Below are 49,201 nucleotides of genomic sequence, written 5' to 3'. Positions count from 1 at the left end.
GGAGGGGAAAACCCCGCCACACCGGCCGGGCCAGAGCGCCAAAGCCCCAGCTCAGCGCGCTGCGTAGCCGTTAACTGGTTATCGCTGACAGCGCCCTCGTTCAGGGCGCTTTGCAACCACTGCGCGGTCGCCAGACGCCCCTGCTGGCGCTGCTGCAGTTGCAGCGCATGCGCCAGCGCAGCGGTATCACCCAAGCGGGCGCCCTGACGAAACCAGTGCAGTGCAGCGTCTAACTCGGCATTGGCCAGCCGCTGTGTCGCCAGACGCATGGCCGCGGCAGGCTCGGTTTGCGCGCGCTGCATTAAGGTGTTGCTATCGTCCGCTGGCGGCTGACAGGCTGTCAGCAATACAAATGCAAAAAAGCCGGTAAACCGGCTTTTTAAATAGGGTACGCTAAATGCACTAGGGCTCGTCATAACCGCTATCACTGGTGTTTTCACCACGTAAACGGGCCATTTCCAGCCGGGCATAACGGTGTTCAACAAATTCAAACACATTGGTCGCCAGCACTTGCTTGTAGTAATTAAGTGCTTGCTCTGACCTGCCCTGGCTGTCATGCCATTTTGCCAGGTAAAAATACACTTCACATAAGCGTTCGGCTAACAGCTGATTGCTCGACACATCCTGCATCACACTGACTAACAGCGCTTGCTCGCTCAGCTCGCCGGCAAAAAAGCGCACCAGATTGGTAGACCACTCATTACTATCAAGATTTTGCAGCTGCACCGTTAACTGCGCAGTAGCCTGCTCAATTGACAGCTCGCTTTGCGCCAGATACAGCCAGATCACGCGATAGGCATCAGCCGGTTTTAGTGCTAAAAAGCGTTCAAAATCAGGAATAGCCAGTTCAGTCTTACCGGCGTAATACAGCGCAATACCGCGGTTTAAATAAGCAAACTCATGCTCTGGCGCCAGCTCTAAGGCTGAATCGAAAGCTTCATATGCGGCATCAAATTCGCCGTTCACCGTGTGGTGAATACCCACGAAGTTGTACGCATCGGCCATATCAGGCTTTAAGCGCAGTGCACGCATAAAATCGAGCCGCGCTAATGAGCGCAAACCGACGCTGTCGTACATTACCCCACGGTCATAGTACAACTGTGCCGACTGCTCTTCTGATAACTCAGCGCGGTACAGAATTTCGCTTAAACGGGCAATGGCCAGTTCAGTGCGGTAAGACACCGCCAGCGGCTCGGGAATAAGCCAGCTGGCAGCAGGCGGCTGTGCAGCACAGCCGGCCAACACTGTTGCCAGCAGCGCCAGAGGCGCTGCGCGGCGTAACAGCTTATTAGGCATTAGCTTCAGCATTGGCCGACTCAGTAGCAGGTTTAGCATTTGCTTCCTTGATACTTAAACGTACGCGGCCTTGCTTGTCTACTTCCAGTACTTTTACTTTCACTTTCTGGCCCAGGGTTAAGTGCTCAGACACATTGTTAACCCGCTCGTCAGAAATTTGCGAAATATGCACCAGACCGTCTTTACCCGGCAGTACATTAACAAAGGCACCGAAGTCGACAATACGTACTACTTCACCGTCATACACTGCACCCACTTCAATCTCAGCGGTAATCGCATTGATCTTGTCGATCGCAATTTGCGCTGCTTTGGCGGTGGTGGCGGCAATCTTGATGCTGCCATCATCTTCCAGCTCGATAGTGGTACCGGACTCTTCGGTGATCTGACGGATCACTGCGCCACCTTTACCGATAACTTCGCGGATTTTCTCCGGGTTAATCTTCATGGTGTAAATACGCGGTGCGTATTCAGACATCTCTTCGCGGTGACCGCTGATGGCCTGATCCATCACGTTCAGAATGTGTAAACGGGCGGCTTTGGCTTGCTTCAGAGCAATCTGCATGATTTCTTTGGTGATACCGTCAATTTTGATATCCATCTGCAGTGCTGTGATACCTTCGGCAGTACCGGCCACTTTAAAGTCCATGTCGCCTAAGTGATCTTCATCACCTAAGATGTCTGACAATACGACGAAATCATCGCCTTCTTTTACCAGACCCATAGCTATACCCGCTACAGAGGCTTTAATTGGCACGCCGGCATCCATCAGCGCTAAGGACGAGCCACAGACTGATGCCATAGAGCTTGAGCCGTTTGATTCAGTAATTTCAGATACCACCCGCACTGTGTACGGGAAGTCATTGAAATCTGGCATAACGGCCTGTACACCACGCTTGGCCAGACGACCATGACCGATTTCACGGCGCTTAGGTGAGCCTATCATGCCGGTCTCGCCCACTGAGTACGGTGGGAAGTTATAGTGCAGCATAAAGGTGTCAGTTTTGGCGCTTAATAAGTCATCTACCGTCTGGGCATCGCGGGCGGTACCTAAGGTCGCGGTAACCAACGCCTGGGTTTCACCACGGGTAAACAGCGCTGAACCATGGGTACGTGGCAGTACACCGGTCATTACGCTTAAACCACGGATCATTTCCGGGTCACGGCCGTCAATACGCGGCTCGCCTTTAGTGATGCGGCCACGCACCACTTTTGATTCCAGATTATGGAAAATCTCGCCTACTTCTAACAGGTCCAGCTTGTCGTCTTCGCCAAGCTCTGCAGTTAACTTTTCAATTAACGCCGCTTTAATCTCGCCGATGCGCTCATAGCGTTTGGCTTTTTCGGTGATACGGTAAGCATCACCTAAATCAGCTTTAGCCAGCGCTTCAATTTTCTCAATCAGTGCAACGTTCTTCTCTGGCGCCTGCCAGTTCCAGGCTGGCTTAGCGGCCTGAGCGGCAAACTCATTGATCGCAGCGATAGCCGTTTGCATTTGCTCATGGCCATACACCACAGCACCTAACATCACATCTTCTGACAGGATGCCGGCTTCAGATTCAACCATCAGTACCGCACCAGCCGTACCGGCTACCACTAAGTCGAGCTTCGAGCTTTTCAGCTCGTCTTCTGATGGGTTCAGTACATACTGGTTATTGATATAACCAACACGGGCTGCACCTATAGGGCCGCTAAACGGAATACCTGAAATAGCCAGTGCTGCTGAGGTACCAATAAGCGCAACGATATCCGGTTGAATTTCTGGCTGTACTGAAACTACAGTAGCCACAACCTGCACTTCGTTGGTGAAACCTTCCGGGAATAATGGCCGGATTGGGCGGTCAATTAACCGGGCAATCAGCGTTTCGCCTTCAGACGGGCGACCTTCACGCTTAAAGAAACCGCCTGGAATACGGCCGGCGGCATACATTTTTTCCTGATAATTTACCGTTAACGGGAAGAAATCCTGGCCGGGTTTGGCTTCTTTCTTACCCACTACCGTTACTAAAACTGACGTATCACCCAGGCTGGCCAGCACAGCGGCATCTGCCTGACGGGCGATAACGCCGGTTTCTAAGGTGAAAGTGTGTTGGCCGAACGGGAATGATTTTACGATGGGAGTCACGTGTTTGTTTCCTTTACTTAATCGCCTAATTGCGATGTCATTTTTGTCATTTAATACGGTGCTAGTATACTCTGTAACCAAAGCACAAAGATAGTTCAGTAATAGGGTTACTTTGGCGAAAAATTAGTCTGATGTATAAAAAAAGGGGCTTAAAGCCCCTTTTTAACAAAATGCGAATTAACGGCGTAAGCCTAAACGCTCGATCAGTGTAGCGTAACGGCTCTGATCTTTACCTTTTAAGTAATCCAGCAGCTTACGACGCTGACTTACCATACGCAGCAGACCGCGGCGTGAGTGGAAGTCATGCTTGTGCTGAGCAAAGTGACCTTGCAGGTGGTTGATAGACGCAGTCAACAGAGCAACTTGTACTTCTGGTGAACCGGTATCGCCTTGCTTAACAGCGAAGTCAGCAACGATTTTTGCTTTTTCAGCAGCGCTTAAAGACATATTTAACTCCAAATGTGAGTGAACTAAAGTCAGGGAATTGCCGATCACTCATCCAGCAAGCCCAAAAAACGGCGCGATTATACCATTTTGCCATTTATTTACAACTGCTTTGCTGGCTCAACCGGCTTAGCTGGCGGCAGTATTGAGTAACCGGCGCGAACTGAGCACACCGTCAACAACCTGACCGATACCAAAAAAGCGGCCATCTGCGCCATGCAGTTTAATGGCGACGGTATCGCTGTGTGCGACCTGGCAGCTTTGGCCGTGTTGCAGCCGCTGCTGTTGGGCCTCGCTTAGCGCAATAGCGGCCATATCGGCAATACCGGCATCCATTGGCAGTAATAACGCATCCATTGGCGAGAAATCACCACTTTGGTGACACTGCCCGGCCAAGGCGTCCAATTGTGCTGGCGTTACCATTTGCGCAGCTACAAAAGGGCCAACCTGAGTGCGGTGCAAACGGGCAACGTGGGCACCACAGCCTAAGGCTTCGCCTAAATCGTCAATCAGGGTGCGGATATAAGTGCCCTTTGAGCAGTGCACAATAAAATCGGCGCTGTCGCCCTGGTTTGCCAGCAGTGCAAAGCGGAATATGCTAATGGGCCTGGCTTCACGCGGCACTGCAATACCCTGGCGGGCATAGCGGTATAACGGTTGACCCTGATATTTCAGTGCCGAGAACATGGTTGGCACCTGCAAAATATCGCCACGAAACGCCTGCATTGCCTGCAGCAGCTGCGCTTCACTATGCAATACCGGCTTTTCGCTTATCACCTCGCCTTCAGCGTCACTGGTGCTGGTACGCACCCCAAAACGGGCAGTGACCAGATAGGTTTTGTCGGTGTCGAGCAAAAACTGGCTGAATTTAGTCGCCTCGCCAAAACAGAGCGGCAATAGGCCTGATGCCATTGGGTCCAGCGCGCCGGTATGGCCGGCTTTTTGTGCCTGATACAGCCAGCGCACCCGCTGTAAAATGCCGTTACTGCTAACTTCCAGCGGTTTATCCAGCAATAAAATGCCGTTCACCGGCCGGGCATTTTTCCGTGCCATTAGTTGGCTGGCTCGTCTTTATCTGCATTCCCGGCAGCATCGGCACCATCGTCCAGTGCCTGGCCTGATTGCAGCCGGCGGCGGTCATCTTCAGCACGGGCATTGCTGACCAGATTGGCCATACGGATCCCCTCGTTTAACGACTCGTCAAACACAAAGCGGATGTGCGGCACAATACGCGCCTGAATGCGTTTACCAATAAGGCTACGAACGAAGCCTGAGGCATCATTAAGAATTTTTAAATTGTCTTCTACCTTATCATCAGCCAGGCCTAAAAAGGTGACGAACACCTTGGCATGCGATAAGTCACGCGATACTTCCACGTCTGATACGGTAATCATGCTGTGCAGGCGCGGATCTTTAATTTCGCGCTGCAAGATCACCGCCATTTCTTTTTTCATTTGTTGCGACAGTCTGTCGACCCGCGAGAATTCTTTCATAACTGTATTTCCACTGTCTGCTTCAGACAAAACAGGGGCCTGTGGCCCCTGTTGTATTGTTACTCGACGATTTACAGGGTGCGTTCTACCTGAACCACTTCAAATACTTCGATCTGGTCGCCTTCGCGTACATCGTTGTAATTCTTCACACCGATACCACATTCGAAGCCGTTGCGTACTTCGCTAACGTCATCTTTAAAGCGACGCAAGGATTCCAGCTCGCCTTCGAAGATCACCACGTTGTCACGCAATACCCGGATAGGTGCATTCCGCTTAATCACACCCTCGGTTACCATACAGCCGGCTACCGCACCAAACTTCGGTGAGCGGAACACATCGCGTACCTGGGCTAAGCCGATGATCTGCTGTTTAAACTCAGGCGCTAACATACCGGTCATCGCCGCGCGGACTTCGTCTAACAGCTCATAAATAATGCCGTAGTAACGTAAGTCGAGGCCTTCGTCTTCCACCATCTTACGGGCAGAGCCGTCAGCACGCACGTTGAAGCCGATGATAATGGCCGACGAGGCCGCCGCCAGCGTGACGTCGGTTTCGGTAATACCACCTACGCCTGAACCGACGATCTTCACTTTTACTTCATCGGTTGACAGCTTCATCAAGGATTCGGTAATGGCTTCTACCGAGCCCTGTACGTCGGCTTTCAGTACGATGTTCAGCTCAGACACATCACCTTCCGTCATGTTGGCAAACATGTTCTCCAGCTTCGACTTCTGCTGACGCGCCAGCTTAACGTCGCGGAATTTACCCTGACGGTACAGTGCCACTTCCCGCGCTTTACGCTCGTCTTTCACTACGGTGACTTCATCACCCGCCTGAGGTACACCTGACAAGCCAAGGATTTCCACCGGAATAGACGGGCCAGCTGTTTTAACTTCTTTACCGTTCTCGTCGCGCATCGCACGCACACGGCCATATTCAAAACCACACAGCACGATTTCGCCCTGCTTTAACGTACCTTCCTGTACCAGGATAGACGCTACCGGGCCACGGCCTTTATCTAAGCGTGACTCAATAACCACACCACGCGCCAGACCATCTTTCACTGCTTTTAATTCCAGCAGTTCAGCCTGGTTCAAAATGGCTTCCAGTAAGTCGTCAATACCCATACCTGATTTGGCCGATACCGGCACAAACTGGGTATCGCCGCCCCACTCTTCTGAGATAACGTCGTACTGTGATAATTCGTTACGCACCCGCTCCGGATCGGCTTCTGGCTTATCCATCTTGTTCACAGCAACCACCAGCGGCACACCAGCCGCCTTCGCATGCTGAATCGCTTCTTTGGTTTGCGGCATCACGCCATCGTCAGCGGCTACTACCAGAATAACGATGTCAGTGGCTTTGGCACCACGGGCACGCATTGAGGTAAAGGCAGCGTGGCCTGGTGTATCCAGGAAGGTCACCATACCGCGCTCGGTTTCGACATGGTAAGCACCGATATGCTGGGTAATACCACCGGCTTCGCCCGCGGCCACTTTGGCTTTACGGATATAATCCAGCAGTGAGGTTTTACCATGGTCAACGTGACCCATTACGGTGACAACCGGTGCGCGTGGCTCCAGCTCACCCTGGCCGTCACGGTCTGACATGACCGCTTCTTCCAGCTCGTTTTCTTTGGTCAAAGTAAACTTGTGGCCCATTTCTTCACAGACAATGGCGGCCGTTTCCTGATCAATCACCTGGTTAATGGTCGCCATAGCGCCCATCTTCATCATCACTTTAATCACTTCTGACGCTTTCACCGCCATTTTGGCGGCCAGCTCGGCGACTGTGATGGTTTCACCAATTTTCACTTCGCGCTCAACCGGTTGCGCTGGCTTATTAAAGCCATGCTGCATGCTGCTTGGCGTCTTCTTTTTCTTCACATGACGGTTAGCACGGTTAAAGGCTTCTTTGTCATTGGCATCGTCTTTCTTTTTGCCTTTGACTACCGGTGTTTTCTTACCGGCGCCACGACGACCGGCACGCTCTTCTTTGGCGTCCACTTCATCTTCTGCCTGCTTGGCAAACTCGTTGCTGGTCAGGTGATAATCGTCGTTATCGGCTGGCTTGGCTTTTTCTTCCTGCGCCCAGCGCTCGCTGTTTTCTTCGGCCAGCTTACGGGCTGCCGCGGCTTGTTTAGCCGCTTCCTCTTCCAGCTTACGCAGTGCTTCGGCTTCCTGCTGCTGGCGAATACGCTCGGCTTCTTTGCGCGCTTCTTCTTTGGCGGCACGACGGGCGGCTTCTTCCGGGTCGTCTTTTAACAGCTGCGCCTGTTTCGCTTCTTCGCGGCGCTTGGCTTCAGCGGCTTTACGCTCGGCGTCTTCTTTCGCTTTAGCCGCCGCGATTTCTTTGGCTTTGCGCTCCGCTTCAGCACGGGCGGCATCTGCCTCAGCACGGGCTTTTTCTTCGGCCAGACGGGCTTCTTCCTGCGCTTTTAACGCAGCTTCATCCAGCATTGGCTTTTTCACATAGGTTTTTTGCTTACGCACTTCAACCTGAATTTCGCGGTTACGGCCGGCGCCACCTGACACACTCAGGGTGGTTTTTTCTTTACGCTTTAACGTTAAGCGTGAAGGCTCGGCGCTTTTACCACCATGCTGCGCACTTAAGTGGTCCAGCAGGGCTTTTTTCTCATCTTCGCTGACTACCTGACCGGCGGCTTTACTGATACCGGCATCAGCGAATTGCTGCACTAACCGTTCAACAGTAGTACCGACATCACTGGCTAGCTTTTCTATAGTGACTTCTGCCATTTGTGTTGTTACCTCCGTTGACTACTTATTTTCTTCGCTAAACCAAACGATGTTACGGGCAGCCATGATCAGGTCGGCGGCTTGTTGTTCCGACATGGTGGCAATATCCAGTAAATCATCGACACCCAGCTCAGCCAGGTCGTCTAACGTGGTTACCCCTTTACTGGCCAGAACATAGGCCGTATGGGTATCTAATCCTTCCAGCGCTAACAGCGCTTCGCTTGGCTGCGCATCTTCCAGCGATTCTTCACTGGCCAGGGCACGGGTGGTTAACACCGCTTTGGCACGGCCACGCAGCTCTTCAACAATCTCTTCGTCCAGACCATCGATGCTTAAAAGCTCGCTGATCGGCACATAGGCAATTTCTTCCAGGGTAGAGAAGCCTTCGTCTACCAGCACATCGGCGAACTCTTCGTCAATTTCCAGCGCGTCGACAAATACCTGACGTACTTTGGCGGTTTCTTCCTGGTGTTTTTGCTTCATGGCAGATACTGACATCACGTTCAGCTCCCAGCCGGTCAGCTGGCTGGCTAAACGTACGTTTTGACCGTTACGGCCAATCGCCATTGCCAGGTTGGAATCTTCAACCGCGATATCCATTGAGTGCGCGTCTTCATCAACGATGATAGAAGCCACTTCGGCCGGCGCCATTGCGTTGATCACAAACTGGGCATCGTTATCGTCATATAACACGATATCGACGCGCTCACCGGCCAGCTCGTTTGACACCGCCTGTACGCGTGAGCCACGCATACCAACACAAGCGCCAACCGGATCGATACGACGGTCGTTGCTCTTCACCGCAATCTTGGCACGGGCACCCGGGTCACGCGCAGCGCCACGCAGTTCAATCATCTCTTCGCCAATTTCCGGCACTTCAATACGGAACAGTTCCAGCAGCATTTCTGGCCGTGAACGGCTTAAAAACAGCTGGGCGCCACGGGCTTCTGGTTTAACGTCAAACAGCAAAGCACGAATACGGTCTCCCGGGCGATAAGTCTCGCGCGGTAGCATTTCATCTTTACCCAGCATGGCTTCAGCATTGTTACCCAAATCAACGATGATGCTGTCGCGGTTAACTTTTTTCACTACGCCGGTGACTAACTCACCCACCTGATCGATATAGGCTTCAACCACTTGTGAGCGTTCAGCTTCACGTACTTTTTGTACGATAACCTGCTTGGCCATCTGGGTGGTGATACGGTCAAATTCGATCGAGTCAATTTGCTCTTCGTAGTAGTCGCCTACCTGTACCGAAGGATCATCATATTGCGCTGCCGACAGCGTTATTTCACGGTACGGATGCTCTTGTACCTGATCGTCCGGGATCACCAGCCAGCGGCGGAAGGTTTCATAGGCGCCGGTTTTACGATCAATGCTTACGCGAACTTCGATATCGCCTTCGTTTTTCTTCTTGGTGGCTGCAGCCAATGCAAACTCGAGTGCCTGGAAGATTTTCTCCCGCGGTACTGATTTTTCGTTTGAAACTGCATCAACAACTAATAATATTTCTTTTGCCATTGTGTGTTGCCTCGCTTTGCCCCGATACCTTAAAACACCGGTACCACGTTTGCTTTATCTACGTTATCCATCAGCAAACGATAGGGTTTGCCATCTACTTCCACTATCAACATATCGTCTTCAATAGCTGTTAGTACGCCTTTAAACTTACGCCGGCCATCCTGTGGAATAGCCAGTTTTACTTCAATTTTTTGCCCTACCACGGCAGCAAAATGCGCCGGGGTAAACAGGGGCCTATCCAGGCCAGGTGAAGACACTTCCAGCAGATACTCGTTCGCTATCGGATCTTCCACATCTAAAATGGCACTGACTTCACGGCTGACCACAGCGCAGTCATCTACCGTTACGCCGTCGGCATGGTCTATGTACAACCGCAACGTTGAATGCCGGCCAGCCTGCACCAGTTCCAGCCCCAGCAACTCAAAGCCGCTCGCTTCGACAGTGGGCTGCAACAGCTCAGTCAGTTTCTGTTCTTGTTTCGTCAACGTGACCTCCGGAACACTATTGTTAACGCCGCTGGCGGCAACAACAGCCAATAAAAAAAGGGCCTGTAGCCCATTACTGCGTAAAACTAGGTCTGCAGATACGAAAACGCCCCGAACTAGCGGGGCGAATGGGCATCTGATCAACTAACATATCGCCAATGTTAATTGAAGCTAAGTTGGTTGCGGGAGCCGGATTTGAACCGACGACCTTCGGGTTATGAGCCCGACGAGCTACCAGGCTGCTCCATCCCGCGTCCGTAATTGGCGCTTATTATATAGCGCTGACTGGCTTATCGCAAGCTTTGCCGTGGCAAAGTATTGATTAATTTGGTGCCGAGAGCGGGACTTGAACCCGCACGTCCGAAGACACTACCCCCTCAAGATAGCGTGTCTACCAATTTCACCATCTCGGCTAAAAATACTGTGACTTAATTACCGACGGGGATGTCGCTGGTGTCGTCTTTCTTCTGCTCAACCTGCTCGGTGACAGGTACTGATAAGTCCTGCCACTCGTCAACTTTCTTGCTTTGGCCGGCACTGTAGTTACCCAGCACTATGCTCAGCACGAAGAAAATGGTCGCTAACACAGTGGTGGTTTTGGTTAAAAAGTTACCGGTACCAGAAGAACCAAACACCGTGGCCGATGCCCCTGCACCAAAGGCTGCGCCCATATCAGCGCCTTTGCCGTGCTGAATTAACACCAGGCCGATTAACGCCATTGCGACTAACAAATACACTACCATTAAAATTTCGTACATGTTTAATCCTTTGCGCCTTGCGTGGCTGCAAGACAAATTTGGGCAAACTCTGCCGGTTTCAGGCTGGCGCCGCCAACCAGAGCCCCGTCAATATCTGCCTGGGCAAACAATGCAGCGCAATTCTCTGCGTTAACACTGCCACCGTACAATATTCTTACCGCTGCTGCGGCTGTTGCATCATACTGCGCCAGATGAGCACGGATAAAAGCATGCGTCTGTTGCGCTTGCTCGGGCGAAGCGGATTCGCCGGTACCGATAGCCCAAATGGGTTCGTACGCAATTACTGATTTCGCCAGTAATTCGGGCTGCGAAGCATACACCGCATCAAGTTGACGCGCAATAACCTGCTGTGTTTTTTCTTGCTGGCGCTCTGCTAAGCTCTCGCCGACACACAGCAGCGGCGTAAGGCCGGCCGCAACGGCGGTAGCAAGTTTTGCTGCCACCAGGCCGTCAGTTTCAAAATTCAGGCTGCGCCGCTCAGAGTGGCCAACAATGACAAAGCGGGCACCCGCTTCTGACAACAGTTGCGCACTTAGCTCGCCGGTAAAGGCGCCGCTGGTTTCATGGCTAAGGGTTTGGGCGCCCAACGCAAACTGACTGGATGGCGCAAAGCGGGTTAGCAGCGTCGCCGGTGGACAGAGCAACACGTCAACAGCGCTAATAGCCAGCGATTGCAGCGTGTTTGTCATTTCCTTGACCAGAGCGGCAGAACCGTTCATTTTCCAGTTCGCGGCGATCAGGGCTTTGCGTGACATGAAGTAGTATCCTGTTGTAAGTCCGGCGCGATATTAACCAACCACGCCGGTGCAAACAAGCAAAAATGGCGCATTTGAACAATCAACTGGCGATTTTTACCGCAGCGGCAATACGCTCAGCATATTGGCGCACTACCGCTTCCTGTTCGCCCTCAACCATTACGCGAATTAACGGCTCAGTGCCGCTTTTACGGATCAGCACCCGGCCACTGCCGTTAAGCTCGGCTTCCACTTCGGCAATCACTTGTTTGACGTGTTGCTTCTCCAGCGGTGCCGTGCCTTTTTCAAACTTCACATTCACCAGCACCTGCGGCAGCTTATGCATGCCCTGGCTAAACTCCGCCAGTGTCATGTTGGCTTCAATCATCGCAGTCAGTACCTGCAAAGAGGCAATAATGCCATCGCCGGTACAGGTGTGGTCTAAATTCAGTACATGACCGGAGTTTTCACCGCCGATACGCCAGTTTTTCTCCCGTAGCAGCTCCATTACATAGCGATCGCCGACCTTACTGCGCTCAAACGGAATGTCCAGCTGTTTTAGGGCCAGCTCCAGCCCCAGGTTGCTCATCAGGGTGCCGACGACACCGCCGTGCAATTTGTTTTGCGCCTTGGCGGCACGGGCAATGATATAAACTATCTCGTCGCCATCGATAATACGGCCGGTATGGTCCGCCATCATCACGCGATCGCCATCACCATCATAGGCAATACCTAAATCGGCCTTATGCTCTACCACGGTTTGTTGCAGCAACTCGGTATGAGTTGCACCGCAGTGATCATTAATATTCAAACCATTGGGGCTGGCACCTATGACCACCACTTCAGCACCCAGCTCTTTAAACACCGCGGGTGCTATATGGTAGGTGGCGCCATGTGCGCAATCGATCACCACTTTCATGCCGTTAAGGGATAAGTGGTTCGGCAGATGGCTTTTACAAAATTCGATGTAACGGCCGGCAGCATCATCAATACGCTGAGCTTTGCCCAGTTTTTCAGAGCTCTCGCACACCATCGGTTGCTCCAGCTCGTGCTCTATCGCCAGCTCAACGTCGTCCGGCAACTTAGTGCCGTCGGCCGAGAAAAACTTAATGCCATTGTCATAGTAAGGATTATGCGAGGCGCTGATCACTATACCAGCCTCAGCACGGAAGGTACGGGTTAAATAAGCCACGGCCGGCGTTGGCATAGGGCCTAAGAGCCGCACATCAATACCGGCGGCAATTAAGCCGGCTTCCAGCGCGGTTTCCAGTAAATAACCGGATATACGGGTATCTTTACCAATCAGCACTTTACGGGTACCGCGCTGTGATAATACTCTACCTGCAGCCCAGCCTAATTTCATCGCAAATTCCGGCGTGATAGGAAAATCGCCCACCCGGCCGCGCACACCATCGGTACCAAAATACTTTCTACTCATCCTTTACGCTCCATACTGCGTGGCGGTAACCACCCTGACCGCCTGCACGGTTTCTTTAACATCATGCACCCGGATAATGTGGGCGCCTTTTAATGCGGCTATAGTAGCGCAGGCCAGACTGCCTGCCAAACGCTGGTCGACAGGCTCGTTTAATAACTGGCCAATCATCGACTTACGCGACATACCGGCAAGCACGGCATAACCCTGGCTGCAAAACCGTTCTAACTGTTGTAACAAGGCATAATTGTGGCTGAGGTTTTTACCAAAGCCAAAGCCGGGATCAAGAATAATCTGTGCTTTATCAATGCCGGCTTGCTGACACTGCTGCGCCCGGCTGAGCAGATACTGCAGCACTTCGTTCACCACGTCCTGATAGTCTGGCGCCTGCTGCATACTGCGCGGCGCCCCCTGCATATGCATCAGACAGACCGGCACTGCCGCCTGTACCGCTACCGCCAGCGCACCAGGCTCCTGCAATGCTCTGACATCATTGATAATATCCGCACCTGCCTGAACTGCCGCTGACATCACGACGGCTTTACTGGTATCAATCGAGATCACACAATCAAAACGCTGGCGTATAGCGCTTATCACCGGCACTACCCGCTCAAGCTCTTGCATTTCGGTCACATCAAGCGCGCCGGGCCGGGTTGACTCGCCGCCAATATCCAAAATAGCCGCGCCATCTGTCAGCATTTGCTCGGCCTGATACAGGGCAGCGTCCAGTTGGGTGTAGCGGCCGCCATCGGAAAACGAATCGGGTGTTACATTTAAAATGCCCATTACCACCGGACGGCTAAGATCCAGTTGGCGCTGGCGGGGTAAGGTTAATTGCATAACAACTCCTGCTGCCAAAACGCTAGCAGTAAAAACAAGCCCCGGAAGACCGGGGCTGGGAAACTAACGACTCGGGTAAGCTTAGTGCAAGTTACCTTCAGAAGGTTTCGCCGCTACCACAGCATCATCTTTAGTCGCTTTGGCATCAGGCTTATCATCAGAGCCCTTATCACGTGGCTCCCAATTTTCTGGCTGGCGCACTTCACGCCGTGCCATTAAATCGTCGATTTGCTTGGCGTCTATGGTTTCATACTTCATCAGCGCATCTTTCATCGCGTGCAGTATGTCCATATTCTCTTCGATAATTTTCTTCGCTCTGTCGTAATTGCGGTCAATAAAGTCGCGGATCTCAGCATCAATCGCTTTAACCGTATCTTCAGACATATGCTTGTTTTTACTGACCGAGCGGCCTAAAAACACTTCGCCCTCTTCATCGGCGTACAGCAATGGCCCTAGTTTTTCTGAGAAGCCCCACTGCGTCACCATTTTGCGGGCTAAGTCAGTGGCGCGTTCAATATCGTTGGATGCACCTGTTGTTACCTGTTCAAAACCATAGATCACTTCTTCGGCGATACGGCCACCAAACAGCGAGCTAATCATGCTTTCTAAATGGCGTTTACTGTGCGATACGCGGTCACGCTCCGGTAAATACATAGTGACACCCAGCGCACGACCACGCGGGATAATGCTCACTTTATATACCGGATCGTGCTCTGGCACTAAGCGGCCAACAATGGCATGGCCGGCTTCGTGGTAAGCGGTCATTTCCTTTTCTTTTTCCGTCATCACCATAGAGCGGCGCTCGGCACCCATCATGATTTTGTCTTTGGCTTTTTCAAACTCATCCATCGACACCACACGGCGGTTACCACGGGCAGCAAACAGTGCCGCTTCGTTGACCAGGTTAGCTAAATCAGCACCGGAGAAGCCTGGCGTACCGCGGGCAATCACAGAAGGCTCAACACCTTCGGCCAGCGGCACTTTACGCATATGCACTTTTAAAATCTGTTCCCGGCCTTTGACATCCGGTAAGCCCACTACCACCTGGCGGTCAAAACGGCCTGGCCGCAGTAATGCAGGATCTAACACGTCTGGCCGGTTAGTAGCAGCGATAACAATAATGCCTTCGTTACCGTCAAAGCCGTCCATCTCTACCAGCATCTGGTTTAACGTTTGCTCACGCTCGTCATGACCACCGCCTAAACCGGCACCACGCTGGCGGCCTACGGCGTCAATTTCGTCGATAAAGATGATGCAAGGCGCGGCTTTTTTCGCCTGCTCGAACATATCCCGTACGCGCGAGGCACCAACACCGACAAACATTTCAACGAAATCTGAACCTGAAATGGTGAAAAACGGCACTTTAGCTTCACCGGCGATGGCTTTGGCCAACAAGGTTTTACCGGTACCTGGTGGGCCCACCATCAGGATGCCTTTGGGAATTTTACCGCCCAGCTTCTGGAAGCGCGACGGGTCACGCAGGTAATCGACCAGTTCAGACACTTCTTCTTTGGCTTCATCACAACCGGCCACATCAGCAAAAGTGGTTTTAATCTGATCTTCACCCATTAAGCGGGCTTTGCTTTTACCAAAGGACATCGCACCTTTGCCACCGCCGCCCTGCATCTGGCGCATAAAGAAAATCCACACGCCGATAAGCAGTAGCATCGGGAACCAGGAGATAAAAATGGTCGCCAGCCAGCTGCTCTCTTCCGGCTTACTGCCAAAAGAGTTAACGTTGTTTTTGATCAGATCATCCAGCAGTTTCTCGTCATAACCTGTTGGGATCACGGTTTCGAAGCGCTCACCGCTGCGTTTCACGCCGGTAATCACACCTGTGCGGTCAACCTTTACTTCGCGGATCTGCCCCTGATTTACCTCATTGATAAACTGAGTGTAACTGGTTTGCCGATCGACACTGTCGCCGGGGCCAAAGCTATTGAACACCGACATTAATACAACGGCGATCACTAACCAGACAATCAGATTCTTTGCCATGTCACTCAAGGTTATAACCTCTTTATACCGATAATAAGATAACTACCCATCTACTTTACTAGACTTTAAAGCCCGTCGCCACGATATATGTCTCACTGGAGCGGGCACGGGACGACTCGGGCTTGCGAATTTTTACCACGTTAAAGGCCTCGCGTACGGCCTTTACATAGTGCTCAAAGCCTTCGCCCTGAAATACTTTGACCACAAAACTGCCATTTTGCTTCAACACTTTGTGGCACATATCTAACGCCAGTTCGACCAGGTACATAGAGCGGGCCTGATCGGTGGTGTCATTACCGCTCATATTGGGCGCCATATCCGACAGTACTACATCTACGTTCTGACCGCCGATCCGGCTCAGCAGCGCTTCCAATACCGCTTCTTCACGAAAATCGCCCTGTAAAAAACTGACACCGTTAATCGGGTCCATCGGCAAAATATCGCAGGCAATTACAGTGCCGCCGCTACCTACCTGACCAACGCAAAACTGTGACCAGCTGCCCGGCGCCGAGCCTAAATCAACCACTGTCATGCCGCTTCTGATCAGCTTGTCTTTCTGGTTAATCTCTTCCAGTTTAAAGGCGGCACGCGAACGTAAACCGAGCTTCTGTGCTTTTTGCACAAAGTGATCGTCAAAATGCTCTTTCAGCCAGCGGGTTGAACTGGCCGAGCGCTTTTTCTTGGTCATGCTGACACTCTTAATTAGTGTTATCGGTTAGATGGCGCTACAATAACGCAAATTCAAGCGTTCGCAGCGGAAATAAGCATTTTATGAGTTTAACCAACAAACAGAAACAATTTTTAAAAGCCAAAGCCCATGATTTAAAGCCGGTGATCCTGCTCGGTAGTAATGGTTTGACCGAAGGTGTAGTGGCCGAAATTGACAATGCCCTTAACTTTCACGAACTGATTAAAGTGAAAGTGCCAACGGAAGACCGGGAACAAAAAGTGTTAATCATGGACGCCATAGTGCGGGAAACCAAAGCCGAGCAAGTGCAGGTTATCGGCAAAATGCTGGTGTTGTTCCGCCCCAGTAAAGACAAAAAAATTAGCCTGCCGCGCGGTTAAGCACTCTTGCAGTCAAAAAAAGCGCCCGTGGGCGCTTTTTTTATTCCGCTGGCAGCTTACCAACGCCTGTTACAAATACTGTACCTTGGTAATTTCAAACTCCACCACCCCTTTGGGTGTGGTGATGTTCGCTACATCATCAGCAGACTTACCAATTAAACCGCGGGCTATTGGCGAATTCACTGATATCAGGTTGTTTTTGATATCGGCTTCATCATCACCCACAATGCGGTAGGTAACTTCTTCGTCGGTATCCAGATTGAGGATAGTCACAGTACAACCAAAGATCACTTTGCCGCTGTTAGGCAGCTTAGTTACATCAATGATCTGCGCATTGGACAGCTTAGCCTCAATGTCCTGAATGCGGCCTTCGATAAAGCCTTGCTGCTCACGCGCGGCGTGATATTCGGCGTTTTCTTTTAAATCACCGTGCTCACGCGCTTCAGCAATGGCCTGGATCACCGCCGGCCGTTTTACTGATTTTAATTCGTTCAGCTCAGCACGCAGTTGTTCTGCGCCCTGCACTGTCATCGGAATTTGGCTCATCCGTTTACTCTCTTATGTAATTCCTGCACCGAGGCCACATCGTCAAACGCACTGGCGGCGTTAGACATTACCGTGGCAAAGGCGGCATTTAATGTCGTGGTATAGTTGGCTTTGTACTGCAGTGCACCACGGCGGATAACTTTAGAGTCTTCAATCGCCTGACGGCCATCCGTGGTGTTAACAATATAGCTGTACTCGCCATTTTTAATGCGGTCCAGTATATGTGGCCGGCCTTCTGATACTTTGTTCACCCGGCGACACTCGATACCCGCCGCCTGCAATGCCATCGCAGTACCGCCGGTGGCGTCCAGCTCAAAGCCTTTGGCGACCATGCGTTTAGCCAGGTCAATGACGCGCACTTTATCGCTGTCGCGCACTGAAAGCAAGGCACGGCCCCCGGTTGGTATCACGGTGCTGGCACCTAACTGGCCTTTGGCAAAGGCTTGCTCAAAGGTATCACCCACGCCCATGACTTCACCGGTAGAACGCATCTCAGGGCCTAGAATAGGGTCAACACCCGGAAACTTGTTAAACGGGATCACCACTTCTTTTACTGAGAAGAACGGCGGGATAATTTCTTTGGTAACGCCCTGATCTGCCAATGAGCGGCCGGCCATACAGCGTGCACCCACTTTGGCGACTGCCACGCCGGTGGCTTTAGACACAAACGGCACGGTACGGGCAGCGCGCGGGTTTACTTCAATTAAATACACTTCGCCATCTTTTACCGCAAACTGGGTGTTCATCAGGCCGACAACGCCCAGCTCCAGCGCCAGCTTACGCACCTGCTCGCGCATCACATCCTGAATATCTTTGCTCAGGCTGTGGGGTGGCAAAGTACAGGCCGAGTCACCTGAGTGCACACCGGCTTGCTCGATGTGCTCCATAATACCGCCAATGACGACTTCTTTGCCGTCGCAAATGGCATCGATATCCACTTCAATCGCATCATCAAGGAAGTTGTCTAACAGCACCGGCGAGTCATTCGATACGCTTACCGCTTCGTTCATATAACGGCGTAAGTCCTGCTCATCGTAAACAATTTCCATTGCCCGGCCACCCAACACGTAAGATGGACGCACCACCATCGGGAAGCCAATATCAGCCGCTTTGGTAATGGCTTCTTCTAAGCTGGTGACAGTGGCGTTTTTTGGCTGTTTTAAGCCCAAACGCTCTACCGCCTGCTGGAAGCGCTCACGATCTTCGGCGCGGTCTATCGCGTCCGGTGAAGTGCCGATAATTGGCACGCCGTTGGCTTCCAGTGCACGGGCTAATTTCAATGGTGTCTGGCCGCCGTATTGTACGATCACGCCTTTTGGCTGCTCTTTGCGCACAATTTCCAGCACGTCTTCCAGCGTAATCGGCTCGAAGTACAAACGATCTGAGGTGTCATAGTCGGTAGAAACGGTTTCCGGGTTACAGTTCACCATAATGGTTTCATAACCGTCTTCCCGCAGCGCCAGCGCCGCATGTACACAGCAGTAGTCAAACTCAATCCCCTGACCGATGCGGTTTGGCCCGCCGCCGATAATCATAATTTTATCGCGGTTGGTCGGTGCAGCTTCACACTCTTCGTCATAGCTTGAGTACATATAAGCCGTGTTAGAGGCAAATTCGGCGGCACAGGTATCCACCCGCTTGTACACCGGGTGAATATTAAAGCTGTAACGCTTTTTGCGTACTTCGTTTTCACTGACGCCCAGCACATCAGCAATACGTTTATCGGCGAAGCCTTTGCGTTTTAACCGCGCAATGCGCGCTGCATCAAGCGCTGCAAAACCGTCTTTGCCAAGCGCCAGCTCTTCTTTAACCAGGTCTTCAATTTGTACCAGGAACCAACGGTCGATATTGGTCAGGCTGAAAATCTCATCCATGCTCATGCCCAAACGCATGGCATCGGCGATGTACCAAATACGGTGTGAGCCCGGCTCTTTTAATTCACGGATAATTTTATCTTTGGCTTCCGGCAGCGTGATATCGATGATAGGGTCTAAGCCACAGACACCAATTTCCAGACCACGCAGCGCTTTTTGCAGCGATTCCTGCTGGTTACGGCCAATGGCCATCACTTCACCAACCGATTTCATCTGGGTGGTTAAGCGGTCGTTAGCGCCGGCAAACTTTTCAAAGTTAAACCGTGGCACCTTAGTCACGACATAATCGATGCTCGGCTCAAACGAGGCCGGGGTTTTACCGCCGGTAATGTCGTTAGCCAGCTCATCTAAGGTGTAACCAATGGCCAGTTTGGCCGCGACCTTGGCAATGGGGAAACCGGTAGCTTTAGAGGCCAGTGCCGATGAGCGCGATACCCGCGGGTTCATCTCAATAATCACCATGCGGCCATCTAGCGGGTTAATACCAAACTGTACGTTTGAACCGCCGGTTTCCACACCAATTTCACGCAGTACCGCCAGCGAGGCGTTACGCATAATCTGGTATTCTTTATCGGTCAGTGTTTGCGCCGGCGCTACGGTAATAGAGTCGCCGGTGTGTACGCCCATAGGGTCGAAGTTTTCGATGGCACAGACGATAATGCAGTTATCGTTTTTGTCGCGTACCACTTCCATCTCGTACTCTTTCCAGCCGATTAACGACTCGTCAATCAGCAGCTCTTTGGTGGGTGATAAATCCAGCCCGCGGGTACAAATTTCTTCAAACTCTTCGCGGTTATACGCAATACCGCCGCCAGAACCGCCCATAGTAAACGACGGGCGGATGATGCACGGAAAACCAATGTCTTCCAGCACCTGATAGGCTTCTTCCATCGAGTGCGCCAAACCGGCACGCGGGCAGGCCAGGCCAATAGAGCGCATGGCTTTATCAAAGCGGCTTCTGTCTTCGGCTTTATCGATGGCATCGGCGGTGGCGCCAATCATTTCGACATTGTATTTCGCCAGTACACCATGGCGCTCTAAGTCCAGCGCACAGTTAAGTGCCGTCTGGCCGCCCATGGTGGGCAGTACCGCACAGGGGCGCTCTTTGGCAATAATTTTCTCGACCACTTGCCAGTGAATAGGCTCGATGTAAGTGGCATCAGCCATTTCAGGGTCAGTCATAATGGTGGCCGGGTTAGAGTTCACCAGAATAACGCGGTAGCCCTCTTCTTTTAATGCTTTACAGGCCTGGGCGCCTGAGTAGTCGAATTCGCAGGCCTGACCAATCACTATCGGGCCAGCGCCTAAAATCAGAATACTTTTAAGGTCGGTACGTTTTGGCATTGCAGTAAATCTCCGTAATTCTGTTGGCTTAGGCTTTGGCTTGTTGCATCAGCGCGATAAAGTGGTCAAACAGCTCTGACGCTTCATGCGGGCCTGGGCTGGCTTCCGGGTGGCCCTGGAAACTAAATGCCGGTTTATCAGTACGGTGGATCCCTTGCAGGGTGCCGTCGAACAACGATTTATGCGTCGCGCGCAAATTGGCTGGCAAACTGGCTTCATCTACGGCGAACCCATGGTTTTGCGCAGTAATTAATACGCGTTTGGTATCCAAATTTTGCACCGGGTGGTTACCGCCGTGGTGGCCTACGGTCATTTTCACGGTTTGCGCACCGCTGGCCAGCGCCAGTAACTGGTGGCCTAAACAAATGCCGAAAATGGGAATATCAGTGTCTAAAAAGGTTTTAATGGCGTCTATGGCGTAAGTACAAGGTGCCGGATCGCCTGGGCCATTTGATAAGAAGATACCGTCCGGGTTCATTGCCAGCACTTCACTGGCAGGTGTTTGTGCCGGCACGACTGTTAACTTACAGCCACGGTCTGCCAGCATGCGCAGAATATTGCGCTTTACGCCGTAATCGTAGGCGACCACATGAAACTTAGCGTTATCCGGTGTACGGTGACCCTCGCCCAGCTGCCAGCTACCCTCAGTCCACTGGTATGGCGCTTTTACCGTCACTTCTTTGGCTAAATCCATACCTGATAAACCGGGGAAGCCTTTCGCCAACTGAAGCGCTTTGGCCTCATCCAGATTGTCGCCGGCCATTAAGCAGCCGTTTTGCGCACCTTTTTCACGTAAAATCCGGGTTAATTTGCGGGTGTCGATGTCGGCGATGCCGAGAATATTGTGTTGTGTTAAATACTGACTAAGTGAGAGTTGGTTACGGAAATTGCTGGCTAACAACGGCAGGTCACGGATAATCAGGCCGCGGGCCCAAATTTGTCCGGACTCCTCGTCTTCGAGGTTAGTACCGGTATTACCGATATGTGGATAAGTAAGCGTAACGATTTGTTCTGCATAAGAGGGATCAGTCAATATTTCCTGATACCCGGTCATTGAAGTGTTAAACACCACTTCACCTACAGAAACTCCTTCAGCGCCAATGGCTGTACCGCGAAATACGGTGCCGTCTTCCAGTACGAGCAGGGCGGACTTAGTCAAGATAACCTCCAAACAGCAAAAAACGGGCGAAAACCAAAGCTGTTTTACTACCCGTTTTGACCCAAAATGTGATACCCGGATTTGCCCTAGGCAAACCTGACTATTTTAGGCGATATGAGGTTATTTAGCTATGCCTTTTTTGGATTTTATTATAAATGCTGTGTTTGCACGCTTTTTTGCTTAAATGATGCAAAAAGCTAGCTTAACTCGGTTAAACCTAACACTTGTTGCATAGAATAAAGTCCGGCCTGTTTATTTTGCAGCCACAAAGCAGCGCGCAACGCACCTTGCGCAAAGGTATTGCGGCTGGAAGCTTTATGCGTAATTTCCAGCCTTTCGCCTAAATCAGCAAATAAGGCGGTATGATCGCCAATAATGTCGCCGCCACGCACGGTGGCAAAACCTATGGTTTGCTGCTCACGCTCGCCGGTAATGCCTTCACGGCCATAAACAGCAACTTTGGCTAAGTCACGCTCCAGCGCTTTGGCAATGCTGGCACCAATTGCCATCGCGGTGCCTGAAGGCGCATCTTTTTTAAACCTGTGGTGCGCTTCAATAATTTCAATATCGGCGCTTGGCCCCATCACTTTGGCAGCGGTTTGTACCAGGTGCAGCAGCAGGTTTACCCCGACACTCATATTCGGCGCCCAGACAATTGGAATATGCTTCGCGGCCTGTTGCACCCTGGCGTACTGTGCATCGGTCAGGCCGGTCACCCCTATCACCATAGCTTTGTTGGCAGAGACGGCCAGCTCAAGGTGCGCCAGCATTGCCTCTGGCATGGTAAAGTCGACCCAGATCTCGGCCTGCGTAATGCTATCAGGCCCCGTTGCGGTTAACGGTAACGCTAATTTACCCACACCCGCCAGTTCGCCGGCATCAACGCCAAGCAAGCCCGAGCCGGCACGCACGGTGGCTGCCGTTAAGTTAAGTTGTTGCTCTTTGGCAACGCTGACAAGGGCACGGCCCATGCGGCCGTTAGCACCAAAAATTCCGATAGCAGGCATACACTGGCTCTGTCTGACAATAACAATGGCGGCTATTAGAGCAAAAGCCGCCAGCGGGGGGAAGTAAATTAGCCATCTTTATAGCTAAAAACTGCAGTTAGAGGGCGCGCTGCAGAATCTGCCGCGATACCTCGGGGGTAATATCGCCATGCTCGCCCAGCTTTAGCATGCCGTTGCTGGTTAACGCAGCCACCAGCTTATCGACCGCATCGGCTTTAATGCCGTAATCCGCTAAACGGGTCGGCACGCCCATTTGCTCAAAAAAGGCGCGGATGTGGCTAATCGCATCGTCAATTAAACGCTCTTCATCCTGATGCTGTAACTGCCAAACGCGCTGGCCGAACTGCAGCAGCTTGGCACGCTTACCCTGGCGTTGCTGCTGCAGCAATGCCGGTAGCACTATGGCCAGCGTCTGCGCATGGTCCAGGCCATACAGGGCGGTAATTTCGTGGCCAATCATATGGGTGGCCCAATCCTGCGGTACGCCCTGTCCAATCAGGCCGTTTAGTGCCATGGTCGCTGCCCACATCACGTTAGCCCGTACATCATAGTCATCTGGCTGGCTTAACGCTTTTGGCCCCTCTTCAATCAGGGTGTGCAAAATGCCTTCGGCAAAACGGTCCTGCAGGGGTGCATTTACCGGGTAGGTCAGATACTGTTCTATCACATGGACAAAAGCATCTACCACGCCATTAGCGACTTGTTTTGGCGGCAAGCTAAAGGTAACTGTGGGGTCTAAAATAGCAAACTGCGGGTACACCAGCGGGCTGGAAAACGACAGCTTTTGCTGGGTTTCATAGCGGGTTACCACTGAATTGCCGTTACTCTCGGTACCGGTGGCCGGTAATGTCAGCACACAGCCCAGCGGCAATGCAGCTTTTACTTTGGCGCCTTTGGCCAGAATATCCCAGGCATCACCGTCAAACACCGCTGCGGCGGCAACAAACTTGGTGCCGTCGATTACGCTGCCACCACCGACCGGCAGCAGAAAATCAATTTTTTCCCGCCGCACTAGATCAGCCGCCCGCATTAAGGTTTCAAAGCTGGGGTTAGGCTCTATGCCGCTAAACTCCTGCCAGTCAAAGCCGTCCAGCGCTTGCACTACCTGCTGATATACCCCGTTTTGCTTGATAGAGCCGCCGCCATAAGTTAGTAACACCTTGCTACCTGGCGGGATCAGCTTACTGATTTGCTGCAGTTGATCTTTGCCAAACACAATACGGGTCGGGTTTTGAAACGAAAAATTGTGCATTTTGCCTCCGAAACTGTGGCCTGAGCCCACATAAGACTGCAGTTATGTGGCCCTTGGCGATACCGATCAAGCTTTACTATCGATATTGCGTTAAATGGCGCTCTGGTTACGCTAAAAAAACACCCACTTGCGATAAGTTTATTCACCAACAATACTGTAAGCATATTTTTGCTGTCACCTTAGCAGGCTTGGTTAACATGGTAAGTCACTCACCTTATGTGCTCCTTTGTCTGCTGCTTGTTGCCTGCTCCAAGCCTGTCCCAGAACTGGCACTGCAATACGCCACAGTGCTGCCCGTGCCACGTGTTGTTGCCCGTTTTAACTTGATCAACCAGAACAATAGCGTGTTTACCAACACAGATTTGCAGGGCCGTTGGACCATTCTATTTTCCGGTTTCACCTATTGCCCGGATATTTGCCCGCTTACGCTGGGGCAGTTACAGGCTGCCGAGCAGCAAATGACCAAGGATAAACAGCACCAGGTTATCTTTGTTAGCGTTGACCCGCAGCGGGATACCCCGCAGAGCTTGCAGCAATATTTGCATTGGTTCCAGCCTGATTGGATTGGCCTGACAGGTGAGCCAGCGGAGCTAAGCACTTTGCTGGACAGCCTGGGGCTGGCTCAGGTACGGATCCCGGCCCCATCAGAAGGCGACTACAGCATTGAACACTCAACAGCCATAGTACTGCTGGATCCGCAAGGCCGGATGGCAGCCTACTGGAAAGCACCACTGGATACGGCGCAGCTGGCAGCAGACTTCTCTGCGCTGCCAGCCCCAAATTAACGCGTTACAGCCGGGACGACGCCAGCGTGATATCAGCGTGTGCCCAAGCTTGCCTGTAACGCTCCGCGACCTGATCAGCCTCGGCTGTTTTGCCCTGAGCCCGTAATGCCTGTTGCAAACCAAATAATGACCAACCATTTTCCGGGTTGCGCCGCAGTTCCTGGCGGTAAGCCTGTTCAGCCTCTACAGCCCGGCCAGCTTCTAACAGCATAGCACCCAACGACTGACGTACCGGCGCATGCCAGGCCGGCGGTTCATCATAGGGCAGTTCATCTTCAACCAGTATGGCCTGACGCAATGCTGCTATCGCCGCGTCCTGGTGATTGTTTGTCCAGGCTAACTCTGCCGCCAGGGTGCGTTCAGCCACTGCTACACCATGCTTAAGCGAATAGCGCTGCCACACTTTCATTGCTGCTATAGTCGGATCGTCGACCAGTGCTAACAGGGCAACATGATGCCGTTCAGCAGCCTTAGCATCACCAGTGCGCAACGCTGCTATGCCCTGTGCATAGTGCCAGATAGCCCGCATATAAGGTAAATCAGCGGCAGGTTCCGGCGTTTGCAGTATCGCCTGCCATTGTCCGAATCGCACTTTGGCAAATAGCGGTGTCACCGCGAAATTTTGCATCGCTTCCATACCCGCCATCCGCATCAATTGCGGATCACTGGTGCGCGCCGATGTGGAGTCAGCCGCAGCCAGCGCCAGCTGCTGATTTCCAGTCATGGTGGCGGCAAACCAGAGAAAGTGATGATTATGCGGTACATAGCCAAGCGGATAGACACCCGGCCCCGGCCGACATGCCGCCAGATAATTATTGTCGGCTTCTATTGCCCGCTGATTGGCGATCACTGCATCGTGCCAGCGACCAACCCTGGCATAAATATGTGCCGGCATGTGCACCAGATGACCGGATCCGGGGATTAAGCTGCGCAATCTATCGGCGGCCTGTACCCCGCGCTCAGGTTCATTCGATGCTTCAACCGCATGAATATATAAATGCAAGGCGCCGGCATGCTCGCCGTTACGCGCAATAATGCCTTCCAACAACTGTACGATCTCTGCCGTATTGCCGGTCGGCTTACCGTTGTTGTCCCAGTAATCCCAGGGCTGCAGGTTCATCAATGACTCGGCATACAAGGTGGCTGCATCAAACTGATCCGGCAATTGTTGCACCAGCTTTGCCATTGCCCCGGCATAGGCCTGGTCCAGTGCAGTGCGGTCTGCAGGCGGTTGCTCGGTATAGCGTGCTGCTAATGCCTGAATAAATGCTTGCTCCCAGGCAGTGGCAAGAGGTGCCACCTTAGTGGCAGCTTGCAGCCGTTGCCATGCGGCCGTGTTGTTCGCCGGATCCATGCCTGCATTCACATGCGGCCCCAGCACTAAGGCCGCGCCCCACCAACACATAGCACACTGTGGGTCTAGCTCAAGCGCTTTTAAAAAAGAACGTTCAGCAGCCTGGTGATTAAAACCGTAAGTCAGCACCATAGCCTGATCAAACCAGCGTTGTACCTGTGGATTGGCCGTTGTAACCGGCAAGCTGTAATCACCCAGACCGTCGAGTAGGGTCGCCCCGACCGGAGCGATTTCGGGCAGGTAGTTTTTTTCTGGCGCTGGCGTTACTGTCGCAGAAGATAGTTCGGACGAATCATCCTGTCTGTGATTGAGTGCGAAACTGATCCCCAGTACCACACAAACAATCACTAACAGATAGAGTAGCTGTTTCATAGTGTATCTCCTTAAACCCATTAAAGAATTTTTGTGATACACGTCGTGACTGGATGTGATTTTCGCTTTAAAACAACCTGGTTATACAGCATCACCACGCAATAATCGCACCCGTCGCTCCAGCTCTGCCGCAGTAGCGGCAGTTGCCGGTAATGCCTCGCTGGCGTGCAGGCTAATTCTAGACCAAAAACGTCCTTTAAACTTAAAAGCGCCTTTACCATGATGGCTAAAAAACGAGCCCCATAAACCTTGCAGTGCCATTGGCACCACCGGCACCGGCGTTTCGCTTAAAATACGCTCAATACCGGGCCTGAAGCTGTCCATGTCACCGGTTTTGGTTAAACGGCCTTCCGGGAAAATACACACCAGATTGCCTTGCTCAAGCTCACGCTTAATGCTGGCAAAGGCCGCCTCATACACCGCTTCGTCTTTTTGCTTGCTGCAGATCGGAATAGTACGCGCCGCTTTAAACAGCCAGTTGGCCAGTGGTAAATCGTAAATGGCTTTTTCCATCACAAAGCGCACCGGCCGGCGCACGGCGCCCCCGATCAGCAAGGCATCGACATAGCTGACATGGTTCGCCACCAGCACAGCAGCGCCTTCTGCGGGGATATTATCCAGGCCACGACTGCTAACCCGGTACATCGTATGGCTGAGTATATAGATGACAAAACGCAGTACAAATTCCGGTAACTGGCTGTACACATACAGCGCCACCACGGCATTCATAATGGCCAGAATGAGAAAATATTCTGGTATCGCTAAATCGAGCAGCGTTAAAAACACGATACCGGCAATGGCGCTGACCACCATAAACAGCGCATTAAAAATATTATTGGCCGCAATAACCCGGGCACGCTGTGCCGGCTCTGCCCGTTGCTGCAGCAACGCATACAGCGGCACGATAAAAAGCCCGCCAAAAATTCCGATTAATGTCAGATCAGTTAATACCCACCAGCCAAAGGCACTGGCTAAAAACTGCGTCAGGTTAAGCAAGGTCTCTGGTTGCTGTGCCGGGCTACTAAAATACAAGCTGATGCCAAACACGGTTAAGCCGATAGAGCCAAGCGGCACTATACCAAGCTCTACCCTATCGCCGGACAGCCGCTCGCACAGCATAGAGCCGATACCCACCCCCACCGAAAACGCCACCAACAGCGCCGTAACCACGGTATTATCGCCACCGAGTATCGTTTTGGTGAAGTTAGGAAACTGGGTTAAATAGCTGGCGCCCAAAAACCAGAACCAGCTGATCGCCATAATCGACAAATACAGCGTTCTGTTGGCATAGCTAATGCTGACGGTGGCTTTGGTTTGTTGCCAGGGCGCAAAACGAAAGCGGCCACCACCGGCCACTTCGCCAACCGTCGGGATCTGGCGGCTTACAACATAACCCAGCAGCGCAAACAGCACCACCACGCCACCAATCCATAAGGGCGCATCAGCCACCCCCACCAGTAAACCACCGACGATGGTACCGAGTAAAATAGCAACAAAGGTGCCCATTTCTACCCAGGCATTGCCGGCTAGCAGCTCTTTGTCACTGAGCAGTTGCGGCAAAATGGCGTATTTAACCGGGCCAAAAAACGCTGACTGGCTACCCATTAAAAACAGCAGCCCCAGTAACAGCAGATACTGCTGAAAATAAAACGCCAGCGCGGCAATGACCATCAACACAATTTCCAGCAATTTCAGCGCACGAATCAGCCGGGTTTTACACACCGCATCAGCCAAAGTGCCTGCAGTGGCCGAAAACAATAAAAATGGCAGGATAAATAAGCCTGCCGCCAGGTTCATGGTTAAGTCTGTATCCCACGGCAGCGCGTTAGCAGCGGTAAATGCCAGTAGCAGCATTAAGGCATTTTTAAACACATTGTCATTAAAGGCACCACTGGCCTGAGTTAAAAAAAACGGTAAAAATCGACGCGATACAATAAGTTTGAGTGATGACATCGGCACTCCGTGCACTAAAAGGTCAGCAAAAAGTGATTGCCAGCATAATAAACTCAGGTAGCTTATACCAGTATGAAAATTGCGCTACTGCAAATTGACAGGACGTCCAGCCATCTATATAGTGCGCGTCCATTTGCCAATGTTGGCGTTAGCACGCCCGCGGCCTGACAGGAATAGCCATGACACCACAGACTGAATTCGCCCCCGGCGCCAAACGCTCGCTGTTACCTTTAGTGTGCTTTGTATTGCTGTTTTTAGGTACCGGCCTGTATTTACAGCAGCAAGAGGTTGCCTACGCCTTCTATCAGTTGCCAGGCCATGTCGCCATTATTCCGGCACTTATTCTGGCGATCTGGCTACATAAAGCACCGCTGCAGCAATCTATTGAGGTGATGGTTAAAGGCGCCGGTAACAGCAATATTATTACCATGTGTATCATTTACCTGCTGGCAGGTGCTTTTGCCAGCGTTGCCACCGCCACTGGTGGCGTTGATGCTGCGGTCAATGCCGGCTTAAGCCTGGTGCCGGCGCCCTGGTTATTACCGGGTTTATTTGTTATCGCGGCGCTGGTCTCCACTGCTATGGGCACCTCTATGGGTACCATAGGTGCGCTGGCGCCCATCGCCGTTGGCTTAGCGCAGCAAGCCGGCCTGGAGCCGGCACTGGTTGCCGGTGTACTGTTAAGTGGCGCCATGTTTGGTGACAACTTATCAATCATTTCTGATACCACTATCGCCGCTACCCGCACCCAGGGCGCGCAGATGGCGGATAAATTTCGTGAAAACATTAAAATTGCCCTGCCGGCCGCCCTGTTAACCCTGGTGTTATATGTCACGCTGGCCAGTGACGGCGTACCGGTGCAGGTTGATAACGTTAACTGGACGGGTGTAGTACCCTATGGCGCTATTTTGCTGTTGGCTGTGCTGGGGCTTAATGTATTTGTCGTGTTACTGCTGGGCATAGTGCTGGCCGCGCTACAGGGCGCCGTATTTGCCGATTATGCTATCGGTAATTTGGGTAAAGATATCGCCAGTGGCTTTGCCAGTGTGCAGGAAATTTTCCTGCTGGCGATGCTGGTCAGTGCCCTCAGTGAGTTTATTAAGCAGCAAGGTGGCCTGAGCTGGATAGCGGCTCATATTCAGCGCATTGCTAACAGCCTCAGGCTGGCGGGTAATAAAGCCCAGCAACTGGCGATTGGCGCCCTGGCCTTTATCAGTAACCTTTGTATTGCCAATAATACTGTGGCGATAGTGCTAACCGGCGAGGTCAGCAAAACGCTGGCGCAGCAGCATCAGATCCCCCCCAAACGCAGCGCCAGCTTGCTGGATATCTTTGCCTGTATTAGCCAGGGGCTGGTGCCTTATGGTGCGCAGGCGCTGTTACTGGGAGCCAGCTTTGGTATCTCGCCCTGGCAGGTGGTCACGCAAAGCTATTATTGTCTGATTTTACTGCTGGTGGTGCTGGCGGTTATCCTGCTGCGCCCGGCGCAACCTATGCCGGCGGTTAACGCGGCTTAAGTTTGCTGCGCCATAACTGGCGCAGACCATTAGCAGGCTTAGCAACGGCATGATACAACAGAATGTGCCAGCGCATTTTTAAACTATGGCCACGTAAAAACCATAACTGACGCGCCGCCCAGGCGGTCATACCGGTGCCGGTTAACATGGCCAGCACTAAACTGGCGCCCAAACGTTGCCGTCGCACCACACTGTGTTGCGTTAACAACTGGCGGGCCGCTTGATTATCAAACAGCGTCAGCAGTACCTGACAGGCATCGACAAGTGCAGATTGCACCTGCATCTGCTGTGCCTGCTGCCAGATAAATTCCAGTTGCTGCTGTTGCTGTACCTCGTTGAGTAAGTCCTGTAAATCGATAATGTCTTTTAGCAGCCGGTGCGTTTCTTCCTGATAAAACAAGTGCACCGCAGCGTGCAGAAACAAATGCGCCAGCGTTGGCACTAAAAATGCTGAACCTGGCAGCGGTGTGGCATGCTCAAGCAGTACCTGAATATCAATGTGTTTCGCCGATGCCGGCGGGTAAATATGGTGATGCAGGTCAATCACAGTGCCACGCTGGTAATGCTGCAGTGGCGGGTTCTGATGCGACCAGGTCAGATAATACGCCCGGTCATAGTCACTAAGTGGCAACTCAGCAAAACCGGCAAAAAATAACTTATCCCGGGCGCTGCGTAGCTGCGCTTTGGGCACCAATAGATCAATGTCGGCAAATAAGCGGCCATAACTCATCGGCAGCGCCAGCGCTCGGTAAGCCGCGCCTTTTAACAACACACAGGGAAAATCGGCCCGGCCAAACACCGCCTCCAGCTGCTGTAATTCATAAAACAACGAATGCTGCTGCTTTTTACTGTAACGGGCAGCCGATAAGCCATGCAGCCTTATCTGCTCGGGTACCTGTGACATTAAACCCTGAGATTGCAGCATATAGTAGCAGCGGGCGGTTAAGCCATGCTGGCGCGCCAGCTGCAAAAACGCCGTCCAGCGTGCACCATCGGCCTGCTGCACAAAATGGCCGGGGTTTGTCAGAAAGTCCAGTAACGGCCTGGCTAACATAGGGCATTCAGCTCGCGGATAACCTGATTAATATCAGCATACTCCAGCCGGTAGGTAGCGCATCGCTGCACCAAAGCGCTCAGAGCGGTAAAGCCCTCATCGGCCAATACATTGTAATTAAAAGAGTTATAAGCAAGGTGCATAAAGGCATCAGCTTTTGGCAGCGGCGTCAGCATTAGCTCAGTTTGCTCTGGCTGATACTGCGGAAACACCACCCAGGCAGGCTGTGCCGGCTGTTGGTAAGCCTGCCAGCTCAGATCCGACGGCAGCAAATAACCGACAGTCCCTTTGGTGGTGCCGCGGGTGATCTGTCGCACTCTGGCATCGGGGTACCATTGCTTAATCAGCGCAATAGACTGATTTTTCAGGCTTACCGGGCGCACATAAGGCCAGATAAGACCGCTACTCAGATCAATCAGGCACATTTCATCGCTAAGTAGTCGCCAGCCTTGCTGCATCAGCACCGCACACAGCGTGCTTTTACCCGAGCCGGGCGGCGCCGGCAAGATCAGCGCCTTACCGCCATGCTCCAGCACCGCAGCATGTATCGCCAGATACTGGTGCTGATAAGAAGCGATACACCAATTAAGCCCCCACTCAAATACCGGCACCAACTGCGCTTTATCGGTCATGCGAAAGTGCTGCTGGCCTGACGAGACATGAAAAGGCCGGCCCCAACCGGCCCAGCGCCTGCGCACATCGAGGGAAAAATCATAGATAGTGTTAGCGTCAACCTTTGATAACAGCGACAGCGGATACAGCTCTGTCAGCGCCGCACGTAACGCCGGGCTGCGGCTGGTAACCAAAACAGAGAAAGGCGCGGTATTTAAGGCAAAATCAGTCAAGTCGGCTTTGCTTCTGTCTGTACCGACTCCACCACAGCGGGCCCGGCGATGCTGGTTTCATGGGTTAACAACGAAAATGCCACGCTACTGCCATCATTAAAGCGGGTTTGCAGTAGCGCGGTGTCACTTTGCTGTTGCAGCCATTGCGGGTAGCTCTGGCTAACGGTTAACGCGTTAGCCAGTGTAGCCATCAATATAATAAGACAGCAGTGCCGCCAATTGGGCTTTTTGCGCCGGCGTCACTGCACCGATATAGGCATTCACAATTTCATCTGGCGAAGGCATATTGGTGCTGAACTGCTCACTTTGGTAATACAACGCGTGTAAGAATGCAGAGGCAATATTGCGTATTAACGCGTAATCACCGCCCTGATTCACCGCCTGCTTTAAGGTACCGTTATAACCACTGCCAAACACCGCGTTAAAAGGGGTGTCCTGGTAAATATCAATACCCTGCCACTCTTTTAACCATTTACTTAGCGGAACCGATTTTTTCTTGTAAAAATAGGCGCCTTTGCCGCCTGCCGCCCCCAGCTTATTCGCTTCAAAATACAGCTTAGCGCTGCCATGGGAGTCAAAACTGAATTTACACTGCTCGAACTTGTCCGGCTGCACAGACTGCATCTGCGAAGCCGTCTCACTTAACGAGCAATTCAGTGTGCTGGTGCCCCAAGCCGCTTTGCTTTTTAGCGTCAGCAATACTGGCAGAGAACCCAAACCGGCACGCAGTAAAAACTTGCGCCGCCCGTTTGACGTTGTCGAGTTTTCCTTGTCATTAACTGCTGTCATAACCCTATTCCATTAAGCTCACTGCATAAAAGTGTACTGGCACTGCTATGCAAGATCAAATCCAACAAGCTAAGCACTTGTTATAGCTTAGCTTTTAAATTCTGTAGCAGGTTAAACCTTTGCTAACTGTAAAGTAAATTGACGCTACACTAGCTACATCTTGGTAAAGGTGCGCTGGCTTTACGCTCGTTATAAAGTTTCATCGCCTCTGGCATTTTCTCGCGCAAATCTTTAATACGGGTTTCCGGTAGCGGGTGGGTCGACATAAATTCCGGTGTACCACCGCTGCCCGCTGCAGCCATATTTTGCCACAGGTTTACCGCCTGTCGCGGTTCAAAACCGGCTTTGGCCATCAGGTCCAGACCGATAATATCAGACTCACTTTCATGTGCCCGGCTAAACGGCAGCGCCACCCCTAACTGCGCCCCCAAACCAAAGGCGGTCATCAGCTCTTGCTGATAGCGCACCCCATAGGCTTTCATGCCTGCATCACCCAGCGCCAGTATGGTTTGAATACCCTGATTAGTGGATAACCGCTCGTTACTGTGGCCTGCAATAACATGACCAATTTCATGGCCCACTACCGCCGCCAGCTGGTCCTGATTCTGCGCTACTTTTAACAAGCCGGTGTAGACGCCGATTTTGCCGCCGGGTAAGGCAAAGGCATTGACCTGATCGGAGTCAAATACCACGATTTCCCAATTTTGCGCCCGGGTACTCTCGGGGGTTACCGCCAACAAACTGTTAGCAACACACTTAACATAATTATTGGTTTTCGCATCTTTGGCTATTGGGGTTTCTGCCTTCATCGACTCAAAGGTCTGGGCGCCCATTTTGCCAAGCTCGGCATCATTAAACAGCATAATTTGCCGCCGGCCGGTCGGCGACTGGGCACAGGCCACAATAAGCAGGGCACAGGTGGTGGTAACCAATAATTTCTTCAACATTGTTATATCCTTATCCGCAGTAACTGGCGTAAAACAGCCTCTTTATTGTATCTGCTGGGCAACAAAAAACCACCCGCAGGTGGTTTTTCGTTAGCCTTTAGCTGGTTAAATCATCGAAAAACTTTTTCACACCATCGAAAAAGCCTTTAGATTTTGGCCGGTGCTTGGCTTCGCCATCGCCTGCCATACTGTCATCCAGCTGACGCAACAGCTCTTTTTGCTTCTCGCTTAGGTTCACCGGGGTTTCAATGACCACTTTGCACACCAGATCGCCCACGCCACCGCCACGCACTGATTGCACGCCCTTGCCACGTAAGCGGAACATTTTATCAGTCTGGGTCTCAGCTGGGATCTTCAGTTTCACCCGGCCATCTAATGTCGGTACGTCAATTTCACCACCCAGTGCGGCGGTGGTAAAACTCAGGGGTACGTCGCAGTACAGATTATTGCCATCACGGACAAAAATCGGGTGCTCTTTCACATGCACCTGCACGTACAGATCACCCGCTGGGGCGCCGTGCATGCCGGCCTCACCTTCGCCGGTTAAGCGGATGCGATCGCCAGTGTCTACACCGGCCGGAATTTTCACCGACAGCGTTTTGGTTTTCTCTATGCGGCCTTCGCCATGGCACTTAGTGCAGGGCTCGGGGATAATTTTACCACGGCCATTACAGGTCGGGCAGGTTTGCTGCACAGCAAAAAAGCCCTGACGCATGGTCACCTGGCCGGCACCATGACAGGTTGGACAGCTTTTGGCTGAAGTGCCTTTTTTCGCGCCGGAACCGTCACAACTGTCGCAGCTCACCATAGTCGGTACTTTAATATCGACCGATTTACCACGTACCGCCTCTTCCAGGCTTAATTCCAGGTTGTAGCGTAAATCTGAACCACGCTGGGCGCGTGACTGGCCGCGGCGACCGCCACCACCAAAAATATCGCCAAACACATCGCCAAAAATATCGCCAAAATCAGCCCCGCCGGCACCGCCGCCAAAGCCACCAGCGCCACGGTTAGGATCTACCCCGGCATGGCCATAACGGTCGTAGGCTGCCCGCTTTTGCTCATCCGACAACACCTCGTAGGCTTCCTGCACTTCTTTAAACTTCTCTTCCATCGTTTTATCGCCCTGGGTACGATCAGGGTGAAATTTCATGGCGAGGCGTTTATAAGCCTTTTTGATGTCTTTGTCGTCGGCGCCTTTAGCGACACCTAATACTTCATAATAGTCACGCTTGGACATAGTTCCCGCTCAGTAAAAGTCTTAATGCCAAAGGGCTGGCACCTGGCCAGCCCTTATACCTCAGCCAGATTACTTCTTGTCGTCTTTCACTTCTTCAAACTCAGCGTCAACTACATCGTCGTTGCCACCCGCTTGCTGGCCGGCATCGGCGCCGCCCTGCTGGGCTTTCGCCTGAGCTGCTTCCATCAGTTTTTGTGACGCCTGCATCAGCGCCTGCGACTTCTCGTCAATCGCCGCCTTGTCGCTGCCTTTTAACACAGCTTCAAGATCTTTGATTGCGGTTTCAATCGCTTCTTTGTCATTACTTGCTAAAGCACTACCCACTTCGTCCAGCTGCTTACGGGTAGCATGTACCATCGCATCAGCCTGGTTACGGGTTTGTACCAGCTCTTCAAACTTTTTGTCTTCCGCGGCGTGGGCTTCAGCGTCACGCACCATGGCCTGAATTTCATCGTCGGTCAGACCAGAGTTGGCTTTAATGGTGATCTTCTGCTCTTTACCGGTGTCTTTATCCTTGGCCGATACGTGCAGAATACCATCGGCATCCAGGTCAAATACCACTTCAATTTGTGGCTCGCCACGACGGCCCGGGCGGATACCTTCTAAGTTGAACTGGCCCAGTGACTTGTTATCAGAGGCGCGCTTACGCTCACCCTGCAGCACGTGAATGGTTACGGCAGACTGGTTGTCTTCGGCGGTTGAGAACACCTGCGACTTCTTGGTCGGAATGGTGGTGTTTTTCTCAATCAGCGCTGTCATCACGCTGCCCATGGTTTCAATACCCAGCGACAGTGGTGTTACGTCCAGCAGCAATACGTCTTTCACATCACCTGACAGTACCGCGCCCTGAATCGCCGCCCCTACGGCTACCGCTTCGTCCGGGTTCACGTCTTTACGCGCTTCTTTGCCAAAGAAAGCGGCTACCGCTTCCTGTACTTTTGGCATCCGCGTTTGACCGCCCACCAGGATGATGTCGTCAATTTCGCCTACGCTTAAATCAGCATCTTTCAGTGCCTGCTTCAGCGGCTCGATAGTGCGCTGAATTAAATCTTCTACTAAAGATTCCAGCTTGGCGCGGGTCACTTTAATGTTTAAGTGTTTCGGGCCTGACGCATCCGCCGTGATATATGGCAGGTTTACTTCCGTCTGCGAGGCAGAAGATAATTCAATCTTGGCTTTTTCGGCAGACTCTTTTAAACGCTGCATCGCCAGCGGGTCGTTACGCAGGTCAATGCCCTGCTCTTTTTTAAATTCTTCCACCAGATAATTAATTAAGCGGTTATCGAAGTCTTCACCACCTAAGTGGGTATCACCGTTGGTCGCTAAGACTTCAAAGGTTTGCTCGCCGTCGACATCGTCAATTTCAATGATAGAGATATCGAAAGTACCGCCACCTAAGTCGTATACTGCAACCTTAGTATCGCCTTTCTTTTTATCCATACCATAAGCCAGGGCCGCCGCGGTTGGCTCGTTGATAATACGTTTTACTTCCAGGCCTGCAATACGGCCGGCGTCTTTGGTAGCCTGACGCTGCGCATCGTTAAAGTAGGCTGGTACCGTAATAACGGCAGCCGTTACTGCTTCGCCTAAATAGTCTTCGGCGGTTTTTTTCATCTTTTTCAGCACTTCAGCTGAAATTTGCGGTGCAGCTAACTTTTTGCCTTTAACTTCAACCCAGGCGTCACCATTATCGGCCTTCACAATGGCGTAAGGCATAATTTTAATGTCGCGCTGCACTTCTTCGTCTTCAAAACGACGGCCAATTAAACGCTTAATGGCAAACAAAGTGTTTTTCGGGTTGGTAACTGCCTGACGTTTAGCAGGCTGGCCAACTAATACTTCGCCGTCTTCAGCGTAAGCGATGATCGATGGCGTAGTACGGGCACCTTCTGCGTTTTCTAATACGCGAGGTTTGTCGCCGTCTAATACCGCCACACAAGAGTTGGTTGTGCCTAAGTCAATACCGATAATTCTGCCCATAACTGCTCTCCACTTAATATTTGAACAATTAAAAATTGTGTTGAGCGGTTAATGGGGATTAGCCCTGATCCATTCAAGGTTATTCAGGTAAAAATTTTGCTTTAACTTATAAAAGCAAGGCGTTAAGCGCGGTTAAGCGCTTTTCGCGGCAAAAGCGGTTAACTTATCCGCCCCGACCTGACTATAATAGCCGACACTGTTTCTACACTTTAAAAAGGCTAAGGTTATGCCACTACTGGACAGTTTTACCGTCGACCATACCATTATGAAAGCGCCTGCGGTGCGGGTAGCGAAAAAGATGAACACGCCCAAAGGCGATGCAATTACAGTGTTTGATTTACGCTTTTGTGTGCCGAATGAAGAAATCCTGTCGGAAAAAGGCATTCATACACTGGAACACTTATTCGCCGGCTTTATGCGTGACCATTTAAATGGTGATGATGTCGAAATTATCGATATTTCGCCGATGGGCTGTCGCACCGGCTTTTATATGAGCTTAATTGGCACACCGGACGAACAGCGCGTGGCCAAAGCCTGGCAAGCGGCGATGGATGATGTGCTGCACGTTGCCAGCCAGAGCGATATTCCGGAGCTGAATATTTATCAGTGTGGCACCGCGCAAATGCACTCGCTGGATGAAGCCAAGCAAATTGCTAAGAATATTCTTGAGCGTGGTGTCGGTGTTAACCGTAATGACGAGCTGGCCTTACCGGCGGAGATCCTGAACAAACTTTAATATAGCTGATTAAGAACCCGGACGACACTGCGCGGTGAGACAACTGACAACTAAGAAAAGCGTCTGTGGCAGGGATGCCACAGAGGAGCCTACAGGGACGTATCTACGGCGTCTTTTCGTGGTGTCAGTTGTCGACCCGAAGCTCAATTTCGCGGCTTACATACAGTAAAAACTCAAGAACAGCTATCCAGCAAATACACCAGATGCTGATACGCAATACCGCTGTGGCGCGATAAACCAATCTCGCAGGTGCGGCTGGTCGATACCCCGTGTGCGCAAGCACTTACCTGCGGTTTTAACTCCGATAATGCCGAGGCGTTAAGCTCGGGCAGCACAAAGCCTTTATCGCCGGCAAAGCCGCAGCAGCTGATCCCTTCCGGTATTATGACACTGCCAGTGCAGGCACTAAGTAACCGCTGCAGTTTATCGGCCTGACCCAACTGACTGGCGCTGCAGGTGATATGCAGTGCCACCGGCTGGTCCAGTGGCTTTATCGTTAACTTTGGCAGCACCTGATCATGCAAAAAATCGACGCTGTCATAGATGCGCAAGCGTGGGTCCAGCTTGCCATGCAGGGTTAAGCTGCAGGGGCTGGTATCACTGAAAATCGCAATGGCGCCATGATTACTGACCTTCAGCAGCCACTGCTCCAGCTCGCGCTGCTTATAGTCAGCTGCGGCAAACTGGCCTTTGGATTGAAACGGCATACCACAACATTGCTGTGCAATACCTTCTGGCATAATCAGCTGGTAACCGGCTTTTGCCAGTAAGTGGGTACTTACCTCGGCCAGACTGCGTTTATCATTACTATTGGCCGCAGGCCCCATAACCCGACCGGAGCAAGACGCCAGATAAATAAGCGGCGTCAGCCCTTTGCCATCCGGGCTGGTTATTTTACCTGTGTTTGCCGTTGGCATCGCCTTATGCCAGCGCGGCAGCACTGAGCCAAATACATTGCCAACACCCAAGCCTAAACGGCTAATAGCGGCAGCAACACTAAAATGCCGTGCGATAAAGGCAGCAACACCTTGCCAACGCTGGTTATTTTCTGCCCGTAACTGCCGGGTTAAGTCGCCGGTATTAATACCCACCGGACAGGCGCTGCTGCACATACCGCAGGCAGCGCAGGTATCGGTACCGGCATATTGATAAGCTGAGGTAAGTTGCGTTAAACGTTTTGCATCTTCGCCCGACATATTATCTTTGCCCAGCGCAGTTAAACGCGATATTTCCCGCTGCGCCACTATGCGCTGGCGTGGTGTTAAGCTTAGTTTGCGCGACGGGCATACCGGCTCACAAAAGCCGCACTCTATGCATTTATCGACCAGCGGGTTAGTCGCCGGCAAGGGTTTTAAGTGCTGTAAATGCAGCTGTGGGTTGTGGCTTAACACCACCTCGGGGTTAAGAATATGATTTGGATCCAACAGCTGTTTAATTTGCCACATTAAGGCATACGCCTCGCTGCCCCATTCCAGCTCAACAAAGGGCGCCATATTACGGCCGGTACCATGTTCAGCTTTCAGTGAGCCGCCAAACTCTACCGCTACTAGCTGTGCTACGTCCTGCATAAAAGCCGCATAACGGGCGACCTCCGCCGGCTGTTCAAAGCCCTGGGTAAAGACAAAATGCAGGTTGCCTTCTAAGGCATGGCCAAAAATAATGGCTTCATTATACTGATATTTATCAAACAGTTGCTGCAGGCGCGACACTCCCTCCGCCAGTTGCTCGACAGGAAAAGTCACGTCCTCAATAATCACTGTAGTGCCGGTTTGCCGCACCGCACCCACCGCCGGGAAAGTGCCTTTACGCATGGCCCACAGCTGGTTATACACCGCCGGGTCGCTGCTAAAACCAACCTGTTGCTCCAGTTCAAAGGCAGCCAGGCTGGCTGAGATCTGTGCCAGTTGCTGCTGCAACAGGCTGCTAGTCTGTGCACTGCTTTCTATCAATAGCGCACAGGCATTATCTGACAAAGCTTTTACCCAGGATGGCATACCGACTTTATGCTCAACCGAGCGCAGGCTACGCCTGTCGAGTAATTCGACGGCGGATACCGGCTGCTGCTTTAGCTGCGTTACGGCAAGGCAGCAGCTCTCTACCGACGGGAAGACCAACAAAGCCGTGGCGCGATGCGGATACTCCGGCACGGTGTGATAGGTAACGGCACTGATAAAGCCGAGGCAGCCTTCCGAGCCCACCATTAAATGCGTAAGCATATCAATCGGATCGGTAAATTCCGTTAGCGCATTTAACGAAAAGCCGGTGGTGTTTTTTAAGCGGTATTTATGGCGGATCTTGGCACTCAGGTCCGGGTTAGCGCGGGTTTGTGCACCTAATAATTCCAGCTCGACCAGCAGCGGCGCATGGGAGTTGCGAAACGCCGCTACGCTTTGGCTATCTTCGGTATCCAGCACAGTGCCGTCGAATAACACCAGGCGCATGCCCGCCAGGGTATTAAAGCTGTTATGGGCGGTGCCACAGCACATGCCGCTGGCATTATTCGCTACTATGCCGCCGATTTTACAGCTGTTAATGGAGGCCGGATCCGGGCCAATTTTACGCAAAAACGGGCTTAACACTTTATTGGCGGCAGCGCCTATTACGCCCGGCTGCAGGCGGATTTGCTCACCCAAACCGCGCACTTCACGCTGCTGCCAGTTTTCGCCCAGTACCAAAAGCACCGAGTCAGTGACGGCCTGGCCGGATAAACTGGTACCCGCCGCCCGAAACGTTAGCGCCACCCGGTATTGGTTGGCTAACTTCAGCAGCGCTATCACTTCGGCTTCGCTTTCAATGCGTAGCACTAATTTGGGTAGCAGACGGTAAAAGCTGGCATCAGTGCCAAAGGCTAGAGTTTCAAGCGGACCATCAAAATAGCGCTGTGGCGGAATAAGCTGTTTCACGGCCTGAATAAACTGCGGGTGCATGCCAACCTCTGCCAGCAAAGCATAATAAGCTGATTAACCGATAATAAAGGATAGCACCGCACTTTGCATAAAGTTTTATTACTTTAACCCATCACACGTATAAATTATTCATCAGACAGTAACCTTAGCGGCAATAAAAAAGCCGGCATAATGCCGGCTCAAGCAGAGACCTTTAGGCTGCTATTCAGCTGCTTTAGACACACCGACCATGGCCGGGCGCAGTAAGCGGCCATTAAGCTCATAGCCTTTTTGCATCACAAAGGTGACCGTGTTTGGCGCCACATCCGCTGAGGGCTGAATGCTCATGGCCTGGTGCAATTCCGGGTTAAACGGCTGGCCCTGGGGGTCAATCTGGTTAACACCGAACTTGGCTACCGTGTCTAAAAAGCTTTTCAGCGTCAGCTCGACGCCTTCAACTACACCTTTTAGCGCTTCATCTTCGCGGTTAATAAAGCCCAGCGCCCGCTCCAGGTTGTCGACCACCGGTAACAGGTCGCCGGCGAATTTTTCCAGGGCAAACTTATGCGCTTTTTCTACGTCCATACTGGCACGGCGGCGGATATTCTCCGCTTCAGCTTTAATGCGCAGCATTAAATCCTGCTGCTCTGCCAGCTGGGCCTTAGTACTGGCCAGCTCATCTTCCAGCTTGGCAATAATGGCCTGCTCACCGGATAACTCGACGGTGTCGGCATGTTCATTAGCGGCCTGTGGCTGCTCAGTGCTGTGATCCGTTGGCTGTTGTTGCTCAGTCATGCGTTACTACTCCCAAATTAAGTAGGTGTATTATGGGGATACCTGCCGCCGATTCAAGTGCAAATTTAACTGGCGGGCACAGGCTTCAACTAAAGGAATTAAGCGGGCGTAGTTCATCCGCCGCGGGCCCAACAGGGCAATAAAGCGTTTTGGCTGTTGCTGATAGCGCTGCACGATAACACTGACATTGGCCAGTTCAATAAAGCCCGACTCTTTGCCCAGCAGTAACTTGGGCTGTTCGTCCTGTGTCAGGCTATCGAGCAAACGCAGCAAGCCCTCGGGCTGCTCCAGCATCTGCATCACCTGTTGCAGCGCCGGGTTTTGCTGATACTCAGGGGTTAACAGCAACTGATGCTGGCCAAAAATCAGCGGCTGGTGCTGTTGCAGCTCATCTAAACTTAATAAGCCCAATACCTTTTGCAGCAGCTGCTGACACATGCCGCTCTCGCCGCGCACCAGGGCACCTAAGCGCTCTATGCCATCCTGCCACTGGCCACCGCCGCCTAAAGCCGCGTTTAACAGGCACAGCACCTTGCTTAGCACAGTGTTATCTATCGCCTGCTCGCAGTGCAGTAAACGGTGCAAAATATCACCGTCTTCATCTATGACCACCAGCAACAGCCGGTCACTGGCCAGACGGACCAAATCGATTTGCCGCACGATACGGCCATCGGCCTTGGGTGCACTGACAATGGCAACGAAGCCGGTCAGGTTAGTTAACAGCTGGCCGGCCTGCTGACATAACAACGACACCGGTAACTGCTGTGTCAGCTTACGGTGCAGCTCGGTTTGCCAAAAACCACTCAGCGGCTGTAACTGCAGCATTTTATCAATAAACAAGCGGATACCGGCGGTGGTGGGAATGCGCCCGGCCGAGGTATGCGGTGAGCGGATTAAGCCCTGCTGCTCCAGTGCCATCATGGTGTTGCGCACTGTGGCCGAACTGACCGCCAGCTGGGCGTTGTCAGCCAGCAGCTTAGACGATACCGGCTGGCCATCGAGCAGATACTGCTCGACAATCAGCTTTAAAATCAGCTCGGGCCTGCTCAGGGTTAACGTCATACCGCGCACTCTATACCTAATTGCTGGTGGATATGGGGGCAAGGCCGGCTAATTCAAGCGCACAGACAGCGCTAGTGCGACAGCCGCAGTGTCGTTATACTCTGCACAAGGGTTAAAAGGAACTGGCTATGTCACACGCATTCACCACTGTTGGGCTCATTGGTAAGCCGCATCATCAGGGCGCTAACAATACCCTGCTCAGCCTGTATCAGTTTTTGCGCCAGCAGGGGCTGACGGTTTATGTCGAGCAGCGGGTGGCGCAATCACTGGAGCTGCCTGATGTCGCTGTGCTGGACTTGGTAGAACTGGGTAAAAAGTGTGACCTGGCCATCGTGGTCGGTGGTGATGGCAATATGCTGGGCGCCGCCCGGGTGTTGTCGCGCTTTGATGTGGCGGTACTGGGCGTTAACCGCGGTAACCTGGGCTTTTTAACCGATCTCGCGCCAGAAAACTTCCAGCAGCCGCTAACCGAAGTGCTGGCGGGTAATTTTGTTACCGAAAAACGCAACCTGCTGGAAATCAGCGTGCAGCGCGCCGGCGTGATTAAAAGCAGCAACAGCGCGGTGAACGAGGCGGTGCTGCATGCCGACAAAGTTGCCCATATGATTGAGTTTGAAGCCTATATTAATGACGAGTTTGTCTACAGCCAGCGCTCTGACGGCCTGATTATCAGCACCCCTACCGGCTCCACGGCTTATTCATTATCCGGCGGCGGCCCTATACTGACACCGGATCTGGATGCGGTAACCTTAGTACCCATGTTTCCGCATACGCTGAGCAGCCGGCCGCTGGTGGTGTCGGGCAGCAGCGAAATCCGCTTAAAAGTGGCCAGCACCAACGATGCCCACCTGCAAATCAGCTGCGACAGCCATGTCATTCTGGCCGTAATGCCGGGCGACGATATTTATATCCGCAAACACCCGACGCCGCTTCGGCTGGTGCATCCGCCGGGCTACAGCTATTTCCACGTACTGCGCAATAAATTAGGCTGGGGCAGCAAACTTTATTAATACCCGGCTTGCCAAGGCAGGGTTTACTGTATAAAGTTACTGTATAAATAACCACTGTAATTTTTCACAGTTAACTTAGCTGGCAGGAGAATGTCATGCTGTGCCATCTGCATATCAGTAATTTTGCTATTGTCCGCGCGCTGGAAATTGACTGGCACAGCGGCATGTCCACCATTACCGGCGAAACCGGTGCCGGTAAATCTATCGCCATCGATGCGCTGTCACTGTGCTTAGGTGAGCGCGCCGACGCCAGCGTGGTGCGCCCCGGTGCCGATAAAGCCGATATCGTTGCCAGCTTTGATATCAGTAAACTAAGCGCTGCCCAGCAGTGGTTAGCCGAGCAGGATTTGGCCATGGGCCACGAGTGCATAGTACGGCGGGTGGTTAGCAACGAAGGCCGCTCGCGCGGTTACATTAACGGTGTACAGGTACCGGCGCAGCAGTTAAAAGCCCTGGGCCAGCATTTGCTGAGCATTCATGGCCAGCATGCCCACCAGCAATTACTGAAAAACGACTATCAGCGCCAGTTGCTGGACGCTTTTGCGGCCAATAGCAGCCTGTTAGAGACCACCCGCAGCAGTTGGCGGCACTGGCAGCAGTTGCAGCGCGAATATGCCCAGCTGCAGCAATCGCAGCAGCAGCGTGATGCACAGCGCCAGTTACTGGAATATCAGGTGGCTGAGTTAGATCAGTTTGCCCCGTTACAGGACGAGTACCCGCAGCTGGAAGCCGAGCACAGCCGGTTAAGCCACGGCAATACCTTATTAAGCCAAAGCCAGCAATGTTTGCAGCTGCTGTACGATGACGAGCAGCAAAATATCTATCAGGCGCTCTGTGTGGCCGCCGGCCAGCTCGAGCAGCTGTGCAGCCTGGATCCAGCACTGACGAATATCAGCCAGATGTTGCAGGACGCACTGGTGCAAACCGAAGAGGCCAGCCGTGAGCTGCGCCGCTACGCCGACAAAGTAGAACTGGATCCGGAGCGTTTAGCACACATTGATGAGCGCTTAAGCCAGTGGCTGAACCTGTCGCGCAAACATCAGGTGAGTTATGCAGATTTACCGGCACTGCACCAGCAACTTTGCGAGCAATTGGCGGCGCTGACCGGTGATGATAAACGCCTGCTGCAGTTAGAGGCCGATATTAGCACCGCGCAGCAGCATTATTTACAGCAGGCCCAAGCGCTAAGCCAGCAGCGCCAGCAGGCCGCCGCGCTGTTAAGTGATAAAATCAGCCGCAGCATGCATGAGCTCAGCATGGCCAATGCCCGTTTTGCCATTTTGGTTACCCCGCTTGATGTCAGCCAGGGCAGTGCTCAGGGTATCGATCAGATCGATTTTCAGGTATCAACCAACCCGGGCCAGCCACTGCAGGCCTTAAGTAAAGTCGCCTCAGGTGGTGAGCTGTCGCGCATCAGCCTGGCCATACAGGTGATCCTGGCTGATAAAATTACCACCCCGACGCTGATTTTTGACGAAGTGGATGTGGGTATCAGTGGCCCGGTGGCAGCGGGTGTTGGCCGCCTGCTGCGCCAACTGGGCGAAACCACGCAAATTATTTGTGTGACCCACTTGCCGCAAGTGGCCAGCCAGGGCCATCAGCAACTGTTTGTGGAAAAATACACCGACGGCCTGGCGACCGAAACCCGCATGCGCGAGCTAAATGCCGACGAGCGCATCAGCGAAATTGCCCGTTTACTGGCGGGCGAAAACATCAGCGCCAGCGCACTGGCCAACGCGCGTGAACTTTTATGCGCGCCTTTAGTCTGAAAGAAGGTTTTTCAGCCGGCTTGTCATAGGGTATGATGAGCCCACTTAGGTAAAGCAGAAGCAACAGATGAAAGCAGTAGTTAAAATGATGGTGCTGGCCGCAGGCCTTCTCAGCCTTAGCGCATGCAGCAGCTGGGTGTATCGTATTGATATACCACAAGGCAATTTTTTAGAGCAAAAAGATATCGATAAACTGCGTGTCGCCATGACCAAAGAGCAGGTGAAGTTTGTGCTGGGTACGCCGGTTGCCGCCAATGCCTTTGACAATGACACCTGGCATTATTTTTACGCCTTAAAAGGCGGCCGTGGCGATAATTTTGAAAAGCAGCTGATTGTCGAGTTTAAAGACAACAAGCTGCAGGACATTAAAGGCGACTTTAAAAAGTCAGACGACTTTAATACCCCGCTGGATATCTAAGCCGCGTAAGGCTAACAATAAAAAACCAGCACAGCGCTGGTTTTTTGCTTTTCTGCACTCTGCTAAAGCGATAAACACTCGGGCTAACTGCCTGAGTCGGCTTTTACCTCATGCGGCCGGCCACCGGTGACTTTATCAGCCCGGCCTTCTTCTTTGGCTTTCTCGGCCCGGCGGCGGCGTAAATCTTTCGGATCGGCAATCAGCGGGCGGTAAATTTCTATTCTGTCGCCGGCTTTAACCGTGTCGGTGAGTTTTACCGGCCGGCTCCAGATGCCGACTTTTTGCTGGTTTAAATCAATATCAGCAAACTGCTGCAAAATACCGGACTGCTCAATAATTTGTTGCACAGTGGCGCTTTTACTGACCGACACGGTAAGTAAACTTTGCCGCTCGGGTAAGGCGTAGGCCACTTCAACGGTAATCTGCTCAGCCATGTTGCTCTCCGTACACCTGTTTGGCTCTGGTGGTAAATGCCTGCACCATAGCAGCGGTTAACTCGGCAAAAATCTTACCAAAGGCAAACTGAATTAACTTACTGGAAAACTCAAACTCGAGTTTTAACATCACTTTGCAGGCACTGTCATTTAACGGCTGAAACTGCCAGCCACCGCGCAGCTGCTTAAAAGGGCCATCGACCAGTTGCATGGCAATTTGCTGATTTGGCGTTAACGTATTGCGGGTAGTAAAACTGTGGCTAATGCCCGCCTTGGAAACTGTCAGCGATGCCACCATCTCTTGTTCTGACTGGCTGACAATGCGCGCAGCACTGCAGCCGGGTAGAAATTGCGGATAATCCGGTACGGCGTTTACCAGATCATACATCTGCTGCGCGCTGTAAAAAACCAACGCACTGCGTTCAATTTGTGGCATACTCACTCCCCTTTAAACTCGCCGCCGATTGTAACAGAATAACGCGCTGCAACAAGGCATGAGCCATCGCTGACATCCAACACTGAGCTGCGACAAACAACGAATTATGAGCAAAAAACAAGCAAGCAAAAACAAAAACGGTACCATAGCGCAAAACCGCAAAGCGCGGCACGAGTACTTTTTAGAAGACCGCTACGAAGCCGGCCTGGCCCTGCAGGGCTGGGAGTTAAAGAGCATCCGCGAGGGTAAGGTAAACCTGTCTGACTCTTATGTCATTTTACATAACGGTGAAGCCTTTTTACTCGGCGCACAAATTCAGCCGCTAAACAGCGCCTCCAGCCATGTGGTGTGCGACCCCGAACGCAGCCGCAAATTGCTGCTGCACAAGCGCGAGCTAAGTAAACTGATTGGCCTAAAAGAGCGCGAAGGCTACACCTTAGTGGCCACCGCCATGTACTGGAAAGCCTGCTGGGTAAAGCTGGAGTTTCATTTAGCCAAGGGCAAGAAAAGCTATGACAAGCGTGACGATATTAAAGACCGCGACTGGTCACGCGAGAAAGAGCGCATGATGAAGCACAGTAAACACTAACACCCTTGAAACTTTTACCGCCTGGCCCCATCTAACCAGGGCGACAGGAAAACGGTTAAAGCACAATGCCCGCTTGTGTAAAGCAAACAGGCTGCGTACAATAGCCAAACACTGAAAGTGAGTGTTACTTCCACAGAATTCGGGGCTGATTCTGGATTCGACGGGATTCACGAACTCTTAGGTGCATGCCGAGGTGAGGTAGGCCTCGTAAAAAAGCCTCAATTAAATAGTCGCAAACGACGAAACTTACGCAATCGCTGCCTAATAAGCAGTAGATAGCTCTTCCCCTCACGCATGCCTGTAAGCTGAGACTCTGGAAGATCACCCCTAACAGGATCGCGTCGCGTCTTCGCCTGGAGACAAAACGTTAAAACCAATCAGGCTCGCCCGACGATAGCCTGCCATTCGGCGCTCATAGGGTTAACTAAATGAATGTGCTAAGCATGTAGTACCGACGATGTAGGTTTTTCGGACGCGGGTTCAACTCCCGCCAGCTCCACCAAATAGCACAAGGCCAGCGTAAGCTGGCCTTTTGTTTTTCTCGACGCCAAATATTACCTGCCGATAAATTAGTTCGCTGCTGTTAATATCAGTAGATACTTTGAGTATCTACTAATCAAGGTATATACTTCTGCTATCTAGCTAGTGGAGGTGAATATGGATACTGGCACAGTGTTTAAGAACAACAATACCCAGGCAGTGCGTCTGCCAGTTGAAGCGCGTTTTCCAGACGACGTGAAAAAGGTCGTAGTTCGGGTCGTGGGTAAAGATCGCATACTCACGCCGGTAGCTAACAGCTGGGATTCGTTTTTCATGCAAGGCGCAGCGGTAACAGATGATTTTATGACTGAACGGGCATCACAAGAGCAGCAAGAACGGGAAGCGTTTTAATGCTGAAATACATGCTTGATACCAATATCTGCATATATGTAATAAAGCGCCGCCCTGTTGAAGTATTGGAAACTTTTAATAAGTATTCGGGCTTAATGTGCATCAGTTCAATCACTTATGCAGAGCTGTGTCACGGCGTAGAAAAAAGCGCAAGGCCAGAGCAAAACCGGCAAGCAGTAGAAGATTTTGTTTCCAGATTGGTAATTCTGCAGTATGGTGAAAAAGCAGCACAGCACTATGGCGAAATTCGTTCCGAGTTAGAAAGCTCCGGCACTCCTATTGGCGCCAATGATTTACACATCAGCGCACATGCCAGAAGTGAAGGGCTACTTTTAATTACGAATAATAGCAAAGAGTTTAATCGAGTTTCGGGGTTGAGGCTCGACAATTGGTTGCATGTGTAATTATTTAAGCATACTTATTTGAAAGGGAATTAGGATGAAAAAGCTGACCGTTTTATTTTGCTTAACCCTAACTGCATGTAGCACAGTAAAATACAACTACACACCTGAATCTCGTCGCTTCACGACTCCTGAAGTTGAAACTATCGTATCCGTTGGATTAGGTGAACCTCTGATGGATCAAGGTAGAGTTGTGGAAAGGGATATAATTGAAATTACAGAAGAAGGCGAGATCTCCGCGTATGACATTAAAAAAGGAAAGCTAATAAAAATTGGCGAAGATGAAAAATCAGAGTTTTTTGTCCAAGACTTACTTGCTGGATATGTCATACATGCCGGCATTATATCAGTTACACCTCAACCCCACGCAACAATCCAGATAAAGAAAAAGTCAGGCGAATTTTGCGTCAATAGACCAGCTGATGTAACGGTATGTGGAGATATTAGGTTCAACCGCTCAAAAGAAACTGTAGTTACGAATGATAGCTTTAGAAGAACTCTGCTTTACAGCGGTAAAGTGGGAAACAAACTTAAAATAAGTTATCGTGAATTCAGTAATGATATGGCAAGAGCTGCATTTAGCACTGATGTTGAATATGACTTAAATGAGAGCAACATTATTGGTTACGCAGGTGCTCGTTTAGAAGTAATAAAAGCAAATAATACCGAAATCACATATAAAGTCCTAAAACATTTTGGCGAGCGGTGAGAAAAATAGAATTATCCTTTAATTAGGCCTCCCCTTATCAGCTCCACCAAATAGCGGTAGTGTTCAAAATTCTGTGTCATTTCATTAAACTAAGCGAA

45 protein-coding genes, 2 tRNA genes and 1 other RNA gene are annotated in these 49,201 nt (G+C 51.8%); 12 read left to right on the top strand and 36 right to left on the bottom strand.

The features are described from left to right. From RNAN_RS16505 to rlmE, 17 genes are all read right to left on the bottom strand, one after another. A partial coding sequence (locus RNAN_RS16505; RefSeq protein WP_040552380.1) for a hypothetical protein occupies window positions 1-416 on the bottom strand: 416 nt, incomplete at its 3' end. Next, a complete protein-coding gene (gene nlpI, locus RNAN_RS16500) occupies window positions 403-1,308 on the bottom strand; it encodes a lipoprotein NlpI (protein WP_237739942.1) in 906 nt (301 codons plus the stop codon). The genes RNAN_RS16505 and nlpI, both read right to left, overlap by 14 nt. After that, window positions 1,289-3,418, bottom strand: a complete 2,130-nt coding sequence (pnp, locus tag RNAN_RS16495; protein ID WP_008223880.1) for a polyribonucleotide nucleotidyltransferase — start codon at window positions 3,416-3,418, stop codon at window positions 1,289-1,291. Before pnp ends, nlpI begins: the two co-directional genes overlap by 20 nt. Window positions 3,419-3,595: 177 nt before the next feature. Beyond that, window positions 3,596-3,865 (bottom strand): 30S ribosomal protein S15, encoded by a 270-nt coding sequence (gene rpsO, locus RNAN_RS16490; RefSeq protein ID WP_008223878.1) that lies wholly within the window; start codon window positions 3,863-3,865, stop codon window positions 3,596-3,598. 126 nt (window positions 3,866-3,991) lie between these two features. Next, a complete protein-coding gene (gene truB / locus RNAN_RS16485; protein WP_008223875.1) occupies window positions 3,992-4,915 on the bottom strand; it encodes a tRNA pseudouridine(55) synthase TruB in 924 nt (307 codons plus the stop codon). Beyond that, window positions 4,915-5,355, bottom strand: a complete 441-nt coding sequence (gene rbfA / locus RNAN_RS16480) for a 30S ribosome-binding factor RbfA (RefSeq protein WP_008223873.1) — start codon at window positions 5,353-5,355, stop codon at window positions 4,915-4,917. Before rbfA ends, truB begins: the two co-directional genes overlap by 1 nt. Window positions 5,356-5,426: 71 nt before the next feature. Continuing rightward, window positions 5,427-8,111, bottom strand: a complete 2,685-nt coding sequence (gene infB / locus RNAN_RS16475) for a translation initiation factor IF-2 (protein WP_008223871.1) — start codon at window positions 8,109-8,111, stop codon at window positions 5,427-5,429. A 21-nt stretch (window positions 8,112-8,132) separates the two neighbouring features. Beyond that, the gene (nusA, locus tag RNAN_RS16470; protein WP_008223869.1) at window positions 8,133-9,632 is read right to left on the bottom strand and encodes a transcription termination factor NusA; all 1,500 of its coding nucleotides are present in this window, start codon (window positions 9,630-9,632) and stop codon (window positions 8,133-8,135) included. Window positions 9,633-9,661: 29 nt separating this feature from the next. After that, entirely contained in the window at window positions 9,662-10,117 is a 456-nt protein-coding gene (rimP, locus tag RNAN_RS16465) for a ribosome maturation factor RimP (RefSeq protein WP_008223867.1), read from the bottom strand. Window positions 10,118-10,294: 177 nt separating this feature from the next. After that, window positions 10,295-10,371 (bottom strand) — tRNA-Met (locus RNAN_RS16460). 74 nt (window positions 10,372-10,445) lie between these two features. Then, window positions 10,446-10,530, bottom strand: a tRNA-Leu gene (locus RNAN_RS16455). Window positions 10,531-10,545: 15 nt separating this feature from the next. Further along, entirely contained in the window at window positions 10,546-10,875 is a 330-nt protein-coding gene (secG, locus tag RNAN_RS16450; protein WP_008223864.1) for a preprotein translocase subunit SecG, read from the bottom strand. A 2-nt stretch (window positions 10,876-10,877) separates the two neighbouring features. Continuing rightward, the gene (gene tpiA / locus RNAN_RS16445; RefSeq protein WP_008223862.1) at window positions 10,878-11,630 is read right to left on the bottom strand and encodes a triose-phosphate isomerase; all 753 of its coding nucleotides are present in this window, start codon (window positions 11,628-11,630) and stop codon (window positions 10,878-10,880) included. A gap of 82 nt (window positions 11,631-11,712) precedes the next feature. After that, the gene (gene glmM / locus RNAN_RS16440; RefSeq protein ID WP_008223860.1) at window positions 11,713-13,047 is read right to left on the bottom strand and encodes a phosphoglucosamine mutase; all 1,335 of its coding nucleotides are present in this window, start codon (window positions 13,045-13,047) and stop codon (window positions 11,713-11,715) included. A gap of 3 nt (window positions 13,048-13,050) precedes the next feature. Next, window positions 13,051-13,884, bottom strand: a complete 834-nt coding sequence (gene folP / locus RNAN_RS16435) for a dihydropteroate synthase (protein WP_008223859.1) — start codon at window positions 13,882-13,884, stop codon at window positions 13,051-13,053. An 81-nt stretch (window positions 13,885-13,965) separates the two neighbouring features. After that, the gene (gene ftsH, locus RNAN_RS16430) at window positions 13,966-15,882 is read right to left on the bottom strand and encodes an ATP-dependent zinc metalloprotease FtsH (protein WP_193385559.1); all 1,917 of its coding nucleotides are present in this window, start codon (window positions 15,880-15,882) and stop codon (window positions 13,966-13,968) included. A gap of 58 nt (window positions 15,883-15,940) precedes the next feature. Beyond that, window positions 15,941-16,570, bottom strand: coding sequence for a 23S rRNA (uridine(2552)-2'-O)-methyltransferase RlmE (rlmE, locus tag RNAN_RS16425; RefSeq protein ID WP_008223857.1), 630 nt, complete (start codon window positions 16,568-16,570; stop codon window positions 15,941-15,943). 83 nt (window positions 16,571-16,653) lie between these two features. Between rlmE and yhbY the strand changes: the two genes are divergently transcribed. Then, entirely contained in the window at window positions 16,654-16,950 is a 297-nt protein-coding gene (gene yhbY, locus RNAN_RS16420; protein WP_008223856.1) for a ribosome assembly RNA-binding protein YhbY, read from the top strand. A gap of 69 nt (window positions 16,951-17,019) precedes the next feature. On the opposite strand, the gene greA is transcribed toward yhbY, so the two are convergent. The 5 genes from greA to RNAN_RS16395 all read right to left on the bottom strand — a co-directional run bounded on the left by greA (window position 17,020) and on the right by RNAN_RS16395 (window position 24,132). After that, on the bottom strand, window positions 17,020-17,496 hold the full coding sequence (greA, locus tag RNAN_RS16415) for a transcription elongation factor GreA (protein ID WP_008223855.1): 477 nt from the start codon (window positions 17,494-17,496) through the stop codon (window positions 17,020-17,022). Continuing rightward, a complete protein-coding gene (gene carB / locus RNAN_RS16410; protein ID WP_008223854.1) occupies window positions 17,493-20,714 on the bottom strand; it encodes a carbamoyl-phosphate synthase large subunit in 3,222 nt (1,073 codons plus the stop codon). Before carB ends, greA begins: the two co-directional genes overlap by 4 nt. A gap of 28 nt (window positions 20,715-20,742) precedes the next feature. Continuing rightward, the gene (carA, locus tag RNAN_RS16405; protein ID WP_008223852.1) at window positions 20,743-21,873 is read right to left on the bottom strand and encodes a glutamine-hydrolyzing carbamoyl-phosphate synthase small subunit; all 1,131 of its coding nucleotides are present in this window, start codon (window positions 21,871-21,873) and stop codon (window positions 20,743-20,745) included. Window positions 21,874-22,070: 197 nt separating this feature from the next. Further along, window positions 22,071-22,880, bottom strand: coding sequence for a 4-hydroxy-tetrahydrodipicolinate reductase (gene dapB / locus RNAN_RS16400; RefSeq protein WP_008223850.1), 810 nt, complete (start codon window positions 22,878-22,880; stop codon window positions 22,071-22,073). A 97-nt stretch (window positions 22,881-22,977) separates the two neighbouring features. Beyond that, entirely contained in the window at window positions 22,978-24,132 is a 1,155-nt protein-coding gene (locus RNAN_RS16395; RefSeq protein WP_008223848.1) for an iron-containing alcohol dehydrogenase, read from the bottom strand. A gap of 296 nt (window positions 24,133-24,428) precedes the next feature. Between RNAN_RS16395 and RNAN_RS18785 the strand changes: the two genes are divergently transcribed. After that, window positions 24,429-24,917, top strand: a complete 489-nt coding sequence (locus tag RNAN_RS18785) for an SCO family protein (protein WP_158467517.1) — start codon at window positions 24,429-24,431, stop codon at window positions 24,915-24,917. Window positions 24,918-24,921: 4 nt separating this feature from the next. On the opposite strand, the gene RNAN_RS16385 is transcribed toward RNAN_RS18785, so the two are convergent. Both RNAN_RS16385 and RNAN_RS16380 read right to left on the bottom strand, forming a co-directional pair. Further along, the gene (locus tag RNAN_RS16385) at window positions 24,922-26,643 is read right to left on the bottom strand and encodes a UDP-N-acetylglucosamine--peptide N-acetylglucosaminyltransferase SPINDLY family protein (protein ID WP_008223845.1); all 1,722 of its coding nucleotides are present in this window, start codon (window positions 26,641-26,643) and stop codon (window positions 24,922-24,924) included. A gap of 81 nt (window positions 26,644-26,724) precedes the next feature. After that, entirely contained in the window at window positions 26,725-28,596 is a 1,872-nt protein-coding gene (locus tag RNAN_RS16380) for an MFS transporter (RefSeq protein WP_008223842.1), read from the bottom strand. A 179-nt stretch (window positions 28,597-28,775) separates the two neighbouring features. Here RNAN_RS16380 and RNAN_RS16375 point away from each other — a divergent pair, with 179 nt between their 5' ends. Beyond that, window positions 28,776-30,113, top strand: a complete 1,338-nt coding sequence (locus tag RNAN_RS16375; protein WP_008223841.1) for a Na+/H+ antiporter NhaC family protein — start codon at window positions 28,776-28,778, stop codon at window positions 30,111-30,113. Here RNAN_RS16375 and RNAN_RS16370 read toward each other — a convergent pair. The 7 genes from RNAN_RS16370 to dnaK all read right to left on the bottom strand — a co-directional run bounded on the left by RNAN_RS16370 (window position 30,100) and on the right by dnaK (window position 36,968). Continuing rightward, the gene (locus RNAN_RS16370) at window positions 30,100-31,167 is read right to left on the bottom strand and encodes a nucleotidyltransferase domain-containing protein (RefSeq protein ID WP_008223839.1); all 1,068 of its coding nucleotides are present in this window, start codon (window positions 31,165-31,167) and stop codon (window positions 30,100-30,102) included. The two genes, RNAN_RS16375 and RNAN_RS16370, sit on opposite strands and share 14 nt — an antisense overlap. Continuing rightward, window positions 31,161-32,012 carry an HprK-related kinase A gene (locus RNAN_RS16365; protein ID WP_008223838.1) on the bottom strand — a complete coding sequence of 284 codons (852 nt, stop codon included), beginning with the start codon at window positions 32,010-32,012 and terminating at the stop codon, window positions 31,161-31,163. Before RNAN_RS16365 ends, RNAN_RS16370 begins: the two co-directional genes overlap by 7 nt. Continuing rightward, on the bottom strand, window positions 32,009-32,203 hold the full coding sequence (locus RNAN_RS16360) for a hypothetical protein (RefSeq protein ID WP_008223836.1): 195 nt from the start codon (window positions 32,201-32,203) through the stop codon (window positions 32,009-32,011). Before RNAN_RS16360 ends, RNAN_RS16365 begins: the two co-directional genes overlap by 4 nt. Then, complete coding sequence (locus RNAN_RS16355) at window positions 32,187-32,801, bottom strand: hypothetical protein (protein WP_008223833.1); 615 nt, start codon at window positions 32,799-32,801, stop codon at window positions 32,187-32,189. Before RNAN_RS16355 ends, RNAN_RS16360 begins: the two co-directional genes overlap by 17 nt. A 149-nt stretch (window positions 32,802-32,950) precedes the next feature. Beyond that, window positions 32,951-33,748 carry a M48 family metallopeptidase gene (locus RNAN_RS16350; protein ID WP_008223832.1) on the bottom strand — a complete coding sequence of 266 codons (798 nt, stop codon included), beginning with the start codon at window positions 33,746-33,748 and terminating at the stop codon, window positions 32,951-32,953. Window positions 33,749-33,845: 97 nt separating this feature from the next. Next, complete coding sequence (gene dnaJ / locus RNAN_RS16345) at window positions 33,846-34,988, bottom strand: molecular chaperone DnaJ (protein ID WP_008223830.1); 1,143 nt, start codon at window positions 34,986-34,988, stop codon at window positions 33,846-33,848. Between the two features lie 69 nt (window positions 34,989-35,057). Continuing rightward, window positions 35,058-36,968 carry a molecular chaperone DnaK gene (dnaK, locus tag RNAN_RS16340; RefSeq protein ID WP_008223829.1) on the bottom strand — a complete coding sequence of 637 codons (1,911 nt, stop codon included), beginning with the start codon at window positions 36,966-36,968 and terminating at the stop codon, window positions 35,058-35,060. A 226-nt stretch (window positions 36,969-37,194) separates the two neighbouring features. Between dnaK and luxS the strand changes: the two genes are divergently transcribed. Beyond that, a complete protein-coding gene (gene luxS, locus RNAN_RS16335) occupies window positions 37,195-37,704 on the top strand; it encodes an S-ribosylhomocysteine lyase (RefSeq protein ID WP_008223825.1) in 510 nt (169 codons plus the stop codon). 173 nt (window positions 37,705-37,877) lie between these two features. Here the strand turns inward: luxS and RNAN_RS16330 are convergent, their stop codons facing one another. The 3 genes from RNAN_RS16330 to hrcA all read right to left on the bottom strand — a co-directional run bounded on the left by RNAN_RS16330 (window position 37,878) and on the right by hrcA (window position 42,446). Further along, window positions 37,878-40,631 carry an FAD-binding and (Fe-S)-binding domain-containing protein gene (locus tag RNAN_RS16330; RefSeq protein ID WP_040552381.1) on the bottom strand — a complete coding sequence of 918 codons (2,754 nt, stop codon included), beginning with the start codon at window positions 40,629-40,631 and terminating at the stop codon, window positions 37,878-37,880. Window positions 40,632-40,811: 180 nt separating this feature from the next. Further along, complete coding sequence (grpE, locus tag RNAN_RS16325) at window positions 40,812-41,384, bottom strand: nucleotide exchange factor GrpE (RefSeq protein WP_008223823.1); 573 nt, start codon at window positions 41,382-41,384, stop codon at window positions 40,812-40,814. Window positions 41,385-41,414: 30 nt separating this feature from the next. After that, window positions 41,415-42,446, bottom strand: coding sequence for a heat-inducible transcriptional repressor HrcA (gene hrcA, locus RNAN_RS16320; RefSeq protein ID WP_040552375.1), 1,032 nt, complete (start codon window positions 42,444-42,446; stop codon window positions 41,415-41,417). A gap of 128 nt (window positions 42,447-42,574) precedes the next feature. Here hrcA and nadK point away from each other — a divergent pair, with 128 nt between their 5' ends. The 3 genes from nadK to RNAN_RS16305 all read left to right on the top strand — a co-directional run bounded on the left by nadK (window position 42,575) and on the right by RNAN_RS16305 (window position 45,643). Next, on the top strand, window positions 42,575-43,456 hold the full coding sequence (nadK, locus tag RNAN_RS16315; protein WP_008223821.1) for an NAD(+) kinase: 882 nt from the start codon (window positions 42,575-42,577) through the stop codon (window positions 43,454-43,456). A 95-nt stretch (window positions 43,457-43,551) separates the two neighbouring features. Beyond that, complete coding sequence (gene recN, locus RNAN_RS16310; protein WP_008223820.1) at window positions 43,552-45,225, top strand: DNA repair protein RecN; 1,674 nt, start codon at window positions 43,552-43,554, stop codon at window positions 45,223-45,225. Between the two features lie 67 nt (window positions 45,226-45,292). Then, window positions 45,293-45,643, top strand: a complete 351-nt coding sequence (locus tag RNAN_RS16305; RefSeq protein ID WP_008223816.1) for an outer membrane protein assembly factor BamE — start codon at window positions 45,293-45,295, stop codon at window positions 45,641-45,643. 83 nt (window positions 45,644-45,726) lie between these two features. Here RNAN_RS16305 and RNAN_RS16300 read toward each other — a convergent pair whose 3' ends face one another. Together RNAN_RS16300 and RNAN_RS16295 are read right to left on the bottom strand one after the other, a co-directional pair. Further along, the gene (locus tag RNAN_RS16300) at window positions 45,727-46,077 is read right to left on the bottom strand and encodes an RnfH family protein (protein WP_008223814.1); all 351 of its coding nucleotides are present in this window, start codon (window positions 46,075-46,077) and stop codon (window positions 45,727-45,729) included. Continuing rightward, complete coding sequence (locus RNAN_RS16295) at window positions 46,070-46,513, bottom strand: type II toxin-antitoxin system RatA family toxin (protein WP_008223811.1); 444 nt, start codon at window positions 46,511-46,513, stop codon at window positions 46,070-46,072. The genes RNAN_RS16300 and RNAN_RS16295 overlap by 8 nt, the downstream gene beginning before the upstream one ends. Window positions 46,514-46,619: 106 nt before the next feature. On the opposite strand from RNAN_RS16295, the gene smpB reads away from it, so the two are divergent. The 5 genes from smpB (at window position 46,620) to RNAN_RS18970 (ending at window position 49,103) form a co-directional block, all read left to right on the top strand. Next, entirely contained in the window at window positions 46,620-47,102 is a 483-nt protein-coding gene (gene smpB / locus RNAN_RS16290) for an SsrA-binding protein SmpB (protein ID WP_008223810.1), read from the top strand. Between the two features lie 141 nt (window positions 47,103-47,243). Then, window positions 47,244-47,604: a transfer-messenger RNA gene (gene ssrA, locus RNAN_RS18975) on the top strand. Between the two features lie 155 nt (window positions 47,605-47,759). Then, on the top strand, window positions 47,760-47,993 hold the full coding sequence (gene vapB, locus RNAN_RS16285; protein ID WP_008223808.1) for a type II toxin-antitoxin system VapB family antitoxin: 234 nt from the start codon (window positions 47,760-47,762) through the stop codon (window positions 47,991-47,993). A 2-nt stretch (window positions 47,994-47,995) separates the two neighbouring features. Then, entirely contained in the window at window positions 47,996-48,397 is a 402-nt protein-coding gene (vapC, locus tag RNAN_RS16280; protein ID WP_369403279.1) for a type II toxin-antitoxin system tRNA(fMet)-specific endonuclease VapC, read from the top strand. A gap of 34 nt (window positions 48,398-48,431) precedes the next feature. Next, on the top strand, window positions 48,432-49,103 hold the full coding sequence (locus tag RNAN_RS18970) for a hypothetical protein (RefSeq protein ID WP_148275770.1): 672 nt from the start codon (window positions 48,432-48,434) through the stop codon (window positions 49,101-49,103). Window positions 49,104-49,201 lie beyond the last annotated feature (98 nt).

This window comes from Rheinheimera nanhaiensis E407-8 (genome assembly GCF_000296695.1).
Taxonomy (GTDB): Bacteria; Pseudomonadota; Gammaproteobacteria; order Enterobacterales; family Alteromonadaceae; genus Alishewanella; species Alishewanella nanhaiensis.
This window is presented reverse-complemented; position numbering and strand designations above follow the sequence as displayed.

What these genes read in the sequence shown, in the direction of transcription:
- nlpI (WP_237739942.1), bottom strand. Translation starts at nt 1,308, where the DNA reads ATGCTGAAGCTAATGCCTAATAAGCTGTTACGCCGCGCAGCGCCTCTG.
- rpsO (WP_008223878.1), bottom strand. Translation starts at nt 3,865, where the DNA reads ATGTCTTTAAGCGCTGCTGAAAAAGCAAAAATCGTTGCTGACTTCGCT.
- truB (WP_008223875.1), bottom strand. Translation starts at nt 4,915, where the DNA reads ATGGCACGGAAAAATGCCCGGCCGGTGAACGGCATTTTATTGCTGGAT.
- rbfA (WP_008223873.1), bottom strand. Translation starts at nt 5,355, where the DNA reads ATGAAAGAATTCTCGCGGGTCGACAGACTGTCGCAACAAATGAAAAAA.
- infB (WP_008223871.1), bottom strand. Translation starts at nt 8,111, where the DNA reads ATGGCAGAAGTCACTATAGAAAAGCTAGCCAGTGATGTCGGTACTACT.
- nusA (WP_008223869.1), bottom strand. Translation starts at nt 9,632, where the DNA reads ATGGCAAAAGAAATATTATTAGTTGTTGATGCAGTTTCAAACGAAAAA.
- secG (WP_008223864.1), bottom strand. Translation starts at nt 10,875, where the DNA reads ATGTACGAAATTTTAATGGTAGTGTATTTGTTAGTCGCAATGGCGTTA.
- tpiA (WP_008223862.1), bottom strand. Translation starts at nt 11,630, where the DNA reads ATGTCACGCAAAGCCCTGATCGCCGCGAACTGGAAAATGAACGGTTCT.
- glmM (WP_008223860.1), bottom strand. Translation starts at nt 13,047, where the DNA reads ATGAGTAGAAAGTATTTTGGTACCGATGGTGTGCGCGGCCGGGTGGGC.
- folP (WP_008223859.1), bottom strand. Translation starts at nt 13,884, where the DNA reads ATGCAATTAACCTTACCCCGCCAGCGCCAACTGGATCTTAGCCGTCCG.
- ftsH (WP_193385559.1), bottom strand. Translation starts at nt 15,882, where the DNA reads ATGGCAAAGAATCTGATTGTCTGGTTAGTGATCGCCGTTGTATTAATG.
- rlmE (WP_008223857.1), bottom strand. Translation starts at nt 16,570, where the DNA reads ATGACCAAGAAAAAGCGCTCGGCCAGTTCAACCCGCTGGCTGAAAGAG.
- yhbY (WP_008223856.1), top strand. Translation starts at nt 16,654, where the DNA reads ATGAGTTTAACCAACAAACAGAAACAATTTTTAAAAGCCAAAGCCCAT.
- greA (WP_008223855.1), bottom strand. Translation starts at nt 17,496, where the DNA reads ATGAGCCAAATTCCGATGACAGTGCAGGGCGCAGAACAACTGCGTGCT.
- carB (WP_008223854.1), bottom strand. Translation starts at nt 20,714, where the DNA reads ATGCCAAAACGTACCGACCTTAAAAGTATTCTGATTTTAGGCGCTGGC.
- dapB (WP_008223850.1), bottom strand. Translation starts at nt 22,880, where the DNA reads ATGCCTGCTATCGGAATTTTTGGTGCTAACGGCCGCATGGGCCGTGCC.
- RNAN_RS16395 (WP_008223848.1), bottom strand. Translation starts at nt 24,132, where the DNA reads ATGCACAATTTTTCGTTTCAAAACCCGACCCGTATTGTGTTTGGCAAA.
- RNAN_RS16385 (WP_008223845.1), bottom strand. Translation starts at nt 26,643, where the DNA reads ATGAAACAGCTACTCTATCTGTTAGTGATTGTTTGTGTGGTACTGGGG.
- RNAN_RS16380 (WP_008223842.1), bottom strand. Translation starts at nt 28,596, where the DNA reads ATGTCATCACTCAAACTTATTGTATCGCGTCGATTTTTACCGTTTTTT.
- RNAN_RS16375 (WP_008223841.1), top strand. Translation starts at nt 28,776, where the DNA reads ATGACACCACAGACTGAATTCGCCCCCGGCGCCAAACGCTCGCTGTTA.
- RNAN_RS16370 (WP_008223839.1), bottom strand. Translation starts at nt 31,167, where the DNA reads ATGTTAGCCAGGCCGTTACTGGACTTTCTGACAAACCCCGGCCATTTT.
- RNAN_RS16360 (WP_008223836.1), bottom strand. Translation starts at nt 32,203, where the DNA reads ATGGCTACACTGGCTAACGCGTTAACCGTTAGCCAGAGCTACCCGCAA.
- RNAN_RS16355 (WP_008223833.1), bottom strand. Translation starts at nt 32,801, where the DNA reads ATGACAGCAGTTAATGACAAGGAAAACTCGACAACGTCAAACGGGCGG.
- RNAN_RS16350 (WP_008223832.1), bottom strand. Translation starts at nt 33,748, where the DNA reads ATGTTGAAGAAATTATTGGTTACCACCACCTGTGCCCTGCTTATTGTG.
- dnaJ (WP_008223830.1), bottom strand. Translation starts at nt 34,988, where the DNA reads ATGTCCAAGCGTGACTATTATGAAGTATTAGGTGTCGCTAAAGGCGCC.
- dnaK (WP_008223829.1), bottom strand. Translation starts at nt 36,968, where the DNA reads ATGGGCAGAATTATCGGTATTGACTTAGGCACAACCAACTCTTGTGTG.
- luxS (WP_008223825.1), top strand. Translation starts at nt 37,195, where the DNA reads ATGCCACTACTGGACAGTTTTACCGTCGACCATACCATTATGAAAGCG.
- RNAN_RS16330 (WP_040552381.1), bottom strand. Translation starts at nt 40,631, where the DNA reads ATGCACCCGCAGTTTATTCAGGCCGTGAAACAGCTTATTCCGCCACAG.
- grpE (WP_008223823.1), bottom strand. Translation starts at nt 41,384, where the DNA reads ATGACTGAGCAACAACAGCCAACGGATCACAGCACTGAGCAGCCACAG.
- hrcA (WP_040552375.1), bottom strand. Translation starts at nt 42,446, where the DNA reads ATGACGTTAACCCTGAGCAGGCCCGAGCTGATTTTAAAGCTGATTGTC.
- nadK (WP_008223821.1), top strand. Translation starts at nt 42,575, where the DNA reads ATGTCACACGCATTCACCACTGTTGGGCTCATTGGTAAGCCGCATCAT.
- recN (WP_008223820.1), top strand. Translation starts at nt 43,552, where the DNA reads ATGCTGTGCCATCTGCATATCAGTAATTTTGCTATTGTCCGCGCGCTG.
- RNAN_RS16305 (WP_008223816.1), top strand. Translation starts at nt 45,293, where the DNA reads ATGAAAGCAGTAGTTAAAATGATGGTGCTGGCCGCAGGCCTTCTCAGC.
- RNAN_RS16300 (WP_008223814.1), bottom strand. Translation starts at nt 46,077, where the DNA reads ATGGCTGAGCAGATTACCGTTGAAGTGGCCTACGCCTTACCCGAGCGG.
- RNAN_RS16295 (WP_008223811.1), bottom strand. Translation starts at nt 46,513, where the DNA reads ATGCCACAAATTGAACGCAGTGCGTTGGTTTTTTACAGCGCGCAGCAG.
- smpB (WP_008223810.1), top strand. Translation starts at nt 46,620, where the DNA reads ATGAGCAAAAAACAAGCAAGCAAAAACAAAAACGGTACCATAGCGCAA.
- vapB (WP_008223808.1), top strand. Translation starts at nt 47,760, where the DNA reads ATGGATACTGGCACAGTGTTTAAGAACAACAATACCCAGGCAGTGCGT.
- RNAN_RS18970 (WP_148275770.1), top strand. Translation starts at nt 48,432, where the DNA reads ATGAAAAAGCTGACCGTTTTATTTTGCTTAACCCTAACTGCATGTAGC.